Annotated in this window: 72 protein-coding genes and 1 tRNA gene (1 of these 73 cut by a window edge); 19 read left to right on the top strand and 54 right to left on the bottom strand. The window is 60.9% G+C overall.

Annotated features, from left to right (window positions below; translation table 11 throughout):
* Window positions 1–20: 20 nt before the first annotated feature.
* From RA26_RS12650 to RA26_RS12460, 41 genes are all read right to left on the bottom strand, one after another.
* The gene (locus RA26_RS12650; RefSeq protein ID WP_039184117.1) at window positions 21–830 is read right to left on the bottom strand and encodes an ABC transporter permease; all 810 of its coding nucleotides are present in this window, start codon (window positions 828–830) and stop codon (window positions 21–23) included.
* 3 nt (window positions 831–833) lie between these two features.
* Window positions 834–1763, bottom strand: coding sequence for an ABC transporter permease (locus RA26_RS12645; protein ID WP_039184116.1), 930 nt, complete (start codon window positions 1761–1763; stop codon window positions 834–836).
* Window positions 1763–2893 (bottom strand): ABC transporter ATP-binding protein, encoded by a 1131-nt coding sequence (locus RA26_RS12640; protein WP_052272408.1) that lies wholly within the window; start codon window positions 2891–2893, stop codon window positions 1763–1765. Before RA26_RS12640 ends, RA26_RS12645 begins: the two co-directional genes overlap by 1 nt.
* Before the next feature lie 335 nt (window positions 2894–3228).
* A complete protein-coding gene (gene argE, locus RA26_RS12635; RefSeq protein ID WP_039184113.1) occupies window positions 3229–4368 on the bottom strand; it encodes an acetylornithine deacetylase in 1140 nt (379 codons plus the stop codon).
* Between the two features lie 2 nt (window positions 4369–4370).
* A complete protein-coding gene (locus tag RA26_RS12630) occupies window positions 4371–6440 on the bottom strand; it encodes an oxidoreductase (protein WP_039184112.1) in 2070 nt (689 codons plus the stop codon).
* Window positions 6441–6532: 92 nt separating this feature from the next.
* Window positions 6533–7477: a LysR family transcriptional regulator gene (locus RA26_RS12625; RefSeq protein WP_039184111.1), complete on the bottom strand. Its 945-nt coding sequence runs from the start codon at window positions 7475–7477 to the stop codon at window positions 6533–6535.
* A 33-nt stretch (window positions 7478–7510) separates the two neighbouring features.
* Complete coding sequence (locus RA26_RS12620; RefSeq protein ID WP_039184110.1) at window positions 7511–9007, bottom strand: aldehyde dehydrogenase; 1497 nt, start codon at window positions 9005–9007, stop codon at window positions 7511–7513.
* 14 nt (window positions 9008–9021) lie between these two features.
* A complete protein-coding gene (locus tag RA26_RS12615) occupies window positions 9022–9696 on the bottom strand; it encodes a DUF1028 domain-containing protein (RefSeq protein ID WP_039184109.1) in 675 nt (224 codons plus the stop codon).
* 122 nt (window positions 9697–9818) lie between these two features.
* The gene (locus tag RA26_RS12610) at window positions 9819–10235 is read right to left on the bottom strand and encodes a RidA family protein (RefSeq protein ID WP_039184108.1); all 417 of its coding nucleotides are present in this window, start codon (window positions 10233–10235) and stop codon (window positions 9819–9821) included.
* An 88-nt stretch (window positions 10236–10323) separates the two neighbouring features.
* Window positions 10324–11583 (bottom strand): flavin-containing monooxygenase, encoded by a 1260-nt coding sequence (locus RA26_RS12605; protein WP_039184106.1) that lies wholly within the window; start codon window positions 11581–11583, stop codon window positions 10324–10326.
* A gap of 521 nt (window positions 11584–12104) precedes the next feature.
* Window positions 12105–13085: a phage late control D family protein gene (locus RA26_RS12600; RefSeq protein WP_241482641.1), complete on the bottom strand. Its 981-nt coding sequence runs from the start codon at window positions 13083–13085 to the stop codon at window positions 12105–12107.
* A 17-nt stretch (window positions 13086–13102) separates the two neighbouring features.
* A complete protein-coding gene (locus RA26_RS12595) occupies window positions 13103–13324 on the bottom strand; it encodes a tail protein X (RefSeq protein WP_039184103.1) in 222 nt (73 codons plus the stop codon).
* Complete coding sequence (locus RA26_RS12590) at window positions 13293–13703, bottom strand: phage tail protein (protein ID WP_039184102.1); 411 nt, start codon at window positions 13701–13703, stop codon at window positions 13293–13295. Before RA26_RS12590 ends, RA26_RS12595 begins: the two co-directional genes overlap by 32 nt.
* The gene (locus RA26_RS12585) at window positions 13703–15955 is read right to left on the bottom strand and encodes a phage tail length tape measure protein (RefSeq protein ID WP_039184100.1); all 2253 of its coding nucleotides are present in this window, start codon (window positions 15953–15955) and stop codon (window positions 13703–13705) included. Before RA26_RS12585 ends, RA26_RS12590 begins: the two co-directional genes overlap by 1 nt.
* A gap of 114 nt (window positions 15956–16069) precedes the next feature.
* Window positions 16070–16366, bottom strand: coding sequence for a phage tail assembly protein (locus RA26_RS12580; RefSeq protein WP_052272407.1), 297 nt, complete (start codon window positions 16364–16366; stop codon window positions 16070–16072).
* A 9-nt stretch (window positions 16367–16375) separates the two neighbouring features.
* The gene (locus RA26_RS12575) at window positions 16376–16882 is read right to left on the bottom strand and encodes a phage major tail tube protein (protein WP_039184098.1); all 507 of its coding nucleotides are present in this window, start codon (window positions 16880–16882) and stop codon (window positions 16376–16378) included.
* Window positions 16882–18099, bottom strand: coding sequence for a phage tail sheath subtilisin-like domain-containing protein (locus RA26_RS12570; RefSeq protein ID WP_039184097.1), 1218 nt, complete (start codon window positions 18097–18099; stop codon window positions 16882–16884). Before RA26_RS12570 ends, RA26_RS12575 begins: the two co-directional genes overlap by 1 nt.
* An 85-nt stretch (window positions 18100–18184) precedes the next feature.
* The gene (locus tag RA26_RS12565; RefSeq protein WP_039184096.1) at window positions 18185–18913 is read right to left on the bottom strand and encodes a hypothetical protein; all 729 of its coding nucleotides are present in this window, start codon (window positions 18911–18913) and stop codon (window positions 18185–18187) included.
* 10 nt (window positions 18914–18923) lie between these two features.
* The gene (locus tag RA26_RS22120) at window positions 18924–20303 is read right to left on the bottom strand and encodes a phage tail protein (protein ID WP_052272406.1); all 1380 of its coding nucleotides are present in this window, start codon (window positions 20301–20303) and stop codon (window positions 18924–18926) included.
* Window positions 20303–20866, bottom strand: a complete 564-nt coding sequence (locus RA26_RS12555; RefSeq protein WP_039184095.1) for a phage tail protein I — start codon at window positions 20864–20866, stop codon at window positions 20303–20305. The genes RA26_RS22120 and RA26_RS12555 overlap by 1 nt, the downstream gene beginning before the upstream one ends.
* A complete protein-coding gene (locus RA26_RS12550) occupies window positions 20859–21758 on the bottom strand; it encodes a baseplate assembly protein (protein ID WP_039184094.1) in 900 nt (299 codons plus the stop codon). The genes RA26_RS12555 and RA26_RS12550 overlap by 8 nt, the downstream gene beginning before the upstream one ends.
* Entirely contained in the window at window positions 21758–22096 is a 339-nt protein-coding gene (locus RA26_RS12545; RefSeq protein WP_039184093.1) for a GPW/gp25 family protein, read from the bottom strand. The genes RA26_RS12550 and RA26_RS12545 overlap by 1 nt, the downstream gene beginning before the upstream one ends.
* 48 nt (window positions 22097–22144) lie before the next feature.
* Entirely contained in the window at window positions 22145–22411 is a 267-nt protein-coding gene (locus RA26_RS22420) for a PAAR domain-containing protein (RefSeq protein ID WP_039184092.1), read from the bottom strand.
* Window positions 22411–22836, bottom strand: coding sequence for a phage baseplate assembly protein V (locus RA26_RS12535; RefSeq protein WP_039184091.1), 426 nt, complete (start codon window positions 22834–22836; stop codon window positions 22411–22413). Before RA26_RS12535 ends, RA26_RS22420 begins: the two co-directional genes overlap by 1 nt.
* Complete coding sequence (locus RA26_RS12530) at window positions 22833–23369, bottom strand: hypothetical protein (RefSeq protein WP_039184090.1); 537 nt, start codon at window positions 23367–23369, stop codon at window positions 22833–22835. Before RA26_RS12530 ends, RA26_RS12535 begins: the two co-directional genes overlap by 4 nt.
* A gap of 3 nt (window positions 23370–23372) precedes the next feature.
* Complete coding sequence (locus RA26_RS12525; RefSeq protein ID WP_039184089.1) at window positions 23373–23921, bottom strand: hypothetical protein; 549 nt, start codon at window positions 23919–23921, stop codon at window positions 23373–23375.
* A gap of 4 nt (window positions 23922–23925) precedes the next feature.
* Window positions 23926–24240: a head-tail joining protein gene (locus tag RA26_RS12520; RefSeq protein WP_039184088.1), complete on the bottom strand. Its 315-nt coding sequence runs from the start codon at window positions 24238–24240 to the stop codon at window positions 23926–23928.
* Entirely contained in the window at window positions 24240–24431 is a 192-nt protein-coding gene (locus RA26_RS12515; protein WP_039184087.1) for a hypothetical protein, read from the bottom strand. Before RA26_RS12515 ends, RA26_RS12520 begins: the two co-directional genes overlap by 1 nt.
* Window positions 24432–24499: 68 nt before the next feature.
* On the bottom strand, window positions 24500–26620 hold the full coding sequence (locus tag RA26_RS12510; protein ID WP_241482640.1) for a phage major capsid protein: 2121 nt from the start codon (window positions 26618–26620) through the stop codon (window positions 24500–24502).
* Window positions 26547–28058, bottom strand: coding sequence for a phage portal protein (locus RA26_RS12505; protein WP_275041642.1), 1512 nt, complete (start codon window positions 28056–28058; stop codon window positions 26547–26549). The genes RA26_RS12510 and RA26_RS12505 overlap by 74 nt, the downstream gene beginning before the upstream one ends.
* A 98-nt stretch (window positions 28059–28156) precedes the next feature.
* Window positions 28157–28687 (bottom strand): hypothetical protein, encoded by a 531-nt coding sequence (locus tag RA26_RS12500; RefSeq protein WP_039184085.1) that lies wholly within the window; start codon window positions 28685–28687, stop codon window positions 28157–28159.
* Window positions 28688–28696: 9 nt separating this feature from the next.
* The gene (locus RA26_RS12495; RefSeq protein WP_039184084.1) at window positions 28697–30649 is read right to left on the bottom strand and encodes a phage terminase large subunit family protein; all 1953 of its coding nucleotides are present in this window, start codon (window positions 30647–30649) and stop codon (window positions 28697–28699) included.
* The gene (locus RA26_RS12490; protein ID WP_052272413.1) at window positions 30646–31206 is read right to left on the bottom strand and encodes a terminase small subunit; all 561 of its coding nucleotides are present in this window, start codon (window positions 31204–31206) and stop codon (window positions 30646–30648) included. The genes RA26_RS12495 and RA26_RS12490 overlap by 4 nt, the downstream gene beginning before the upstream one ends.
* 180 nt (window positions 31207–31386) lie before the next feature.
* Complete coding sequence (locus RA26_RS12485) at window positions 31387–31764, bottom strand: bacteriophage spanin2 family protein (RefSeq protein ID WP_052272404.1); 378 nt, start codon at window positions 31762–31764, stop codon at window positions 31387–31389.
* A complete protein-coding gene (locus tag RA26_RS23080) occupies window positions 31764–32489 on the bottom strand; it encodes a lysozyme (RefSeq protein ID WP_052272403.1) in 726 nt (241 codons plus the stop codon). The genes RA26_RS12485 and RA26_RS23080 overlap by 1 nt, the downstream gene beginning before the upstream one ends.
* A 9-nt stretch (window positions 32490–32498) precedes the next feature.
* A complete protein-coding gene (locus tag RA26_RS12475; protein ID WP_039184083.1) occupies window positions 32499–32840 on the bottom strand; it encodes a hypothetical protein in 342 nt (113 codons plus the stop codon).
* A gap of 103 nt (window positions 32841–32943) precedes the next feature.
* A complete protein-coding gene (locus tag RA26_RS22640) occupies window positions 32944–33147 on the bottom strand; it encodes a hypothetical protein (protein ID WP_152612599.1) in 204 nt (67 codons plus the stop codon).
* 12 nt (window positions 33148–33159) lie between these two features.
* Window positions 33160–33315 (bottom strand): hypothetical protein, encoded by a 156-nt coding sequence (locus RA26_RS22980; protein WP_193747613.1) that lies wholly within the window; start codon window positions 33313–33315, stop codon window positions 33160–33162.
* Between the two features lie 11 nt (window positions 33316–33326).
* Window positions 33327–33530 (bottom strand): hypothetical protein, encoded by a 204-nt coding sequence (locus tag RA26_RS12470; protein ID WP_039184082.1) that lies wholly within the window; start codon window positions 33528–33530, stop codon window positions 33327–33329.
* Between the two features lie 187 nt (window positions 33531–33717).
* Window positions 33718–34362, bottom strand: coding sequence for a recombinase family protein (locus RA26_RS12465; protein ID WP_039184081.1), 645 nt, complete (start codon window positions 34360–34362; stop codon window positions 33718–33720).
* 71 nt (window positions 34363–34433) lie between these two features.
* Complete coding sequence (locus tag RA26_RS12460) at window positions 34434–34622, bottom strand: hypothetical protein (protein ID WP_039184080.1); 189 nt, start codon at window positions 34620–34622, stop codon at window positions 34434–34436.
* Between the two features lie 121 nt (window positions 34623–34743).
* Between RA26_RS12460 and RA26_RS12455 the strand changes: the two genes are divergently transcribed.
* From RA26_RS12455 to RA26_RS12440, 4 genes are all read left to right on the top strand, one after another.
* The gene (locus tag RA26_RS12455) at window positions 34744–35001 is read left to right on the top strand and encodes a hypothetical protein (RefSeq protein WP_039184079.1); all 258 of its coding nucleotides are present in this window, start codon (window positions 34744–34746) and stop codon (window positions 34999–35001) included.
* A 32-nt stretch (window positions 35002–35033) separates the two neighbouring features.
* A complete protein-coding gene (locus tag RA26_RS12450; protein ID WP_039184078.1) occupies window positions 35034–35282 on the top strand; it encodes a hypothetical protein in 249 nt (82 codons plus the stop codon).
* Window positions 35283–35512: 230 nt separating this feature from the next.
* Window positions 35513–35785: an RNA-binding protein gene (locus tag RA26_RS12445; RefSeq protein WP_039184077.1), complete on the top strand. Its 273-nt coding sequence runs from the start codon at window positions 35513–35515 to the stop codon at window positions 35783–35785.
* Window positions 35786–35821: 36 nt separating this feature from the next.
* Window positions 35822–36082, top strand: a complete 261-nt coding sequence (locus tag RA26_RS12440) for a hypothetical protein (protein ID WP_039184076.1) — start codon at window positions 35822–35824, stop codon at window positions 36080–36082.
* 78 nt (window positions 36083–36160) lie between these two features.
* Here RA26_RS12440 and RA26_RS12435 read toward each other — a convergent pair whose 3' ends face one another.
* The 12 genes from RA26_RS12435 to RA26_RS12380 form a co-directional block, all read right to left on the bottom strand.
* Window positions 36161–36526 (bottom strand): hypothetical protein, encoded by a 366-nt coding sequence (locus tag RA26_RS12435; protein ID WP_039184075.1) that lies wholly within the window; start codon window positions 36524–36526, stop codon window positions 36161–36163.
* On the bottom strand, window positions 36523–36903 hold the full coding sequence (locus tag RA26_RS22635; protein WP_152612598.1) for a hypothetical protein: 381 nt from the start codon (window positions 36901–36903) through the stop codon (window positions 36523–36525). Before RA26_RS22635 ends, RA26_RS12435 begins: the two co-directional genes overlap by 4 nt.
* Before the next feature lie 455 nt (window positions 36904–37358).
* Window positions 37359–37625 (bottom strand): hypothetical protein, encoded by a 267-nt coding sequence (locus RA26_RS12425; RefSeq protein WP_039184073.1) that lies wholly within the window; start codon window positions 37623–37625, stop codon window positions 37359–37361.
* Window positions 37626–37691: 66 nt separating this feature from the next.
* On the bottom strand, window positions 37692–38267 hold the full coding sequence (locus RA26_RS12420) for a hypothetical protein (protein WP_039184071.1): 576 nt from the start codon (window positions 38265–38267) through the stop codon (window positions 37692–37694).
* Window positions 38268–38270: 3 nt separating this feature from the next.
* Window positions 38271–38681 (bottom strand): DUF1064 domain-containing protein, encoded by a 411-nt coding sequence (locus RA26_RS12415; RefSeq protein WP_039184070.1) that lies wholly within the window; start codon window positions 38679–38681, stop codon window positions 38271–38273.
* A 7-nt stretch (window positions 38682–38688) separates the two neighbouring features.
* Window positions 38689–38952, bottom strand: coding sequence for a DUF2312 domain-containing protein (locus tag RA26_RS12410; protein WP_039184185.1), 264 nt, complete (start codon window positions 38950–38952; stop codon window positions 38689–38691).
* A 5-nt stretch (window positions 38953–38957) separates the two neighbouring features.
* Complete coding sequence (locus RA26_RS12405; protein ID WP_039184068.1) at window positions 38958–39341, bottom strand: helix-turn-helix domain-containing protein; 384 nt, start codon at window positions 39339–39341, stop codon at window positions 38958–38960.
* The gene (locus tag RA26_RS12400; protein ID WP_039184067.1) at window positions 39338–39637 is read right to left on the bottom strand and encodes a hypothetical protein; all 300 of its coding nucleotides are present in this window, start codon (window positions 39635–39637) and stop codon (window positions 39338–39340) included. Before RA26_RS12400 ends, RA26_RS12405 begins: the two co-directional genes overlap by 4 nt.
* A complete protein-coding gene (locus RA26_RS22110; protein WP_052272402.1) occupies window positions 39634–40542 on the bottom strand; it encodes a helix-turn-helix domain-containing protein in 909 nt (302 codons plus the stop codon). Before RA26_RS22110 ends, RA26_RS12400 begins: the two co-directional genes overlap by 4 nt.
* On the bottom strand, window positions 40539–40745 hold the full coding sequence (locus RA26_RS12390; RefSeq protein WP_039184066.1) for a hypothetical protein: 207 nt from the start codon (window positions 40743–40745) through the stop codon (window positions 40539–40541). The genes RA26_RS22110 and RA26_RS12390 overlap by 4 nt, the downstream gene beginning before the upstream one ends.
* Entirely contained in the window at window positions 40742–41371 is a 630-nt protein-coding gene (locus RA26_RS12385) for a hypothetical protein (protein WP_039184065.1), read from the bottom strand. Before RA26_RS12385 ends, RA26_RS12390 begins: the two co-directional genes overlap by 4 nt.
* 280 nt (window positions 41372–41651) lie before the next feature.
* Entirely contained in the window at window positions 41652–41924 is a 273-nt protein-coding gene (locus RA26_RS12380) for a helix-turn-helix domain-containing protein (protein WP_039184064.1), read from the bottom strand.
* Window positions 41925–42055: 131 nt separating this feature from the next.
* On the opposite strand from RA26_RS12380, the gene RA26_RS12375 reads away from it, so the two are divergent.
* The 11 genes from RA26_RS12375 to RA26_RS12330 all read left to right on the top strand — a co-directional run bounded on the left by RA26_RS12375 (window position 42056) and on the right by RA26_RS12330 (window position 49109).
* Window positions 42056–42373 (top strand): helix-turn-helix domain-containing protein, encoded by a 318-nt coding sequence (locus RA26_RS12375; protein ID WP_039184062.1) that lies wholly within the window; start codon window positions 42056–42058, stop codon window positions 42371–42373.
* Window positions 42374–42537: 164 nt separating this feature from the next.
* Window positions 42538–43149, top strand: a complete 612-nt coding sequence (locus RA26_RS12370) for a helix-turn-helix transcriptional regulator (protein WP_039184061.1) — start codon at window positions 42538–42540, stop codon at window positions 43147–43149.
* Window positions 43150–43224: 75 nt separating this feature from the next.
* Window positions 43225–43812, top strand: coding sequence for an acyl-homoserine-lactone synthase (locus RA26_RS22410; protein WP_082015819.1), 588 nt, complete (start codon window positions 43225–43227; stop codon window positions 43810–43812).
* A 59-nt stretch (window positions 43813–43871) separates the two neighbouring features.
* The gene (locus tag RA26_RS12365; protein ID WP_039184060.1) at window positions 43872–44099 is read left to right on the top strand and encodes a hypothetical protein; all 228 of its coding nucleotides are present in this window, start codon (window positions 43872–43874) and stop codon (window positions 44097–44099) included.
* Window positions 44099–44518 carry a hypothetical protein gene (locus RA26_RS12360; protein ID WP_039184059.1) on the top strand — a complete coding sequence of 140 codons (420 nt, stop codon included), beginning with the start codon at window positions 44099–44101 and terminating at the stop codon, window positions 44516–44518. Before RA26_RS12365 ends, RA26_RS12360 begins: the two co-directional genes overlap by 1 nt.
* A gap of 105 nt (window positions 44519–44623) precedes the next feature.
* The gene (locus tag RA26_RS22105; protein ID WP_052272401.1) at window positions 44624–46351 is read left to right on the top strand and encodes a DNA cytosine methyltransferase; all 1728 of its coding nucleotides are present in this window, start codon (window positions 44624–44626) and stop codon (window positions 46349–46351) included.
* Window positions 46348–46923: a hypothetical protein gene (locus tag RA26_RS12350; protein ID WP_039184058.1), complete on the top strand. Its 576-nt coding sequence runs from the start codon at window positions 46348–46350 to the stop codon at window positions 46921–46923. Before RA26_RS22105 ends, RA26_RS12350 begins: the two co-directional genes overlap by 4 nt.
* Window positions 46924–46936: 13 nt before the next feature.
* On the top strand, window positions 46937–47209 hold the full coding sequence (locus RA26_RS12345) for a hypothetical protein (protein WP_039184057.1): 273 nt from the start codon (window positions 46937–46939) through the stop codon (window positions 47207–47209).
* Between the two features lie 24 nt (window positions 47210–47233).
* Entirely contained in the window at window positions 47234–47893 is a 660-nt protein-coding gene (locus RA26_RS12340) for a hypothetical protein (protein ID WP_039184055.1), read from the top strand.
* A gap of 17 nt (window positions 47894–47910) precedes the next feature.
* A complete protein-coding gene (locus RA26_RS12335; protein WP_039184054.1) occupies window positions 47911–48117 on the top strand; it encodes a hypothetical protein in 207 nt (68 codons plus the stop codon).
* The gene (locus RA26_RS12330) at window positions 48111–49109 is read left to right on the top strand and encodes a tyrosine-type recombinase/integrase (protein ID WP_039184053.1); all 999 of its coding nucleotides are present in this window, start codon (window positions 48111–48113) and stop codon (window positions 49107–49109) included. The genes RA26_RS12335 and RA26_RS12330 overlap by 7 nt, the downstream gene beginning before the upstream one ends.
* An 80-nt stretch (window positions 49110–49189) precedes the next feature.
* Here RA26_RS12330 and RA26_RS12325 read toward each other — a convergent pair.
* A tRNA-Ser gene (locus RA26_RS12325) sits at window positions 49190–49279 on the bottom strand.
* Window positions 49280–49531: 252 nt separating this feature from the next.
* Between RA26_RS12325 and RA26_RS12320 the strand changes: the two genes are divergently transcribed.
* The 4 genes in view from RA26_RS12320 to RA26_RS12305 are tightly spaced (each overlapping or abutting the next) and all read left to right on the top strand, a layout consistent with a single transcriptional unit that may run on beyond the window.
* Window positions 49532–50455: an SPOR domain-containing protein gene (locus RA26_RS12320; RefSeq protein WP_039184182.1), complete on the top strand. Its 924-nt coding sequence runs from the start codon at window positions 49532–49534 to the stop codon at window positions 50453–50455.
* Window positions 50439–51653, top strand: coding sequence for a D-alanyl-D-alanine carboxypeptidase family protein (locus tag RA26_RS12315; RefSeq protein WP_052272400.1), 1215 nt, complete (start codon window positions 50439–50441; stop codon window positions 51651–51653). The genes RA26_RS12320 and RA26_RS12315 overlap by 17 nt, the downstream gene beginning before the upstream one ends.
* The gene (gene tmk, locus RA26_RS12310; protein ID WP_039184052.1) at window positions 51650–52300 is read left to right on the top strand and encodes a dTMP kinase; all 651 of its coding nucleotides are present in this window, start codon (window positions 51650–51652) and stop codon (window positions 52298–52300) included. Before RA26_RS12315 ends, tmk begins: the two co-directional genes overlap by 4 nt.
* A protein-coding gene (locus RA26_RS12305) for a DNA polymerase III subunit delta' (RefSeq protein ID WP_039184051.1) crosses the window boundary here: on the top strand, window positions 52297–52522 show its 5' portion. It continues 893 nt past the right edge of the window; 226 of the gene's 1119 nt are visible here — the first part of the coding sequence; it begins with the start codon at window positions 52297–52299; its stop codon lies off the right edge, out of view. The genes tmk and RA26_RS12305 overlap by 4 nt, the downstream gene beginning before the upstream one ends.

Below are 52522 nucleotides of genomic sequence, written 5' to 3'. Positions count from 1 at the left end.
GTGTTTCCCTCCAGGTTGGATCATTTTGTGTTATCGGATTTGCTGACGAAGTAGCTGATGGTGACCATCACGATTGAGATGCTCAGCAACATGGTCGAGATCGCCATGATGTTGGGTTTGATGCCCTGCTTGACCGAGCCGAAGATCGCGGTGGGCAGGGTCTCGACACCTGCACCCTTGACGAAATTGGTGATGATGAAGTCATCCAAGCTGACGATGAAGGCCAAGAGGAAGCCGGAGATGATGCCCGGCGCCATCAGCGGCATAAGGATCCTGGTGAAGGCCTGCCGCCGGGTGGCATACAGATCCATCGCCGCCTGCTCGAAACTGTCCTCGATCCCCTGCATCCGGGCAGAAATCGGCAGATAGGCAAACGGGATGCAAAAGGCGATATGGGCCACCAGAATGGTCATGTAGCCGCGGGTGAAGCCGATCGCGTTGAAAAAGATCAGCGTGGCAACGGCGGTCACGATCTCCGGCACCATCAGTGGCAATGAGATCAGGCCGAAAGACACGGTCCGCAGTTTGAAATTGCCGCCCCGGACCATGGCGGTTGCCGCGAGGGTCGCAATTGCTGTGCTCGCCGTGGCCGCGATAATGGCGATGGTGAAGCTGTTGAAGGCAGCAACCTTGAACTTCTCGCTTTCCGGCCCGGTGAACACATCGGCGTACCAGCGGAGGCTGATCCCCTCCCAGTTGGTGATCGATTGGGAAGCGTTGAAGCTGTAGATGGTGACAATCACCAGCGGCGCGTACAGGACCACCAGGCAAAGCAGGGTTATGGAGCGGAAGCCCCTGTAGGATTTGATATTTTCATTCACATGCGCCATGGCTCAGCCCCCTGCCTTGTCTGCTTTGGCCTGCTGGCGGGCAGAGAACATCAGGATGATCAGCACCATGGTCAGCAGGATCATCGAGGCGGCGGCACCGAACGGCCAGTTGCCTGCGTTGCCCTTGAACTGCTCCTCAATCAGGGAGCCGATCATGAAGTTCTTGGCGCCGCCCAACAGATCCGGCGCCAGGAAAGAGCCCATCGAGGGGACGAACACCAGAATGCAGCCCGCCACCACACCCGGTTTCACCGCGGGCAGCACGATTCGGCGCAGGGTGGTCCATTTGCTGGCGTAAAGATCCGCCGCTGCCTCAGACAGCGAGAAGTTGTAGCGTTCCACCGCAGCATAGACCGGCAGTACCATGAACGGCAGGTAGGAGTAGAACAGGCCCAGCTGCACCGCAAAGTTGGTGTTGACGATGTGAATGGGATTGTCGATCAACCCGGTGCCGATCAGGAAATCATTCAGCGGCCCTTGGTCGCGCAGCAGGAACTTCATGCTGACAGTACGGATCAGCAGGTTCACCCAATAGGGGATGGTGATCAGGAACACCCAGACGGGGCGCACGTGTTCCGGCCGCGTGGCGATGAAATAGGCGGTCGGGAAGCCGATCAGAAGGCTGAGCAGCGTCGCAGCGCCGGCCTGCCAGATCGAACGCCAGAAGATGGTGATATAGGTCCATTCGATCGTGGGCGGCTCATCCCCGAACAGCCCGCGGTCAAAGAAGAACTGATCATAGGCCGCGAGAGAAGGCTCCCAAATCACCCCGCCCCGGAATTCCTTGGTCAGGAAGGAATAGATCAGCATCATGCAGACGGGACCAAGCACAAAGATGCCGAGCACCGCCCAGGACGGCAGCAGCAGCCAGCCGCGGGCGTCCTTGTATGTATCTGCGCGGGCTGACCCGCCGCTTGCTGCGCCTGCTGCCATCAGTCCATCAGGAGGCGCCCGGCCCCCAGCTCCATGTTGACGAAAATCTCGCTGCCCGGCTCAAAGATCCGCTTGTTGCCGCGGTCGGAATTGGAGGTGCGCACGATGAACTGCGGCCCCTCTGCCAGATCAACAAGCGTGCTGATGTCGGTACCGACAAAGATGTTCTCGGCAACCCGCCCCTTGAGGCTTTCGGCCTCGACCGGCACGTCGGACATGAACAGCCGCTCGGGCCGCACCGACATATGCACCTTGGCGCCCTCACCGATGCCCTCAACCGAATTGCAGGTCAGTGCATGGCCGCCGCCCAAGTGGCAGACTGCGCGGCCATTGCGGACCTCATCGACAGACACCTCCAAGAGGTTGGTTTCGCCGATGAAGTCCGCCACGAACATGTTGCGCGGCCTTTCGTAAATTTCGGTCGGGGAACCCAGCTGCTGCATCTTCCCTGCCGACATCACCGCGATGCGGTCGGACATGGTCAGCGCTTCCTCCTGGTCGTGGGTCACGAAAATAAAGGTGATCCCGGTTTCCCGTTGCAGGTGCTTCAGCTCCAGCTGCATGGCCTTGCGCAGCTTCAGGTCGAGCGCCGACAGCGGCTCATCCAGCAGCAGGACTTTTGGCTGTGGCGCCAGCGCTCGCGCCAGCGCCACACGCTGCTGCTGGCCGCCTGAGAGCTGAGACGGTTTGCGGGCAGCGAATTGCGACAGCTGGACCAGTTCCAGCATCTCACCTGCCCGTTTGCGGGCGGCGGCTTTGGTTTTGCCGCGCATTTCCAGGCCAAAGGCGACATTGTCCAGAATGGTCATATGCGGGAACAGCGCGTAGTTCTGGAAAACCGTGTTCACCGGTCGCAGATGCGGCGGCAGGCTTTCAATCTCGTCGCCATAAAGCAGGATCTCACCCTCGGTCACATCCTCGAACCCGGCGATCATCCGCAACAGCGTGGTCTTACCGCAACCCGAGGGGCCCAGCAGGGTGAAAAACTCATTGTCCTTGATCGTCAGCGATATCCGCTTGAGGGCGGTGAAGTCCCCATAGCGTTTGACTGCATTGCGCACATCAATCGCATCTGTCTTATTGCCAGGCACTTGCGCCTCCCCTCTGCCGCGTTTCGTTAAATCCAGCATAAGAAGGGCGGAGGGCTGCTTTAAGAATTGACTCCCTCAGCAAATGTTAGTCTCTGCCTAACCTTTTAAAATGCAGCTCAGCCAGTGCCTTAGAAAGAACTTCAGAAGATGCTGCGGCTGGTTTGCCCCAGCTCTGGCCTGCCGGTTTCGCAAGATGGCAAGGGACGCGGTCAGCCGGATCACCACCAGCTATCCACCAACGCAATTCCCCGCGCTGAACGGAAACTTGCCGGCCGGACACAGGCCGGGCGACCAGGTAAATGGCCTCGGCAATTGTTACCGCGCCGATCCGCCCGGGGGCATCAAGTCAGGCGGCCATTGCCGTGCCGTGTTTCTCAAGTTGTCAAATCGTCCAGAATCCGGTCCATCATGGCGTCGCAGGCGGCAAGCTGGCTCAGCTCCAGATATTCGTCAGGTTTGTGCCCCTGCCCCTCCATCGAGCCCGGACCGCAGACCACAGTGGGCACACCCAGCTGGTCAAAGAACCCGGCCTCTGTGCCAAAGGCGACCTTGGCGGCGGTATTGCTCTGGGCGAGTTTCTGCGCAAAAGGGACGATTGGGCTGTCTGCAGGCACGTCCAGGCCGGGATAAGCGTTGTACTGCTCCACCTCGATACGGGCCTCAACCGGGTAACGGCTGCTGATCTGTTCGGCGGCGGCCTGTATGCGGGCCAGAATGTCCGCACCGCGGTCGGCCGCCAGATGCCGGTACTCAAATGTCAGTTCCGCACGGTCCGGCACGATGTTGAGCGCGGTGCCGCCGTTCATCTTGCCAACATGCACGGTGGAGTACGGCACCGCATACGCCGCATCCCGCGCGCCATTGGCGGCAAAATCCTGTTGCAGCGCACGCAGTTCAGCCAAGAAATCCCCGGCCAAGTGCAATGCATTGGTGAAATTCGGCGCCAGGGCAGAATGGCCGGCTTCACCATGGCACACCGCACGCAAGGCAGCCTTGCCCTTGTGCCCGATGGCGACTTCCATCCCTGTTGGCTCCCCCACGAAACAGGCCCGCGGCTGGCCGATCAGCGGCGCCAGGCGTTCCAGCATCTCTTGGATCCCGACACAGCCGACCTCCTCGTCGTAGGACAGCACGATCTTCAGCGGTTCTTTCAGATCTGCCTTCGCCGCCCGGTCTGCCAACGCCAAAGCACTGGCGGCATAGCCCTTCATATCAGTGGTTCCGCGGCCATAGACGCGGTCTCCGTCCCGGGTCAGCCGGAAGGGGTCGCGGGTCCAATGCTGCCCATCCACGGGCACCACATCGGTGTGGGCAGACAGCAGGACTCCCTGCCCCGCCGGGCCTTTCTCGGCGTAAAGCCCGGTCTTGGCGCCATCCGGCGACGGCAGCCGCATCACAGCAAATCCGCGCTCAATCAGGAAACCCTCCGCATAGGCGGCAAGCTCCAAATTGGAATTGCGGCTGACCGTGTCGAACCCGGTCAGCCGCTCCAGTATGTCCAGCGTCGCTGTCATTGTCAGTCCACGGCCAGCTCGGTGATCTCGCGGCGGAAAGGCAGTGCATCGCCGATATCCGGGCCGTCGAGCTCCCGCGCATAGCGGTGGCCTGCATAGGTCGCCCAGGCAATCGGACCCGGCGCACTGGCGTCGCCGATGATCTTGACCGACTTGATGCCGGCGTCCGCCCATTCCGCCTCGCGGGCGCGCAGATCCTCGTAGATGCTGTCGTTGCCGGTGCGCGAGGCGACCATCACAACCGCATCCGCCTCGATGTTCCAGGTGCGGTCCGTGTAAGTGCAATTGCTGACCACATGGCCCGGGTGGATTTCCGTCACCCCGCGGTTCAGCACGATCTCCACCCCGGCCTCAACAAGGCGCGGATGAATGGCAACCTGTTCCAGCGTGTTGTTGGTCCAGTCGCTGACAAAAGCCGAGGGCGTGACCAGCGTTACCTGCGCACCTTTGGAGGCCAGCAGTTCGGCCAGAACGCCGCCCATGTAATAGTGGTCGTCGTCATAGACCACCACGCGGCCTTCGGGGATGGTGCCATCCATCAGATCGTCGGGGGTATAGACCTTTGCACCCTCACCAATCGGCATCGGCACCACATGCTGGCGGGAAACCCCGTCCCGGCGCCAGGTGGAACCGGTGGCGATACAGATGTTCTCAAAGCCGAACTCCAGAATGCTGTCCGCATCCAGCGGGCTTTCGCGGTAGATCTCCACATTCGGGCGCTGGCTCAGCTGGTAGTCGCGGTAGTCCACCACACGGCCCCAGGCATTGAGGCCCGGCAATGTGCGTTCGCGGGTCACGCGACCGCCGATCACGTCCTTCGCCTCGGCCACCGCCACGTCATAGCCGCGGCGGCACAGCGCCCAGGCGGCTTCCAGGCCTGCCGGGCCTGAGCCGACAACCAGCACGTTGGAGCTTTCGCCCTTGGTGTTCATCTTCTCCGGATGCCAGCCCTTGCGCCATTCCTCCATGAAGGTCGGATTTTGGGTGCAGCGGCTGATCGACATGGTCATGTCGCCGGTAATGCAGATGTTGCAGCCGATGCATTCACGGATATCCTCGATCCGGCCTTCCTCGATCTTCTTCGGCAAGAAAGGATCGGCAATCGAAGGCCGCGCACAGCCGATGAAATCGAGCGTGCCGGATTTAACCATCTTGGCCATCACATCCGGGCTGGTGAAGCGGCCGACACCGACGATGGGCTTATCGGTCAGCTCATGAATGCCGCGCACCAGCTGTTCCTGCGCAGCTTCCTCCTTGAAACGGGACGGGCCGGAACAATCCTCCCAAGTGCCCTGCGCCAGGTCCCACAGGTCCGGCAGGTTTTTGTTCATCTCGATGTAATCGCGCACCTCGGCGTTGGAGAAACCCAGTTCCCCGATGGTCTCGTCCAGCGAAACCCGCAGGGTGATTGCCATGGTATCGCCCACGGCGTCGCGCATGTCCGCAATCACTTCCTGGCTGAACCGCGCCCGGTTCTCCAGACTGCCGCCGTATTCATCCGACCGCTGGTTCGTCGCCCGGCTCAGGAAGTGCTGGAAGATACCGAACCCATGCGCGCCATACAGGCAGATCAGGTCGAACCCGGCTTCCTTTGACCGTTTCGCCGCATTCACGAACCAGCGGCGCAGGTCCTTGATATCCTGCCTGTCCAGCGCACGGGCCTGCACCGGGTCATTGGTGAAGGTGCGGATCGGCAGCGCAGAGGGCGCCAGCGGCACCTCCTTGGAGTAAAGGTTCGGGCCGTTGATTCCGGAATAGGCCAGCTGGATCCCGGCCAGCGCGCCGTGGGTCTTCATCCGCTCCGACATCTTCCTGAGCTGCGGGATGTCTTTATCCTCCCACAGGCGCAGTTCGATGAAGGGTGTGATTTCCGAGGTGTGATGCATCTCGCACTGTTCGGTGAAGATCACGCCCCAGCCGCCCTCGGCCTTGATGCCCCGCATCGCTGCCGCCGCAGAGGGGTCCCGGTAGCCGCCGCCGTTGCAGTGGGGCACCTGGTAAAAGCGGTTCTTGGCGGTGAGCGGGCCGATCTTCATCGGCTCGAACAGAATATCATAACGGGGATCGCGCAATTTCCATCTCCTTCGGTGCAAGAGCCCCACAAAGGTACAGGACCGGCCCAAAGGCGAAAGTTGCGCTTACGGAAGCATTGATTAGCCGCCGCCTAAGCGCCGCCGCCGTCCCCGATGCGGATGCCAGGCACGCTGCCGTCAGTGATCCGCTCCTGGCAGTAGTTGATGAAGGTTTTGACGGTTAGAACGTTCTCAGCACCTTCAGCCGTCAGCAGCCCCATCCGCATAGGGCGCAGCTTGCCTTCGATTGGCACGAACTTCAGTTTGCGCCCGTCCGGCGCCATGTCTGTCACTGGACGGATATTGGCAATGGAATAGCCAAAGCCGTTTGCCACCAGCCCGCGCATCACCGCCATGTCGCGGGTGCGCTCGGCAATCTGCGGTGTAACTCCGGCGTCTTCAAAAAACGAAAGGAAGTACTCGGCACTCAGCGGCAGATCCAGCAGCACCATCGGATGCGCAGCCAGGTCGTCCACAGTGACACTTGCGCGGTCCGCCAACGGGTGATCCTCGCTCAACAAGGCATAGGGCGGCAGTTCCGCCAGCGCGTTGAATGTCAGATCCGCAGGGATATTCAGGTCATAGGTCAGCGCCACGTCAATGCGCGCCTGGCGGATCAGGTCGATCAGCCCGGCCTGATCGCGCTCCGTCTGGCTTATGGTGACGGCGGGATAGAGCGCCTCGAACTGGCGGCGCAGGCCCGGCACAATCAGCTGGGCAAAGGTTAGCAGGCATCCCACCGACAAGGGCCCCTGCACGAAGCCCGAGATATTGTCCGCCAGCCGGCTGAGCGCCCCGGCCTCATACAGAACCGCGCGTGCCTGATCCATGAACTGATGCCCGGCCTGGGTCAGCGACAAGCCCTGCGCGTGCTTGCGCACAAACAGCTGCAGGCCGAATTCATTTTCCAGCTGCGACACCGCTGCAGAGATCGAAGGCGAGGACACATTCACCTTCTCCGAGGCCAGGGCAATGGACCCGGCCTCGCCGACGGCGACGAAATACTCCAGCTGGCGCAAGGTGAAACGCAAAGGCATGTCAGCAACTATGCCGGAGCAGGACCGGCCCGATCAAGCCCGGTATTTGATCCAAGTGGTTTTCAGTGCAGTGTATTTTTCCAAGCTGTGCAGCGACAAGTCGCGCCCGAAGCCCGACTGTTTCATGCCCCCAAACGGTGTCTGAGCTGACAAAGCGTCTACTGTATTGACCGAAACGGTGCCAACCTGCAGCTTGTCTGCCACCCGGCAAGCGCGGCTGAGGTTGTCGGTCCAGACCGACGCCGCCAGCCCATAGATCGAGTCATTGGCCATGGCGACCGCCTCCTCCTCGCTGTCGAACGGAATGACCGACAGCACCGGGCCAAAGATCTCATCCCTGGCCAGCGGGTTGTCGTGGCTCACGTCGTCAAAGATCGTCGGCTGCACGAAACAGCCCTTGCCATCAACGGTCACCCGCTCGCCGCCTGCCACCAGATTGGCCGAGGCTTTGCCTGCCTCGACAAAGCGCATGATTCCCTCGGTCTGCTTCTCATCTACGATGGCACCCATTTTCGAGGCCGGATCCAGCGGATCACCCGGCTGGGTCGCCTCGGCGCGGGCAATCAGCTTCTCGACAAAGGCATCCTTGATCGAGCGCTCCACATAGAGCCGCGAGTTGGCCGAGCAGACCTCCCCCTGATTGAAGAAGATTCCAAAGGCAGCCATGTCGGCAGCCGTGTCCAGATCCTCGCAATCCGCAAACACCAGGTTGGGGCTCTTGCCGCCGGTTTCGGGCCAGACCTGCTTCAGGTTCGACTGCCCGGAATACTGCATGAACATCTTGCCGACTGCGGTAGAACCCGTGAAGGCAAGGCAGTCCACATCCATATGAAGACCCAGCGCCTTGCCCGCGGTTGCGCCATAGCCCGGCACCACGTTGAAGACGCCGTCCGGCACACCGGCCTCTGCCGCCAGTTCCGCCAGCCGCAGCGCCGACAAAGGTGACTGTTCCGCCGGTTTCAAAACAACCGAGTTGCCGGCCGCCAATGCCGCAGCCGCTTTCCAGGTCGCCATATCCAGCGGGAAGTTCCAGGGTGTTACAGCCCCGACCACGCCCAACGGCACGCGGCTGACCAACGCCAGATCGCCGGGCCCGGTCGGCGCCACCTCGTCATAGACCTTGTCGATGGCCTCAGCGTACCACTGGAAGAAATGCGCAGACCCGGGCGCGTCGATGGTGGCCGCATCGGTCACCAGCTTGCCCATGTCCAGGCTGTCCAGCAGCGCCATCTCCTCCAGATTTTCCCGGATCAGGTCCGCCAGTTTCAGCATCACTGCCTTGCGGGCCCCCGGCGCTATCCGCGACCAGCGCCCATCCTCAAACGCCCTGCGGCCCGCCGCAACGGCGCTGTTCACGTCCTCTTCATCGCATTCGGCAACCTGCGCCAGCACCTCGCCCGTTGCCGGATTCACGCTGGCAAATGTCCTGCCCGAGGCCGCATCTATGAACTTGCCGTCAATAAAGGCCTGACTGCGGAAAGAAAGAGCCGCCGCCCGGGATTTCCAATCATCCAGTGTATAGTCCAGCATCGTCTCTCTCCTGATTATTCGTCGCCCGGCACGCCGTAGGACGGCGCCTCGCGCGGGTCGAGCGCGCGCTGGACGTAGGCATCCAGCTGCGGCTTGTAGATGTCCCAGGCCATGGCAATGTTCTCGATCGGGCAGTCCTCAGACCAATCGCAGCGCAGGTCGGCCACAGGCCAGCTCACCTTGTCGACGATTTTCATGCCTGCCGAATGCACCGGCCCGGCCTCGCCGCCTGCCGCCAGCCCGGCCCGCATGGAGGCAATCAGCCGGTCGCCAAGATGGCCGGTTGAAGCCGCGAACCCGTCCACAATGGCCTGGCAGACGCCATCGTTGGCCAGCAAGTTGCCGCCCGAGGCCACATCCTGGCCTTCTGCCTGCGTCCAGATGCCCAGAGAGTTCGGTCCGGAGTGAATGGCAGTGCCGCCGCTTTTGTCTACGGCCAGCACTTGCCGGTATTCAATGAACCTGCCGCGCCGCTGAATCTCCGCCACCGCCTCAGCCGCGCTCAAGCCCTGCTCCATCAGGTCGAGTGCCAGGGGACCGAGACTTGGGTCGGTCACATTCTGGCTTGCGACCGCACCAACACCCGCCCGCGCAAAGGAACAGCGCGCCGCCACCGCCGGCGAGGAGGACGAAATCGCCACCCCGAACATGCCCGTTTCCGCGCAGCGCGCCACAAGCGAAAATGTCATCGTCTTTCCTCCTCAACAGCCATTGGAAACGGACCCGTTCTTCATCTGGCCGGAAATATCCTCGGGGGTGAATTGAGCCGCAGGCTCAAGAGGGGGCAGACAGCCCCCTTCCCGCTTCCGGATCAGTCCGGAATAACCGCGGTGCCGTCGATCTCCACCAGCCACTCGGGCCGTGCCAGCGCCTGCACAACCAGGCCGGTCGACACCGGGTGCACCCCTTTGATGTATTCGCCCATGGTGCGGTAAACCGCCTCGCGGTGGCGCACATCGGTGATGTAAACAACCACCTTCACCAGATGCTCCATTGTGCCGCCGCACTCTTCGATCAGCTGCCTGATGTTTTGCATCACCTTATGGGTCTGCTCCACCGGATCGTGGCTGTCGATGTTCTTCGCATCGTCCAGGTTCTGCGGGCATTGGCCGCGCAAATAGACAGTCTTGCCGCCCTGCGTTACCACCGCCTGGCACAGGTCGTTGTCGAGGTTCTGTTCCGGGTAGGTGATCTTGGTGTTGAACTTGCGGATACGGGTATGAGCCATGGTGTCCTCCTGGCCTGGCGGGATGGCGTGTCCGGTCAAAACCTGTGCTGACCGGCACAACTGTCATGTGCTGCTGCGAACCGGAAGGTCAGGCCTCATCAGGCGCGCGGTAGCCTTCGTAATGGCGCTGGATGGCGATCTGGTCGGCCACATGCTTGGCATCATGCCAGACCCCCCAGATGAAGGTCGAGCCGCGGCGCGACTGCCAGGGCAGGCCGAGGAAGTAGATCCCCGGCTCCGCGGACACGCCGCGCTGATGCTGCGGGCGGCCGGTCCCGTCAAAGGCATCGACGTGCATCCACGAGAAATCCTGACGGAACCCGGTGGCCCAAAGAATGGTTGTGATACCTTCGTTTTCCAGGTCGAGTGCGCGGATCGGGTTTGTCAGACTGTCCGGATCGGGGAAGGCCTTGCGGGCTTCCGGCTCCTCAGGCAACTCAATGCCGGTGCGTTCGGCATAGGCATCCGCAAGATCCAGCATCTTCAGGTAGTCCGCGTCGCCTGCTGCAATATTGTCCTGCAGATCGCCGGCGAAATTCATGACCCCGTTTTCATAGGACTCTGTCAGACCCAGCAGCGTCACCCCCTCGCCTGCCAGGCGGCGGAAATCCATGGTCTGACCGCCATAGGCCCCGCTGACGGAGATCGTCACATGCTCCTTGCCCGGCTCCAGCGCGGCCTGATCCCACAGGCCCAGCACCCCCAGCCACCAGACAAAGTCGCGTCCCCGGTACATCCGCGGCGGGCGATCGTGCGGCCCCACCGAAAGATAAACCTTGCGGCCTGCCCGGTTCAGCTCATCGGCGATCTGCGCACCGGATGACCCCGCGCCGACCACCAGCACCGCGCCTTCGGGCAGCTGTTCCGGATTGCGGTAGTGAAAGGAATGAAGCTGGTTCACCTCTGCGCCTTCCGGCACCAGCGGCGGGATAACGGGGTGCTGAAAGGCGCCGGTGGCGGCAACAATGCGCTTCGCTTCGATCACGCCCTTTGAGGTCTCGACCCGGAAACCGCCGGTGCCCTTGATACGCTCGGCCCTGGTCACTTCGACACCGGTCCGGATCGGGGCGTTGAAACGCCCGGCGTATTCAACGAAATAATCCGCAATACGTTCCTTCCCGGCAAAGGCTTCCGGATCGGTATCCGTGAACTCAAGGTTCGGAAAACGGTCGTGCCAGGCCGGGCCGTTCGCCACCAGCGAGTCCCAGCGGCCAGTGCGCCAGGCCTCGGCAATCCGGTTCTTTTCCAGCACCAGATGCGGCACGCCATGACTGGTCAGGTGTTCGCTCATGGCCACCCCGGCCTGACCAGCACCGACAACCAGCGTATCAGTTTTTTCGATCGCCATGTCCAAACCTTTCCTGCATCTTCCGCCGGCGCCATCGCCCTGCCGGCTCTAGAGGGGAGAATGTTCACATCCTCAGCGCAGGAGAAAGAAATCTATGGCTTACCCCTGCTTCGCCTGCCTCTAACCCGCGCTTCTCCGGCCTGTGCACTGCACCAGACCCGGCGCCGCAGACCTTGCGCAGAAGGCGGTGAGTGACAGACTGGCCGGGTAACGCCGTCGAAACAGGCCCAAGGCATCCCTCAGGCGTGAAGGAAAATTGGAGCTCAGGCCACCTTGGAATATCCGGGAACAATCAGGCGGAAAGCCCGAAGCAGAGCAAACTGCCCGGTTCAAAAGCCAGGTCAGGCTCAGGAGAGAATTGCCGTTTTCGTGATTTAGTGGCGGGGAGACAGGGATTCGAACCCTGGGAACGCTCTCACGTTCAACGGTTTTCAAGGCTGATGGAAACCAGGCGTTTTCAAACGCTTGGCCTAAAAATTTCCCAAGACAAAGCGAAAACACCTGCAGAACGTGGGAAACAGCTATTCCAGCGGCTCCGCCTCGATACTGGTGCGATACCCGCCGCTGTCCAGAGAATGCGTGGCCCTGGTAATCAGCCAGGGCCCGTCGATGTAAGACCTGAAGCCAGCAGCCTGCAGCACCGCCTCTGCCTTGGCATCCGGGTCGCCTTTCAAATCGATCGATAGCGAGCGCCCAGCGCGGCGCAATCGGCGCAGCTCTGTGTCAGCCGCCCGTTGTGCCGTTGCCTTGTCAGGGAAACGCCGTTTCAAACGCTGCACCGGTGCGCCCTCGCCCGCCGTGCATTCCTGCTGGCTGCCTTGAGCGAGATCTTGATAGGCCGCCACTACGGAACCGATCTTTTCCCGCAGGGTGTTCCGATAGCCCCAGCGGCTTACACCGCGTTCGGTGATCGACAGAACGGGCATCGGCTTGCCGGATGCCGTGAGGCTTTCCCCGCGCCGCGCCATGATCAGGCGGCCGTTGCCAGGCTTTGCGATTGCGTCCAGATCGCGGGCCACCCGGGACAAGAGGTTTATGTCACTCTCGTCGATCTGATCTATGTGAGGCAGTGCGATGTTCCCCAGGCTCTGAGCAACCAACGCCTGCAACCCGTGTTCGCCAGCGATTTTGCCGACCATCGCCGCGATGGTTGTTCCCTGCGGCCAACTGCGTTTCTTCTGGTCTGTCAGAGCGGTTTTGCCGCTTGTGGTGGTCCCATTTACTGACGCGCTGCCGGTGATCACAATGGTATCCGGCCGCCCATGCAGTTCGAAGGCGTCGGCGATGAAAAGGCCCATGAACTTCAGATTGAAGGCGTGCCCCAGCCAGACCTTGATTTCGGCCCCCTGGCGCGGCTCTTTGAGCCGGTCAAACGTCCCCGTGTCGCTCAGAACAATCTGCACCTGGTCCGACTGCACCCCAGCGGCGTCTGTCAGCGTCAGGCTCGAAAGGCGTGGTGCAAGAATGCCGGTGATATCCTTGCCGTCGACCTCTACCCGCATGAGGGGGCGAAAATCCGTCAATCCCATAGGCTCACGCTTTCCGCCTCTTTCGGGGTTTCGATTTCCGGCAGCTGAACAGATGTACCAACCGGTAGGACCGGTCCAAGATCCGCCAGGCCCGGGTTTGCCTCGAGCACAATCTCCAAAGCCCCACGCACCTGGTTTCCGTAGTAGCGCCAGACAATTTCGTCGACCGTGTCGCCGTCCTTAGAACGGTAAGAGACTGCGGAGTCCGCCATCATATCTCCTGATGCTGATCGTGAAATCTTGCCGCAATGGCGCACCCTGTTCGGCAAAGGTGCGCTGGCTTTCGCCCACCCGTTCGATCACCCACAGCCCCAGCACTTTGCCGGTGCCCGCGATCAGCGGCAGAGGAATGCCAAGGGATGCCGAAAGCCGCATCTTGTCGACCTGTCCCAACCCTCCCCGGAAATGCGGGTAAATGGTACCTTGCAATGTCATTGTGTCAGCGCCCAGCCCGGTGAACTGCAGGGCGTCATGCTTGCCCATACGTTCAATGGCGCCCCAGCGGTATTCCGTGGAACGATAGAGCCGCTGATATGCGGCATCGTCCAGGCTGAACTGATAGGCGCCCAGCTGCATCATTCTGCCTGCCATCACCCGCCCCCATACTGGCCGTAATCGTGCGCCGCATCATAGAGTGCCCCGGAACGGGCCATGCGCCCCCGGCGTTCCAATTCATCGGCAATCTGGGTAACCGTCAGGTGCGTCGCGTGGATCTGGATATGCTGGACTACCGGCGCGGCCTGCCCCCCTGCGGCCGGTGCCTGGGGAACTGACGCTGCAACAGCGGCCTGCGCCTGTTCCATCGCTCTCTGCAGCCCTCCGCCCAGTGCGGCAAGCATGGGCTCTGCCCGCGCCGCCAGCTGCGCCAGCCGCTCAGTGGCGCCAGCGTGCGCGACATATGCCCCTTTCGAGTTCCAGATCGTTTCCGGCCCTTGCTCTCCGACACGACGAAAGCCGCGGCCGATATCACCGCCCAGGAACGATCCAGAGATATGCATGGGGGCGGCGCGGCCGTTGACAGTGTTTCTGGCAGCACTTTGCGTTTCTGGCGCGTCGTCTCCGCTGCTGAAGATACCCCCAATACTGGAACCGATATCCTTTATGCCGTTAACAGCACTAGCGCCCTTATCCCGAAGCCAAGTCAGTTTTTCAATGACAGGCTGCAGCTTACCCATCAGCCAGTCGAATTTCTGTCCCAGCCAATCCAGAACCGTTTTCAGGCCGGTTTTGACGTTCTCCCACGCGGAGACAATGCCATCAGTCCAGCCCAAGGCGTCAGTTACCGGCCGGATCACATTCTCCCAGGTGGCCTTGAACACCGCGCCGACGCCGTCCCATAGGGTGGAATAGTAGCCTTTGATCCCGCCCCAGGCTTTGCGTGCACCATCGGCCGCGGCTTCCCAATCCCCGCGCCAGACCCCGCCAATGAATCCGCTGACACCTTCAAAGGTGGCGCGCACGCCGCCCCATAGTTCGCCGAACCACGGGCCGACTTTGTCCCAGTTCTGGTAAATCAAGACAGCTGAACCGGCGATGGCCGCCACGGTCAGGCCAATCGGGTTCGCCAGCAATGCAGCACCTATGGCTTTGATGCCGCCAGCCACAAGAGGCAGCACACCCGTAAGACTAACCAGGGACACACCCAGGCGCCCGACAGCGATACCGAAGCTCGCAATGCTGGCAATCGTTTTGCCCGCGAGCACCGCGCCGATGATCACGCCGAAGTTCTCCCAGCCGCCGACCATCTGGGCAACCCTGGATGCCACAGCGCCGACCTGGCTGGATACTTTGCCCATCCCCTCGACGATTTGGCCAATCACCGGCAGCGCGGCCTCAATCTTGTTGGCCGCGGTCTCGGCAAACGCCTTAATGTCTTCGCGGTTTTCGATGGCCCAGGCACTGAATTGCTTCATGGACCGGGTCACTACCGGCATCAGCTCAGCGCCGATGGTGTTCTTCAACCCCTTAATGGTCAGCTGCGCGTCAAGCTGCGCATCCGCAAATTTCTCCGCATCCCGTGCGGCCTCTTCGCTCAGCACATACCCGGTGCGCCGGGCATCCTTGCGCAGCTGTTCCAGCGCCTCAGAACCGCTACCCAGCATGTTGACCATGCCTATACCCGACCGGCTGAACAGCGCCGCAGCCAGCGCGGCCCGTTCGGCCGGGCTCTCGATCTTGTTCAGCTTGTCGGAAATGGCAGCCAAAGCCTGCTCTGGCCCCATGCGAACAAGGTCATTTGCGCTCAGTCCGATCTGATCCAGCGCCTTCTTTGCGGCACCGGTGCCCTTGGCAGCCTCCCCCAGCCGCTTTTGCATAGCCGTAAGGGAGCTATCGAAGGTGCTGACCGAAACCCCAGACCGCTCAGCAGCATATCGGTATTCCTGAAGCGCTTCGATGCCAATACCAAGCTTGCCCGCCGTCTTTGCTACGTCGTCGCCGTACTTCGCGGTTGAGCTCGCCAGTGTGAAGATCCCGGCACCGGCGGCTGCAACGCCCAGCGCCATCCGACGGCTGAGGCGGCCCACGTTCTCGGTCATTCGCCCGAAGGATTCGCCGACGCGCCTGCTGTCCCTCATGGCACGCTCCCAGCGGCGCTGTTTTCTGACCAGCTGCTCGAGGGTACGCTCAAGGTCTTCGTATTCGCGATCCAGGGCATCAACAGATTTGCCCTGTTTGATCAGATCCGCGCGCTGGCGCGACAGTTCTTTCTGCCGCGCCTTCACAGACTTGATGCTGTCTCCGACACTCTCAAAGCCGGAGCGGATCAGGCCGATGTTCTTCTTGAAGGATTTTTCGAGAACGCCGCCAATGGTGATATCGGCGCTAAGACGTTGCTTTTTCATCCAGCCCCCTCAGCCACCAGGTTAGACGGCTTGCGCTCATTGCGGTGATTTCGGCATGTGACCAGCCAGTCGCACGCGCCAGCAGCAAGACACCAGCGCGCGCGGTTTCAGGCTTCAGCCATTCAAAAAATCCAGCGCCTCCTGCAGGCGGCTGTAATCGCGCATCTTGGCGGCTTGGATTGCCTCGGCCGGAACCTCGGCCAGGTTGGCGATCAGAACCACCTCGGACATTGCATTGTCCTTGTTTGCCATATCCCGGGCGGCGATGTTGTCGCCGACAGACGGCTCCCGCAGGGTCAGCGATTTGCGGGCTTCACCATCCACCTTAACGCCCTTCAAAAGGGTCACCGTGATACGGTCTTCCTCGCCGCTGCTGTCCAGCTTCAAATATTCGGGCAGTTTGCGTTCCATGGGTTCTCCTTAGATGCCAAGCGCGGCCCGGCGTTCGGCGAGCTGATCCACGCCTCCCACGATCCGCACCATGTTGATAACGTCGACCTCGGTGGTGACCTGGCCGTCGATGGTTTCCTTGAAGTATTCGACCGACATATTGACGGTCAGCGAGGCGGACTGCCCCGGCGACCAGGTGCCCCGGTCGCCCTGCAGGATCTTGCCCCGGATATTGTGCACCACCGCCTTTACGGTGCCGTCTTCGCTTTCCAGAGAGCCGCGCGCGGTGACTTGGATCAGGCGGCCCGGCGCAACACCCCAGAGGGACAGCACAGTCGCGCTGTAGTTCCGCAGGACAAAGGAGGTGGTCATTTTCTCCTGTCCCATGTCGATATCGACGGGGCCATCCATCCCGCCTGCCCGGTATTCCTCGGCGGCGATAGAAGGGCTGGGCGGTGTATAGTCGCCCATCTTGCCCGCGTGGCCGTGGCCATCAACGAAAAGGTTAAAGGCCTTCAGAATGTCGGTGATAGCCATTATGCCAGAGCCTCCGCGATATAGTCGTTGGTGAGGTGCGAGCGGAAGGTGACCCGCTCAGCCGGATAGGGCGGCGTGAAATCGAAGTTGAACCACACCTGACCGTTTTGAATGCTGGCCGCGGTGTTCAAGTCCGGGTCGCCCCAGCACTTGCCTCCCAGCAGCGCCCCCTGTGCAACCAGCCCCGCGATGTAGCCATTCACGCCCTCGGCAACCTCTTCGATGTAGGTTTTGGTGATTGCCCGGTCGACGGCCCACAGATGCGCGCGCTGGATGCTGTCATTCAGAACATCAGCCGTGCGGCGCACGCTGATAAACTGCCATTTCGGGTCTGCGGTCGGCACCCGGTTACCCCAGAGCCGGAACCCGTTCTGGCGAATGATCGTGGTGACATTGTTTTCGTTCAGCAGGTTGGCCCGGCTCGACTGGTCGCCCAGTTTGAAATCAACCGGCCGTGACGTGCCGATGATGCCGGTGATCCCCTCATTCGAGGGCGATTTCCAGAAGCCTTTGTCGTTGTCGGTGCGGGCGATCACGCCAGCCACGCGGGCCGATGCAGGTTCGTCGACAATACTGCCGTCGCTTGCCGCAACCTTCACCCAAGGGTCGACCACGTAAATACGGCCTGTGGTTCCCCAGTCGGCTGCATAGGTCTGCGCAGCGGCATCGGTGGTGTTCGGGCCATCAGCGACAACCACAGCCCCCATGCGGTCGGCGATCCCTTCCAGCTCCGCAACAACCGGGTTTGCCAGATAGGTTCCCGGGTTGCCGGTGTCTTCCGGGCGCTGGTGGGTCCAGCCGGGCGCGCAAAGAATGCGCGGGGAATGACCAACAACGCTTTCGGCACCTGCCAGAGCATGCACACCCTCAAACTGGCCATTGCCCGAGTTCACACCACCTATCACATTGGCCAGAGTGGCGGCTTCGTCGGCCCCCTCGTCGACCCGGACCACGATAACCACCGCGCCGATCTGGTCGAAAATACCATCCATCGCGCCGGGCAGCGTGCCGCCGCCGGTGCCATCCGCGGTAGTGTCGAGCTTGGCGGCTTCAGTGCGGCTGCCAGCGACCAGAACCGGGGTATTCAACGGGAAAGCGTCGGCATCAGCCTGCGGGGCCGTGCCGACAATACCGATAACGCCGGTGCGGATTGTACGGATCGGGCGCGGGCCCGTGTCAATCTCGATCACCTCGACGCCGTGGAGAAATCCAGACATTTTTGCCCTCGCTGTATCTGCGTTTGACAAAAACTATGCCCAGAGCGGCAAACTGATCCCTCTGGCGGATTTCCCAAAGGCGGGGTTAGGACGGAGGTGCGATACCCAGGTCAGAGGCCATGGTCAGTGCTTGCTGCTTGCCCGCCTCAAGGATCGTTTCATAGGCGAACGCATCAGCTGCGGATTCGAGCTGCGACTTCAGCGAGCGGCGCAGGCCCGAAATCCGGGCGTTAACCTGATCGTCACGGTCAGCGTTCGCCACGATCTCTGCAGCAAGATCTGCCAGGGCCTCACTGGTCAGATCAACCTCCGCCTGCAGCATGGCCAGCTGCTCCGGAGTTGCGTCCCCCGCCAGGTAAGCACGAGCTGCGGTAGCCTTGACAGGCAGAGAACGCACCTCGGCCTCCGGCATGGCCGCAGTAAGGGTGGCTGCAAAATCGTTGATCCAGCCCAGCATGGCTGCAATCGCGGCCTCTAAGTCTGGATAGGTCGGCAATACTGGTTTTTCCGTCAGCAGGCCTCCGGGCAGCGGCCCCAGGGAGGAAATCTCCCGTGCCTCGCCTTCGGCAGTCCATAGGGTCTTGCCGCGATGGTCTTCAACCTCGCTCCAAGCCGCATCGGCAAAGACACGGGCAAACCCGACTCTTGCGGCCATAGGTTCAATCAGCGTGGCAAAGCCCGGCACAAGCACCGCGTCGGCAGACAGCAGCTCATTGCCGTCGCCGTCCAGTTGGCCGGCCATCGGATCAGGCCGGGCATCCTCTTCACCTGCATATTCACCAGTCACCGGGTCGAAATGAAAAATCTTGGTCATGGGAATGCCCTCAGTATTTGATGCAGTACAGCACCGCGCGGTTGCGCGGGCGCGTTTCGCTGGCGGCGTTTCCGCTGTCGATACCGCCGGTCGCTACGGTTTCGCTTTCGTCAATCGACCAGAGAGACCCGCCCCCAGTGCCACGGTCGGTGTCGCTGCTCAATCGCGGCCGCAAATAGCTGTGGCCGTGATGCTGCAACGCGTGATCCTGCAAGCTACCCATCGCCCGGCCACCGTCTATGCCTCGCCCATTGTCCCAGCCCCTGAGGAATTCACCGCGATAGTCAGGAATGTTGAAGGTCGTGGCACCGTCGCCCGCGCCGTAAAGGGTTCCGATCTTGGCAAACAAATCGGCATAGGCCGTGCGGGAGATGGCGGCCCCGTTGCATTCCAGCCAGCCAGCAGGCGGTGTGCCCATCGCAAAAGACTGAACTGCCCCGGCCTGCCCGGTAAGTTTCAAACTGCCGTCGTTGCCAACCCGCAGTACAAGCACATCGTTGCGCCAGAACTCGACAGCCTGATCGTCCAGACGGATGCCAAAGCCATTGTATCCCTTAATATCATCATCCGTATGGTCCTCGGTGATCCCTGAAGACCGTGACGCCAGCCAAACAGGCCCCGCAGACGTGCCTGCGTTCTTACCAAGGGCTGCCAGAAGTCCCCGGCCTTGAGTGGTGGCACCATCAGCAGTGTCACCCCTTGGCGCACCCAAAACGAGTGCGGCATTTTGATAGTCCGAACCGGAACGCTTGGCATCCAGACGGGCAAAACGGTCGATGGTCGGATTTCCCACGAGCGAGGGAACCGAGAATGGAGCCTTGCTGTACCAGCGGTCATTGTCCCGGTCAAAACCGAACTCAGCGGGCGCATCCCAACCGCTGTCGTCAGCCCTTCGGGGCGCAAACCAAAACCGGTTTCCGGTATCAGTCCAACCGGCGAAAATTCTTTTGATGCCACCAAAGTTGGAGAATTGATAAGCGGTATCGGTTCGGAAAAAGGGATGGCTTTCAGCCAACAGCAACGCCAGAACCGCGGCACCGGTAAAGGCTGACGCATCCAGCTTTCCCGCAATATTGCCAACCATTGCGGCGATTTCGTCGTCATTGCCGGTGATGGCGTCGGAAAGCTCTTTCAGCGTATCCAAGGCAGCGGGGGCACCGTTCAGCAGGGCCGAAATCCGGGCATCGAGCTCAGCAACGTCTGCCTTACTCAAGCCCAGCGCTTCAACTTCCGCTTTCAGCCAGGCTGTGCGGTTGGCGAGTTGCTGCTGCGCTGCATTGGCAATACCCTGCCCCTGCGCAAGGTTTGGCGGGCCGCCGACAACCGGGTCGGTCGTTTCAATCTGGTAGATTTCGGCTTCCCAATTCGGGTTCTCCGGCAGTCCTGCCATCATGCTACTCCATGAGTGAATTGCCCGTCATAGGTGATCCGGGCGTCATAAAGGTTCAGGGCCTGCTCGTAGAACAGCCCTTTGAGGTGGCACCTGGCCGGTGCGGTGCTTTTCAGGATCTCCCTGACCTGGGCGGCCTGTTCCACCGTGATCGGCCGGGACAGGTAAACGCGGTATTCCGCCCAATGGTCGGGCTCGTCGTAGGTGATTGCACCGTCGAACAAAAAGGAACCGTCATAGGTCTCCCAGCCATGACGCTCAACTACGGTTGCGTCACCATATCCCGCTGCGGCCACAGCCTGTTTTACCGCGCCTACGGTTCCCTTTTTTTGATGCACTGAAAAGGCTTGGCGGATTGCGTTTCGCTTCGCTTCGTCCGACCAGCCCGGGTCCCAATCATCAACAGAGAACGCACCGGCCAGCCAGGGAAGAAGCTCCGCCGGGCAATTGTCCGGGTTCCAGACTTCCCGCAGAAGCACAGGCAGAGCAAAGGCCTCACGCAAAACCGCCTCGAGCGCCCGCTCTTCCTCAGTTGCATTATGGGGCAGCAGACTGTCAGACACCTGTGCCCCCCACGGTTACGGCAACCCCATTGCAATAGGTCGCCTGGCCGTCATTAACGGCTACGTCCGCGGCAGGGGATGCCAGGACCACGTTTTGCACCCCAGGCTGATGCAGCGCCGCGTACAGGCCCGAAAGCGTCACATCGCGGCCCAGCCGGTGCTGGGCGTCGGCGTAGGCTTGGGCAGCCTTCTCAGCCGCGGCTCTCACCACCTCGCTATCCGGGCCAGGATAGACGGTCAGAGAGGCGCTGATCGAATAGGTGACGATTTCAGCAGCTTGAACAGTCACCAGATCACAGAGCGGCCGCACATCATCCGCATTGACCGCAGCCTCAACGGCGGAAACCAGCGCTGCACCGGCGGCGCCATCGGCGGTACGGGACAGAACGGAAATCAGAACTTCGCCGGGTGCCGGGCTTTGGACACTGGCATCGGCGACGTCCGGGTCGGCGCCCAGCGCGTGAAAGATGTAGGCCCCAATCGGCCCCGCGGCGCTCAGCCCTTCAAAGGCTAACAGCATCCGGCGGCGAAAATCGGAGTCACTCTCAAGAACCGACGGAACCGGCGGCAGCGCTTCCGGGTCACCCGCATCGATCACAAGCCGCGCAACCCCGTAGCGCGCTGCGATCTGGTCCAAATCAGCACCTATCGCATAGGCTGGCATAACTGCCCGCGCGGCATCGTTCACACGCTGCAGCAGGAGAACCTTGAAATAGGCTCCAAGCTCCAAGAGCTTGTAAGCTGGGTCACTTTCTACAAGGGCGTCAAAGGCTGGCGCCCGCGCCCGAAGGTCTGCCAGCATTTCAGCGAGCGTTGCCTCATAGTCCACCACCTGAACCGCATCCGGGGCAGGCAATTGGGAAAGGTCGACAGCGGAAAATCCCCCAGCCATCAGCGCACCTCTATTCCGTCAAGGGTGATTGGCTGGCCGTCCGGGAGATATACCCCCTGCAGCGACACCAGAACATTGCCCGGCTCTGGCATTTCCACGCTGATTTGATCCAGCTGAAGGCGCGGCTCCCAGGTTTCCAACGCCTCATAGGTGGCAGCCATCATTTCCAGCCGGGTTGCGTCATTCATCGGTTCGTCAACCAGGCTGTACAGGCGGCTGCCGTAGTTCCGCCGCATTACACGGGTTCCGATAGGCGTGGTCAGAATATCCCGCACCGACTGGCGCAGGTGATCAAGGCCAGACAGGCTTTTCCCGGTTGTGGCGTCGATTCCAAGCATGCCCAAGCATCATCCCGGAACCGCCCCCGAAACCTCTGGCGGTTTTCCCTAACCTCCTGCCGACACGTTGCCGGAGCCGCTTGCTGCATGTCCGCAGGACGCCAGGTCACCTTGCCTGCAAACTGCGATGCCCTCGGCAAAGACGGTGCCGCTGGCAGTGGCCATAACCGGACCTGCATGCGCACCCAGCCCGTGAGGGGCTACCGCGCAGCCCAGCACCGCAACGGCGCTCCCATTTACGCGAACAGTCGGCGCCAGAGCCTCGACGATAGTGCCGCCCGCGGCGTCCTGCCCTATGCGAGAAATCCCCGGCATCAGTTCAAGTCAATCCCTGCACCATTGAGCGAGATCCCCGCTGCATCCAGTACCAGCGTCGATCCATTGCTCGAAAGTGTAATCGCGCTCGCTGTGATCGTGATCGAGGACAGCCCGATTTTTACCCTGTGCATGGCCTCACTCGATCCGGCGCCAGGGTTGCCGTCACTGAACACCGAACCGAGAATGACGCCATTTGCAGTGTCGCCGGATTCGGAGACGACGATCACCTGTTCGCCAATGCTCACCGGAGCCCAGACTGAGATTGCGGCAGCCCTTTCCGCTTTCCAAGGCAGCCAGCCACTCACACTATCGCCACCAAACGACACCTTTGCGCGAGCGGCCCCTGCATCAACCGCGGTCACCACGCCAAAACGGACGATCCCCTCGCGCATTTGCTCACCACGCGCCGCACTGTAGCTCATGCGGCACCGCCTGGCAGATCGCTATAATCTGCCTCGTTGCCTGGCCCGATTTTGGGCGCGAAACCGATCTTTACCACACCCGGGGTAACACCCTCGCCGGTCCAGACGTTTTCGCCCAGATCAAGCTTTTGATCCCATTCAACCGCCCAGACTTCAAACCGGTCAAAATCAGGGTCGAATGCATCCGGCCCGATGATTGTGACACTAGCTGGGCTCACCGGCTGCCCCCAGCGGTTCTGATGCACAAAAACTCCCAGCGCACCGGCCAGCTTGCGGACCTCACGCTTGACGTTCACCTGCTCGAAACCGAACACCACCCGTGCGGCCCACTTGCTCACCACCGGCAGCTGCCCGCTGCCGCCATCACCATCGGGAGACGCTTCCATATCAACCAGCTCGAGCAGAACTGCTGGCACGTTCAGTTTCTTGCGGTCGGCTTCATAGTCTTCGACGGTCAGAAGTACCGGGAACTGATCTCGTATCTTATCGAGGATAGCCTCGTGCAATGCGTCCAAGTCGAGATTGTTGGCCATGCCTTACCCTTTCCCCACGTTGTAGAGCGTGCGCGCCCGCACCTCCGCCCGAAAGTGCTTGAAAAACACCTCTTCGATCTCGTCGAAAACCTCGTCCTCGATGTAGATCTGTGCCTTGTCTTCGATGGCCATACGTTCCTCCCGTATCGGGTAGGCCTTTTGCGTTGCGCGCCTCATGACAGTCGGTCGGCCTTTGGCGTTCCTGGCGATGAACGCACCGGGGAAATCTTGGCCCGCAAAGGCCGCACCGGCGCCAGTTAGGGACGCCCGGCCCTTGAAAGCCGACACCCGCATATCGTTCAGGCCAAACCACATTTTGACTTCCCCCAGGCCTTTTCCACGCTTGAACCTGAAACCCTGCAGGCGGCGGCGCAACTCCGCGGCGGTGCGCAACTTCAGCTCTGTGCGCAGGCCTTTGCGGGCGCGGGTTTTCATGGTCTGGGCGGTCCTGCGCAATGCCCGCGAATAGGCATATTGCAGGTCTTTTTCGCTGGCCTTGAACTCATCGGCGATGCGCTTCAGCTCGCGGGCGTCAAAATCAAAAGCCAGCATGGTTTCAGTCTACCGCCGCCAGGATCAGCACCGCAAAACCAGTTCCATCAGCCTGCGGCCCGGTCACCAGCAGATAGGACCGGCCGTCGATCTCGACCCCATCCTTAGCCGACAAATCGGCAACGTCCGACGCCTTGCAGGTCAGCCGCGGCTGGGCCGCGTCGGCCTCGTATTCCCCGATTTGCGTGTTGAAATAGGGTTCGTCAAAAATGCCCCTGATATCACGGGAAACGCCTTCCCGCGGCGTGACGGTTGCCAAGGTGGCAAAATCGTCAAGCTGCAGGAAGGCGTCGGGGGTTTCCCAGGCAGGCCCGGCCATCAGTCGTCGCTGGCTTCGGCCTGTTTGCCCCGGCCGCGTTTCGGCTCTTCGATCTTGCCGCGCTTGATCAGGCCATGCGCTTCAGTCTTGGTCAGTTCGACGGTGTCTTTGGGCTTCTTGATACCGCCGTCCCAGATGAAAGCACTGGTCACGGTGTATTTCGATTTCGGAGCCTTTTTCTGGTCGCTCATTTTTCAATCCTCGATTGGGGAATAGACCCTCCGGCCCGGTTCGGGCCAGAGCGCAGGATTAGCGCCAGTTAGCTGGCGTCGGTGCCGTAGCAGAGGCCCGCCGGGTGGCGCAGAACATAGTCAGCGTCCTGCATGCACACGATCCGCAGGCGGCCGCGGCGGCTGTGGGTATAGGGGTCGACGGTGATATCGAGCCCGCCCCACATGCCGACCAGGACGTTGCCGAAATCGCCGTGGAAGACGTCGCCGTCCTTGATCTGGTTGGTGACCTCGCCGCGGTAGCCGTTCACGGTGTTGTCGTTCTCCCAGATCGGCGAGCCGTTGGTGCCATCGAACTTCTGGGTGCTCTTGAAGTGGCCGCGCATTTTGGCGTTCTGGACATAGGCCATGCGGTTCACATCTGCATTCGCAGCTGCAATGTCGCTTTCCATCTGGATCACTTCTTTCCAGGTGGGCATTGCGGTCCCGCCGCCGGAGGCCGCGCCGCCGAAATCCACCACGTTCACACCGTTGGTGTTGGCAATGCCCAACGGCTGATCACCGGTGCCGGTTCCGTAGAACCCGGCATAGTCGAGGGAGGTGCCAGTCGCGAGGGCAAGGTCACTGCGGACCAGCGCCTCGATATCCATGCTGGTCTGTTTCAGGGTGCGCCGGGTGATCTCCGAATAGGCCGCCACGGTCTTCGGAGAGAACTGACGCTGGCCCAGGCTCAGCAGATCCTCGGCCGCCTCGTCGTCTTCACCAATCCAGTAGCCGGTGGCTCCGCCTTCCTGTGTCGGAATATCCGGGTTGCCGACAAGCCCCATAAGCGGGGTCGCCAAGCGCAGCAGAATTGTCTGATTGCGCAGCATCTGGATAAAGCTCTGAGTCAGCAGCGGGTTTGCAATGGCGTTGCCACCGGTGTCTGCAGCCGTCGCACCGCCGCTGCCGGTATTGAGCGGCGCACGCATCAGCACGTCAATCGGCACCATGATCCCCTGGGCGTCCCGGCCCTGGGCTTCCGCAGCAGCGTCGGACGCCTCGAATTCAAAGGCTGCGGCTTCCTGGGCCGCCCGGTCGGTCGGGTTGGCCAAAGCCCGGATAGCGCGCAGGAACGAGAACTGGTCCGCTTCGCCATCGGTCAGACCGACGCCAGCGCGCTCGGTAATCTGGCGGTTTTCGGTGCTGCGCTGATGCAGGTGATCAAGCAGCCCGTCGCGCATTTCCTGAACGCCGCGCCCCTCCGCAATCATCCGCTGGGCCAGCTCCGGGGCACCGTACTCGGCGCCCAGTTCGTTCAGCTCGCGTACACGGGTGCGCTCCTGTTCACGGCCACGCTCTACCAGCGCCGCCTCGCTCTGACCGCCATCGTTACCGCCAGCGCCGCCAGCTGCGCCGCTATCGGCACGTTCCAGCACTTCCAGCACTTCGACGATATTGCCGTTTTCATCCACTTTTGCGCGGACCTTGTTGCCGTGCGCATCGCGGGTGATGATCGTTTTCATCTCGTTTTCCCTTTGCTGATTGCCCGCGGACCGTTCCGCCGCGCCTGCATCTTCCCCCGCAGTCTGCCCGCCTGCGGCCTCGCCGCCCTCTGGCGGAATTTCCAATTCGCGGCCCACGCCGACGCTTGGGTCGGCCGGAACAGCCACGATTGAAATCTCGAAAGGCTCCCACCGGGTCACGGTGACCAGGTTGGGCTGGCCCTCGCGAATTTCCTCTTTGATGGTGTGAACCTTGTAACCCACCGAAACATGGCGCCGGATACCGTCGACCACGTCCTGAAAGATCTCCTGGGCCCGCACGCTCTGACCAAACCGGACCATCGCCCGGCCGACGCCGTCAGCGTCAACCCGCGCACTTTCCACCACCCCGATCTGATCATCCCAGTCATGGCTGACCAGCAACGCGCCACCGTCGTTCAGCCGCTCAAGGTTCACGGCATCTGCTTCGTGCGAAAGAACTTCCTCTCCGAACCAGCGGCGTACCGGCAGGGTGCTGGAAAATGCGAGTTCGACCGTGCGCTTGCCCTCGTCGATCTCGCGCACTTCACCCATGCGCCGCAGGCCGCCGCCTTCGCCGCGCGCGTTGATCTGCTCCGCGGTCAGTTCCCGGGTCAGCGAACGGCCGACCAGGTCAGCTGCCGTCCTGATTTCCTTCGTCGGCCCCTTCACCGGCTTTTCCGGCTGCTGGGTTGGCTTGCTTGCCATTGCCCTGCCCTCCTTTTGATTTTGCTGTGACTAGCGCCGTGATGATTTCCTCGGAGATTCCGGCGGCGCGCATGTCTTCGATATCTGCCGCGATCTCCGCATAGACTTCCCGCGGGTCCCGGCCGCGTTCCCGGATCACCTGACCACGGGACTTGAACATGTTTTCGACCGCGTCAGCGTCGGCCTTCACGTCCTTTGCTGGGTCGATCCACTGCCACCGGCGGGCTTGGAACATCACGGTAAGGAACTTCGACCGCTTTGCCGCAGGAAGGGCTGAACCGTTATCCAGGGTGATCCGCTGCCGCAGGAGGGCCACCTCGAGCCAGCGCTCATATACCGGGATGGCAAAGGCCTCGATCAGGCTTTCCTGCAGTTCCTGCCAGTGATCTCGCTCGCTCAGCACACCATGCCGGATGCTCGAAAGGTTCACTCCCTCAAGGTCATTGGCCAGGTCGTTGTAGGCTACGCCCAAACCGGTTGCGATGCCGCGCAACTGGTGCTTGGAAAACACCGCCATTTCGCCATTTGGATATGCGGTTTGCGTGCCTTTCAGGCGCGCGCCCATAGGCAATTCCTGATAGACGCCGTCCTCGCTTTCGATCTCAAATTCGCGCAGCTCGTCGCCGTCTTCTTCGTCTTCTTCATCGGCGTCGGAGGGCCCGTATCCTTCGGCCCATTCAATCACGCCGAATTTCTTAGCGCTTTCCCGGGCATTGTTCAGGGCGCTTTTTTCAAAATCCCCCAGCTGCCGCATGCGCAGCAGTGCCGTCGCCATCCACGGCAAACCGCGTTTCTGGCCGACAAAATCCTCTTCGAACCAATGGACGATCTCGTCTGCAGGCACCCGGACAAAGGCCCGGCCAGAATAATGATAGTCGGCCTGGGACTGGTCCAAGGTGGTGAAGTAGTAGGCAACTGGGCGGCCAAGCTTGGTGTATTCGATGCCAGCGCGGATGAAGCCGCCGCCTGGCCGCCGGTCTTCGTCAAAATCCACCGGGCAGAGCACCGGATCGAGAACCTGCAAAGCAAATCCCCACGGCCCGGCATCGCGCCCATAGACAAAGCGCACCATAAACTCGCCGTCAGTGCAGAGGCCATTGACCAGAGTTTTCTGGATCTGCCGGAAAGACCGACGCCCTTTCACATCGCAGTTCCGCCCGCGGCACCAGTCACCCCAAGCGCGTTCCAAGGCTGTATTCGCACCGCTGTCGAGCTTGCCCTTTCCGTCACGTGCCTGGGCCTGCAGAACAAAGCCGCGCTGGCCAATCAGGTTGCGCCGGGCGCTGCGCTTGAAGGCTTTGGCATAGTCGTTATTGGCAGACTGCTCCCGCGAACGCGCGACCAGCACCCGCCAATTCCGGCGAATGATCTGATCCGCTGGCATTGGGTTGCTTGTCCAACCGGTTGTAAGCCGGTCGGTTTCGGCTGCCTGAAACATGCGCGTGCCGCGGCGGCGGGGCGGCGACAGCATTGGCGGAGCGCGGCGCTGCGGTTCCGGGTCGGCAGCTGGCGCCGATCTGCTGAACCAATTCAGGATCATGTCATTCGCACCTTGATCATGCGCCCGAACCTGCGCCCGTTCTTGGCGGCCTTCTTGCCAGCAAGTTCGGCACGGTACTGGGTGCGCAGCTTTAGAAGCTCGCCCAGAGGGGTTCGCTGCAGCGAGCGGTTGTTGATCTGGTAACTCTGCTGGTCGATGGTTGCGCGGTTCTCGATCACCGCCTCGATAGCATCCAGAACCCGGCGCACATGGTCGCGCCCGTCATAGCCTGCGGCCTGGGCCATAAGATCAGGAGCGACACGCACTTCGCCCGTTTCCACGGTCACCACATCGTCACCCGAAACGGCCCGCAGCTCATACCGGTAGTGTCCCGGCAACCAATCCTTAGTGACGCTGGCGAGCGCGTGCAGCTCGTGGTTCTCTGCCTGCCCTGTTCCGGGCAAGTCGATTTGACTGGCGCCGCGCATGATCAGCGTAACCGACCAATCCGGCGCCGGATGAACCGGCAGGCAAACTGTTTGCCGGAAGGTTACCCCGGCACCGATTTCGGCAGGAATTGCGCCCACGTTTTCGCCCTATTCGTCGCTGCGGCGCCGCCTTCTTTTCTTGGTCTTCAAACGTCGGCGCTTTTTCGGAGTTTCCTCCGTGGGCGCGCGCAGTTCCTCTGGCGGATTTTCCCCGGCCTCTGCCTCGGCAACGGTTTCGGCCTCCTGCTCAATCTCCTGGCCCTGTTCTTCCAGCCCCTTCAAAACGCGCTTGATGTTAGGGCGCAGAATCCGCAGCGCGGCATATGCATAAACACGGCAGTCGAAGGCTTCATTCCGGGGGCGGACATTGTGCCATTCCCGGATAGGGAAACCCTTGATGTATTTGGTTCGCAGGGTTTCCGCGGTGAACATGTCATACCAGGCCGGGTCGCGGCCAAGCGGGAAATGGCAATGCCCCGGGCCGGGCTCAGGGATGCGCGCATTCTGGGCGACTACGACTTTCGCCTCGTCCACGCCAATCGAATGCAGCCAAACCGGACGAACCCCGCGCTGCTTTACTTTGCTGGGCTGGGTCACAATCGGGCGCCCCCAGCCGCCAACCCCCTTGATCGCCCAGACCTTCCGCCCCAGACGTTTCCGGGCATAGTCATAGGCTGCCTGTGTCCGCCCGCCCTCGCCGCCGGTGTCCAGGCATGCGGCGGAGATCCGAAGCTCGGCGCCGCTTTCATGCTCCCAGGTATCGGCAAGCAGTTCGTCCAGTTCGTCCCATACGTCCTGCTGCAGCGGATCGCCCCACAGAACCTTGTAGTCGACAGACCAGGACTCGTCGCCCAGCCCCCAGCCGACGATTTCCACCTCGAGCCGGTCATTCTGCATGTCAATGCCAGCCGTCAAAACGCCCGCCCCCATCGGGACCGGCGCCGTGAATTCCTTGGCCCGCGCCATCAGCACAGAGGACTCGAGCTGGTCGCCCTCTTCTTCCCAGGTCTCGGCCAGCGACACGTTCACAAAGGTCTGCAGGTCGTTCGCTGCCTTCTTGTCCAGGAAGGACTGCACAATGTCTTTCAGGTAGCGAAAGCAGCTGTAGAGTTCGGACAAGTGATAGGAGGCGTGGCCGCGAAATGGCTTCTTAGCAATCCAGCCGCCGCCCTGTTTCTCCGCGTTGCGGATCGCGGCGCAGCGCTGCCCGTCATTCCAGGCGGTGCCGCAGCCCTCTCCCTCGCAAAGATAGGTGGCCGTCTCCGGCAGGTGCTCGCCGTTTTCGTCTTTGCACCAGGTAACCTGCGACCATTTCAGGGTTTGGATATGCCCGCAGTGTGGGCAGACCACATGGAAATAGCGCTGGTCGCCTTCCAGAAAGGCGGTCTCGATCCAGCTCTCACCCTTGATGGTCGGCGTGCTGATTTCCAGCAGGAGCTTTTGATCACCAAAGGTAGCCGCACGCTGCCACAGAAGCCCGACCGGGTGCCCCTCGGTTGTGCGGTCATAGCCGTCTGTCTCATCGCACACGATGAACGGCGCCGACCGGCCGCGCATCGTTCTCGGCGATCCTGCCCAGCTGAACATGAGAAACCCGCCCGGGTAACTCTTCATGCGCTGGTTGTTCACCCCGTCCCGGCCGCGCGGTTTGGCCAAAACATTCTGCAGTCCTTCGTTCGCGTCGACCATCGGGTTGAACTTGGTTTCGAGCCAGGTTGTCAGGTCGCCCTGGCTGGGCTGCATCATCATTTGGGAAACAGGGTTGAACCCGATCCGGTAGGCCTGCGCGGCAAGTGCGGTTTGTGTCTTCCCGACCTGGGCGCCCCACATCAGCGTGATACGGTCGCACCGCGGGTTCGCGGTCATGTCGACCACTTCCCTCTGATACGGGGCATTATCAAACCGCATTTTGCCCGGAACGGCATTGCCGACCGGGATATTGATATTCGCCTCAGCCCATTCGGAGGGTTTCAGATTCGGCGGTGGCCGCAAGAATTCCCGCGCGCGGCGGGTCGCGCGGACAACCGCGCGGGCGTTGGAAAAATCAGCCCGGGCGTTCACTCACCTTCCGCCCCCTCGCCTTCGCCGTCTTCATTTTCGCCAAGAAACAGATCCGTTTCTTCGACAAGGTCCCGGTCGGCCAGTCCCGCAAGGGCATGATCGACTTCCTCGCGCATAACGTCCTTGAAGCGGGTTTCGTCAGTTTCCCCCATGAGACGGCGCGCCGCCCGCTGGGGCAGCACGTTTCGCAGGCTGGCCCGCACCTCGCCAAAAGCTTTCGTGAGCGCGCGCTCGTATTGCTCGACCGGGACAACCTCGTCTTTGGCCTTGGCCAGATCGAGTTCCGCTTGTTCCGTTTCCGCTGCCAGTTTTCTCAGCTGCAGTTCGTCTTTGTTTGCGTTCGTGGTATGGCTCGACTGGGCACGGATATCGTCGTCCCGCCAGCTGCGAACCTCAGCCGTGTTGAAAATCCAGGCCCGCCCCCGCCCGCCGCGCTGCACCACCGGGCAGCCGCGCCGCACCCAATCGTCGATGGTCGGCAGCGAGACGCCGTTGAATTCGGCAAGCTCGGCGCGGTTTACTTCTCTGCCGCGCGATTTCTTATTCTTTCCAGCCACTTGCGCCCCAATCAAATAGAAAACTGTACCACTGCGCACAGGCGCGCATTTTTACTTCTTGAGCCGGATTAGGTGTTTTCTTTCAGCCGCTTGCGCGAGCTAAATAATAAACAACCCCTATCCCCGGCGGCACGCACACATAATTTTCTGCGTATCCTGCTACCCACGTGACGCCCCGCCCTAGGAGGGACCCATTTTTATCACCCTGCCGAAGCCTGCCACAACGCTTGCGCCGATCTGTGCTGGCGTCGGCAACAGCCAACCCAGCAACGCGACCAGCAGCAGCCATGGCGGCGGATCTTCCCTCACCACAACGGTCTGAACCGCCTCGCTGCGCACGCTGGTACGGCCAGCGCTTTGTTCAATGGTGCGGGCTTGCGGCCGGGTCAGCCTTTGCTCGGTTACCACCGTCTGGCCAATGGTCTGCGCATTCGTGCGACCAGCCTGCACGTTGGCGGCCACATTGGGCGCCCCCGTGGCAAGGCTGGCCAGGCGCCCCACTGGCGACCCGCAGGCCGCCAGAACAAGGCACAGGGGGGCACAAACACGCCAGAACATCAGGTAAGGCCTTTAAGGCACAATGCGTGCTTGCTGTCCGCTCGCCGGTTCTCGAGGCCGCGGATACGTTGGCCGCCCGCCTTAACCCAACGCCGCAACTCATTGCAGGCACCCACATAATCGCCAGCGTTGGCCTTTCGCATCATCGTCGACTGGCACACCGGCCCGGAGCCAACATTGAAAGCAAGTTCCAGCATGGACGCCTGAACACCCAAAGGGATGCCCTTATTCGTCATGCACGGCGATATTTCGGCATAGAAGGTATGAACGTCTTGCTCGAGCCGGTCGACGCATTCAGCCATTGTGGCCGTGTCACCGATCTGCACGCCGTGAGTGTCCCCGAAGCAAATTGTGGGCACGCCGACGATATCGACATATGCCACAGTCCGCACACCTTCCCATTTGGCAATAAACGGCGTTGCCATCGCGATCACCAGGGCACCCGCGGTCATTCCGGCCAGCCCGCGCCGTCGCACTGCGCCGCTGGTATCGGCTCTGAAGTCCTTCAGGGCTTCGAGATTGGTCTGAACTATCAGGCGCGCGGGAACGGCTAACGTGTTCAGAACCGCGGCAGCCGCCGCGAACCAGACCGGGTCCCAACCCAGTTGCTCTGCGGTCACCATACTGATGAATGCGCCACCCATTGACACCAGCGCTGCAATCACCATCAGCCGCACCGACCACGAACCGGCCAGAACAGATTTCCAATTCGGTATGAGTTTCATATCCGCCTCCTATTGGTTTTCAGGGAAATAGCCGGGCGCCGGACCGGCTCGGCGATCAAGCCGCACACGGATATCGACAAGGGTTTCGAGAATGCGGTCGAGCGTGGCATCCTGCGCGCTGATGCGCTGTTCCACCTGCCGCAGACGCGGGCCGATACTGTCGAGCTGATCCTCAAGGCGCTGGAAATCATCCAACGCAACGACCTGCCCCTCGAGCCGCTTGATCGTCGCCTCGGTCACGGACATGCGCGTATTGAATTGGCCCCAGGCGAAAGCCAGGGAAGTAAGGATCGTGGCAAGGCTCAGCACTGTGCCAAGCGATATGCTCTTGTTGATGATTGGTTGAGACATTCGGGCGCCCTTGCTCGCTTTTGGAACAAGATCGCGCAATAAGTGTGCTTCAACCTCTGGCGGAATTCCCACCCATAGGCCCCTGTTGGGCTACTGGGTGCTTTCAGTATGGCGTCGTGTGGCCGAGGCTCGGTGTTGCGGCTTCAGGCGCGGCAGGCAAGCCCTGCGGAGCTTCAACCTGGTGCCGCTCGAGCCATTCCTTGAACACTCCCCAGAGATCCTGATCACTTGGGGCGTCACGAAAGCCAGACCTCGTTTCGAGCATGCGCTTCAGGTCATGAGGAATTGTGTGCGGCCAGTCTGCCATGCGCCCTCGCTCCTACTCTGGACGCATGGAACGCTCGATCAGCGCTTGCGTCTTTTCATCCATCGGCGCGGTGCGGATCGCGTGGATCATGCGACCGACATACCGATCACTTGCAACCAGGATGGCCGCAAACAGCATTTGTCGCGCAATTCTGTCCCGCAACCGCATTGCCTCGCTCCTTAGTTGGATTCGGCCTCAGCCAGCATTTCAAGGTGGCTCTTAGTAATCTCGCGGCCACTGTTTCCGACTATGCGGACCTTTTCGTCGCTCCGCTCCAAACCCTCCACAGCCGCAAGAGCTTCTTGGGCTGTATCAAACTCAGAGGAGCCTTCGCGAACGCCATCAATTTTATTAACCGGCTGAAAATAAACTGTGATTGTCAATTTTTACTCCTCAGTTGGACTTACAAACCAGAGCCGCACGATGGCTATCTACTCCCTGGCTTTGCGCTTGCACTGCCCTCATGCAGGACTGAAACTCGCCAAAGTGGATTTCGGCGGCCTTAGCCACCAAAATACATGCGCCAATGATCATCGCTGCGATTATTGTCTCTCGCACTTCTGCCCCCTCTTAGGGTTCCCCACCGTCTTCGACGGATTCTATCTCGCCAGCGTCCCACCGCTTTTGAAAAGCATAGTACGCTGCACGGCTCAACTTGACCTCTGACAGCGGCTTGACCGCCTCAAAGACTTCCTGGCCGCGCTTGCCGTTGCGCAACATCATGTCGGCCACCTCGACCCGGGCAGGCGTCATGGCAACAGGGCGGCCCGGCTTCTCGCCCCTCGCCTTGGCCCGCTCGATCCCGGCCTTGGTGCGTTCAATGATCAGGTTGCGCTCCAGTTCAGCGACAGCGCCCATGATCTGCACCATCGCTTTGCCCATCGGCGTGGTCATATCCACGCGCTCAGTCAGGCTGAAGAACTTCAGGCCACGCCGCTCGAACAGGTTCAGCACCATAATCACGCCTTCCAGCGTTCGGCCCAGCCGGTCGAGTTTCCATACGACAAACTCAGTGCCAGGGTGCTGTGCAAACTTGAGCGCTCGAATGAAGTTAGGGCGGTCCAAGCTGCCGCCGCTGGCCCGATCCACGAAGATCAGCCCCTCAGGGACGCCATAATCCTTTAGCGCCTGGATCTGCATATCCGGGTTTTGCTCAGCGGTCGAAACGCGAGCGTATCCGATCTTGAGTGTCGGCCGTTTTTCGGATTCGGACATCGCTTTCTTACTCTAAATCCCGCCTCACGTATCCAATCTGGACACAATTTCTGGACAAGGCAACCTGTGCGTTATTCGTTCGATCCGTTTTCACCTTTGGCACGGTGCATACGCATGTCACAACGGATCTTGAGCTTCTTTCGCGTGGCATCCCGACGGGCCTTCACCGGGTCCAAAGCCCTTTTCGCAGCGGCAAAATCTGCCTCTGCGGCCTCAAGCTCTTGCCGCTCTTCGTCAGTTAGGAAGTCCTGCCACGCCATTCGCGTTTGTATGCCCATAAATCGCATACTAGCAAGCGCAATAATGTATGTCTATTATTGACATACTGTATGCTCAAAAATAGCATACATCCCAACGATACAGAAACCGCCGGAGGCCAAATTGGAAACGATTGACGGATATCTGACCCGCTCACTCATCAAAGATGAAATGAAAGGCGGCGGGGGCTGGCGCACGGTTCAAGATGTTGCGAGGGCCTGCGCACCCACCAAGCCGAAAATGATCTGGGCAGCCGAAATGCTGCACAAAGCAGAGCAAGACGGGATAGCCGAATTTGACAGGGTAGGCTTGGAGCCGATCTACCGCACCACCAAGACGCTTGAGCAGGCGAAGGCCGATCACCCGTCGTACATCCCCTGAATCCAGAAACCGCCCATCCGCAGGAGGCAATCATGATCCTTAAATCAATGACTGAAGCGCTGGCCACGACAGCCGTCAAATACGCTGGCGCAGACAAGCCAATGCCAACCCTCGAATTTGTGATGCACCCGAACACGCGTAAAGACGCCTGCTTGGAGGCCGGTTTTAACACGAACCACCTGTACCACATCCATGACGTTTGGATGTTCCGTGGCATCCAGATCCGGGAAGATGAGAGCCTATCAGGCTGGCGCCTGTCGCCCGTCGAAGATCAATTCTAAAACCGCCGGAGGCCACCATGCCGAGACACTGCCCCGACTGCGGCGCCCAAATGGAAGACGACTCTCTGCACTGCTGGTGCCCGGCGGCGGGATGCTCTTTCAGGGGGTACGTGGTCCTGCAAACCGGGAAGATCCTGCGCGAACCGGAGCCGGAAGACGACGATGACCGCTGGCAGGATAACCCTGGCCGCATCCCCGATTACGACTGATCCAACACCCCCGGAGGCCACATGCCAGACCTGTATCTCCCCCTGAAGCGCGAATACTTCCAGCAGATCAAATCCGGTGAAAAGACCGAGGAATTCCGCCTGGCGAATGACTATTGGGCAAACAGGATCGTTGGCAGGCAGTATGAAACAATCATCCTGACCGATGGCTATCCGCCGAAGTCAGACGAGACGCGCCGCATTACCCGTATGTGGCGCGGTTATCGCAAGACGGTAATCACGCATCCGCATTTCGGCCCCGATCCTGTCGAGGTCTATGCGATCCGCGTCAACTGAATCCAGAAACCGCCCATCCGCAGGAGGAACCGCCCTATGTGGGAGCTTGACCCAGACGAAACACCGGCAACCGACGAAATGGTGCAGGTGCTTTGCGAACAACTGCACAATGAGCCGGAAGCCGTTTCGATTGGTGACTTCGGCGCAGGTGAGGAGTTCGTTTCCATCGGCTACATCCGCGCTGACAACATGCAGTGGGAAGTCGCGGGCTGGAACATGAGCCACGACTGCTGGACCTCGGCAGCAGGCTACAAAGTCGTAGGCTGGCGACCGCTTGCCAGCCCCAAAGAACCCTAATCCAACAAATGCCGCCCCTGAAACGACAAAAGCCCCGGTTAGCGCCGGGGCTTTCTTTCCTGCAGTGCTGCGGCTGGATTATGGCTCGATCCGCCGCAGACCGTGCGCAGCAATCATGGCGTCGAACTGTGCGGAGGGATCTGTGCTGCTGGCTGGGCCGGTCACCACAACCAGGTGATCAGCGACGGCCTGCCAATCTGCGGGGGTCAGGCCTTCCGGCCACTCCATGCCCGGTGGCAGATCTGGGGCAAAGGACAGAACATGCAGGAAGGCGTCCGTTTCCGCGGTCGAGGCTGCGGCATGGGTTGCAGGCTCCGCGCCGGACTGTGAAAGCTGGACAATGAAGTTTTGCCCGCTCCGGCCCAGGGCATTGGCGGCCCGGTTGCAGGCCTCAGCGTGTTCTTTCGGCGCTATGAAGGCGATACGATTGGTGTGCTGGGTCATACCGCCACCCCGAAGTATGCCGCCACCTGCTGCTGCTGCGCCGCTGTAAGGGTGCCGGATACGAGTACCGCGCCCACCATATTGTCGCGAAGCACATCATAGTCCCCAGCCATCGCCACGCTTTCATCCGCGATCAGGCTGCCACCGGCGGCGATGTAGGCAGAGTAAATTCCGGTCAGCGGTGCAATCAGAGAATCGTCGCCATCGTCTGCAAGCTTCTTGTCCGCTTGATAGGTGGGCCGTGCAGCGTCACCCGGAGCGAGGCAGTGGTTACCCGCCAGCTCTCTTACAGAGATGCTGCTGAACGTGATTGACCCGGTAGGCGAGCCGCCACCGCCCAAGGCCAGCAGCGCGGTCTGTGCGTCGTCTGCGGGCACCCGGTAGCGGTGCGTTCCGACAGCTTTTGCCAGAACCAGGTATGGGAAAGGTCCCGCGCCCGGTGGGGTAAACAGGTCCCCGGTGAAATCCGATGCCGTGATGGTGTACTCTATAACGTAAGTCCGTCCCGCGTTTGGAGAAGAGACTGCGGAAACCTGACCGCCGAGAGACAACGTGCCGGATAGCGTGCCTGCTATTTCACCACCCAACGCCAAGCCATTCGACTTGTCCAAGCCCAGCCTCACCGGATCCCCTGATGGATCAGACGGCGTGCTGCCCGCTGCGTCCTGAAAAAGGGTCGAGGTGTCCCGCCAGTCCAGAAACAGACCCTGCGCACCACCGGCGAACAGGTCGACGGGCGAAAACACCGCACCACCCGGCGCGCGAAGCCCAGCCCCTGCGCCCAACCGGGAACTGCTGAACCGGCCCGCGTGAAAACGCCCGCCAAACTGCATCAGGGAACCAGAAGGCTTGCGCTTGCGCCTTTACCAGCCAGCCAAAGCCGCTCGCCCGCCTTCAGCTGCATCGGGGTTGACTGCCCGGCATGGACTGGATGCGCCTTGCGAACATGGATGCCCGGCAAATCGTCGGTGGTGGTGATCTCGAAATAGACGGTGTAACTGCTGGTATTGGTCAGCAGAATGTCCTGATCAGCGGCAGCAGTGTGGCGCTTGCCCGCCTGCCAAGTCTCCGAAAGCTGGTCATAATGGGTGGTGGGCATTCGTGCCTCCGCAAAGTCAAGGTGCGGGCCGATTGTCTCAACCTGCACCCTGCCCGCCCTCTGGCACTATTCCGGCGACTGCAAACGTGGGCGCCAGTAATCTGCCAAGTCCAGCAGCGCCGCGACGGTCTTTTTCTCGACTCCGATCTCCCTGGCGATCTCCGCCTCTTCCGCGCCCTGATCGTGCAGCCGCATCACATAGTCAGCCAGATAGGCCTTGCGAAGCGCGTGGCAGGCGGGAAGCTCGAGAATGCAGTTCCCGTGACTGAAGCTCAGCCGGGTAGCGTCCTCAAAACCGATAAGGGTGGCGATCCGGTGACCCTCGGGCATTTCGGCCGGGACGTACAAACTGCGCCGCCAGCGGCGTTTGCCGCTGGGCCTGGTGCCTTCTACCAGGCGCACAGCCTTTTCACGGCCGACCACCTCGGCGATCTCCTGCACGCTGTCAGGGAGCATTACGCGGTGCCCCCGGCCCGCTGCGAATTCCGCCAGCGGATAGCGCACCACGTCGGGCATTTCGAGCTGGCGGGCTATCAACGCTGGGGCTGGTTTCGCAGGCGCTGGGCGCCCAGCGCGTTGCGCCTGATCCAAGAGGCTCCGCAGCTGCTTGTTCTCTGCTTTCAGATCCTCGATCACACCCATGGGTCAGCCCTTCGCCTTGGTGACAAGGATCTCCATGCCTTGGGCGAGCAGGATGGCACGCTTCAGCTTGAACACGTCGGTTTCATGCCCCTTGCGATCCTCGATCACGGCGCAGCCAAGCCGCCTGTCGACATAGGTGAAGTCGGCCCGGTAAACGCGCTGTTGTTTCCCGCCGTCGGTCATGATGGGCCCGTCCCGGCCATGCAAGGGAATGTCCACCTGACGGCGCAAACCGCAGATCTCGCCTGCCTCCTGCAGGAGCAGCAATTCCGCCCAGCGCTGGGCCTCTGTCTTGCTGTCATGGGTAATGCCGTCTGGGGTGGTGGTGCGCTGCGTTCCCCGCACACGGCGCTTGTCCTGCCCCTGTGTGCTTTGCTGCTGGCGGTACTGCTCTGCCGTCAAACGTTCTGTCATGGCGCCCTCACATGCCCAGCGCTTCTTTGTACATGTCGAGCACCGCCTCTTCCTCGGCGATATCGTTCTCGTCGCGCTTGCGCAGGGCGATGATCTTGCGCATGACCTTTGTGTCGTACCCGCGGCCCTTGGCTTCAGCCATTACCTCTTTCTGCTGTTCCGCGATGGTCTTCTTTTCTTCGTCCAAGCGCTCGAACCGCTCGATGAACTGGCGCAACTCGGCCTCTGTTACGCGGTAGTTTTCGCTCTTCTCGTCGTTTGCCATGTCCATAGCCATCAGACTGCCTCCTGCTGCTGTTTCTCGTAGTCCTGAATGCCGGTGCAAATGGTCGAATGATCACGGCCAAAGAACCGGGCGATAGCGATTAGGGTGAAGTTGTGTTGTTTCAGCTCGACCCAGCACTGCCTACGCGGCTCAATGAGGTGTGCCAGGCGGGAAGGCCCCCGCAGCTCGCTCGGCAAAACTTGGTGTTGCTGGGCTACCTTTTCGGTGATCTGTTCCATCAGGCTGCGGGGTGTTCCGGCGTGGCCTGGCTGGGTTCTGTCATGCAGCCCCGCGGTGTAGTGTTCCACGCATAGGCGCTCAATCAGTTCAGCGCGCTCGCGAGCGTGGCGCAGTTCCATTTCCAACAAGGACTCGGATCGCACGGTTTCGCTCATTGCCTCTTTGCCTCCTGATGGTCATTCAGAGCCTTTCCGGCGAACTCGAGCGCCCGGGCCATATCCCGCGCGTTCGGGTGCTTCCCTGGGGCCGTGCGTGCCAGCTGCAGCTGAATGCCATAGGCGCCGCGGATCTCGTCGAGGCTGTTGAACCGCTTGCGGGTGGGCACCTCTTGCCCGACCAGCCCTTTGCCGGGCGCGTGGATGATGCAGTCGCCGCGCTCCACATCGACCGTCACGGTGATTTTGCCGAAGGTGGTGCCGTGGGTTTCCGGGCTGAGGTGCGGGCTGGTCATACGTTGATCCCCGCGGCTTCGCAGTCCGCCGCTGTAACCAGCCCCGCGGCAATGCACTCGCCCGCTTGGCTGGGCTTGATGGTCCGCGCCCAAGGCTTGCGATCCCTGATTTCCTGCGCCCGCGCTTCCAGCACCTTCTGCGGATCAACGCTTTCCCGCGGCGCGGTCACATGCTGGCGCCAGCGCTTTTCGTCGATCCAGTTCTCGGAATACTTGATGAAACGCGGCTTGTTGCCGACCTGCTCGACCGCATAGGCCCGGGCACCGGCCAGGATCTCTTTCGGGTCAGCACCATCGCCCAGCGCTTCCCTCAGCGATTCCTCGGTCGCCTCCTGGTCACCCATCCGGGGATAGACGCTGACGAACTCAGCAAAGAAACCATCAAAATCAATTTCGGATTTGTGCGGGGCGGAAGCCGCGCAAGGTTCTCTTACTGGTTCTCTTACAATGGTTAGTGTCTCATTTTGAGACACGGTTTCGGCGTTTTTTGAGACACGGTTTTCGCCATTTTTGAGACACGGCACCGTGTCGCAATTTGAGACACGGCCCGCCGTTTTGTTCTCTTTTTGCCCCCGCTTTCCACGTGTCTCATTTTGAGACACGGCGTTTTCAACGTGTGGGGGCCGGTCGAAATTGAGGCCCAAAATGTAGAAGGTCGAAAGAGGCTTGCCGGTGCGCGGATCGATGCGCGGAACCCGGCGGATCAGCTCGAGTTCTTCCAGCGTCTCAAGGTGCCGGTTCACCGTGGCGCGGGACATATTGCAGTCCGCCGCCAGGGTGACCTGGTCAGGGTCACACCGCAGGGTGTCTTTGTTGTGCCTGTCTGCCAGCTGGATCAGCACCACCCAGGGGGCGGGCTTCAAATGCCTCTGATCCAGTGCCCAGCTCACTGCCTTGTGGCTCATGCTTGGCTCCTGCTGCTCGAATTACCCGCCCAGCGCTGGGCGGCCTCTGTGGTGCCTGTTCCGCCCTCTGCAGCCGCTATGCGGGCCGTGACGGTGTTCAGGCGTTTCATGATGCGGGCGGTGCTGCGATGCGCTCTGCGTGCCTTGTGCGCGTCTGTGAGCAGGCAAAGCCGCTCGACCTTATCGACGATTAGCTCGGTCATAGGGTCAGTTCCCCCTGCCGGGCGTCGTTTCGGTCCATCAAACGAAAGGCGGTTTCCTGCCCGGTCCAGGCGCGATCCCATATGAACCAAGCGTTGCGCTGCGGCGGAGCGCCCTTTCCTGTGAAGTCGACTTTCCAGCGGCAGCCATAAACACGGCTGATAGGATGCTGCGCCAACAGCCCAGCGAGCCCGGCCGCATAGGGCCAGTCAGCATTCAGGAAAAACGCGACATACTCTGCGCCCAGGGACAGTGCGTGGCTCAGCCAACGTCCGCGACCGTCTCTGGCGTTGATCTCGCAATAGGGCGGATTGGTGACAATGGCAGGGGCAAGCGTTTGGTCGAAATCATAGAAGCTTCGAAGCTCTGCACCATCACAGCCCCTATCAATCAAGTCAGTTCCGATGCAGGGCAAGCCGTAGGCCTCGAATTCACGCATCATCGCGCCATCGCCGCAGGCAGGTTCCCACACGGTGCCCAACTGGCGCAGCTTGTCACCTTCATAGGCAAGGAAAGCCCGGGTCACCTCAGCAGGCGTTGGGTAGAAATCATGCTCTTCTCGCGGTGTCGTGTCTGTTGAGACATTGCCAGTGGCGCGGAAAAGCGATTTTGCAGATGGTGCTGCCATCACCCTGCCCTCTGTTGAATAGCTGGCAGTGACGGGAAAGCCCGCCTCTGGCGCCTGCCTGCGCCCCGGTGACTGCACTTACCGGCTACCATGTGTCCCTCGCGGTCGCGCCGGGGCCGGTTGTCAGTGCTGTCTTGGTGTTCCGCTGTCCCGTGATGTTCAGCGTCAGGTCTACCCAGCGCGTGTTCCGTGGCGCGCGGCAAGGCTGCCCCCCCGCCGCGCGCGATCATCCCGCCCCAGGGTGGAGTGTAGGCAGGATGAAATTTCTGGTGTGGGCCCGTCATTCCGGGGCCCCGGTGTCTTTCGCGGCCTGCTGCCTGCGCACACCTTCGATTGCGTCGAAGATCTGCTTCATGGTCCGTGCAGTGGGATTTACCTGCGCGCCTGTAGCAATCTCTCGGACGATATTGTTGTTGGTGTTGCCAGGTATCAGCTGGGCAACCTTGTAAGCACTGATTCCAAGCTCTTTCAAAGAGCGCTTAACATACGCGCTGAACTCTTCGCCGGAGGGAAACTTTCCTTCCTCGGGAAACGGGGTTGAGTGCTTGGCCATATCCACCTCTCTAGATGGATACCTTTTTCCATTTTTAGATGGATGCTTGTCAAGTTATAAAGCGACGCTAACTGCTACCTATCAAATTTGCTGGGTTTCCAAGTTCCAGCTATCCTTTTATAAAATGAGCCATGACAGAGTATCAGAAACAACTCGACAAGTACTGCAAGCTGCGCGGCCTATCTCGGCCACGCGTTGGAACAGCTGCAGGCAAGAACAAAAACTACGTCTCCGACGTGATCAATGGAAAGATCACGCCAACCATAGACGCCCTTGAAGGATTGGCGGAGGTGCTTGAAGTATCCCTCGCTGTTCTTTTGTTCGGCGACTCCCCAGACAACGACATGGAGGAATTCGCCAACAAGTTTAAGCGCCTTGATGCAAGTGGGCAGCGGGCTGTCTTTGCTCTGATGGACACTCTTTCTGCTCTTCCTGAACCTGACCAATAGCTCGATCCATTTCATCAAGTACGGCTCGCCTATCCTTCGAGTTTAGCCGCTTGAACTGCTCAAATTTCCTAAACAAGTTTCGTTCCATCCACTTTTAACTTGATATCCTCGCTCCGCTGACTATCGTCCAGTTTTAAAGCGATATCAACCAGAGAGTGTAGAGTATGGATCAAGATAGACTGATAGCTCGGCTGCACGAGATTGCAGGCGACGGTGTTGCTATCGGATTTGGGTTCGATCAAAGCGGGCAACCTAAAGAACACCTCTGCACCTACAAACAAACCTGGCAGGATCACTATTGGGCTAACAAGCTGATTTTCAATGACCCGATCATAGGCTTTGGGGTGCGGAATCTTGGCGCTGTCAGATGGTCGGACGTTGAAGGCAGCACAGAAGACAATGCCGTAACCCAAGCGCGCGACTTCGGCATGAACGATGGAATAGTTATCTCTGTACAGGTCGACGGAGAACGCGCCATTGCCGGGCTGGCAACAAGCAGCCGCCCCTCTGATGCAGAAATCAACGAAGCCAGAGTTATCCTAGCAGCTCTTCAAGCTTCCAAAACCGATGAACCTCAGATTGTACTGACGCAACGTCAGAAAGAAATCCTGCGCCTCATTGCAGATGGTGCCACTGCCGAAGACGCCGCATTTGAATTGAACATTGATACTAGCACGGTCAACTTTCACAAAAGAGAAGCGCTTCGCAAAAACCACCAACACGCGAAGAACTTCACCGCCCTGCTGTCTGCAGCGATCCGCAAGGCTGTGATTTAGGCCATTTAAAACATGAGTGAATTCCGCTAGTCCGGCTCCTATCGTCACCTTGCTATCTACACGCAAGGGGCGATCATGAATACATACTGGGCGAACTGCCTGACAACCGGCATCCCGCAGCAACTTTTGCGCGCACAATTTCAGCTAAGAAAAGCGCTCTTTGTTGACAACTACCGCTGGCAATTACCGACAATCGGCGAACTTGAAGCCGATCAATATGACACTCCTTATGCCTCATACTGCCTGACTGAGAGAAATGGAAAACTTGCGGCAAGTGCCAGGATCTTGCCGACAAGCACCAACCTCGGCACTTCAACTTACATGATTCTCGACGCCGCCTTAGGCCGTCTCAGTCCTTCGCTTCCACCAGAACTTTGCAGCGGTTTCGTTCCACCCTCTTCTGAAAGGGTTTGGGAGGCAACCAGGCTGACGGTCTGTCCATCACTTACGAAGCTAGAGAAGCGGGCCGCCCTGCGATACACAGTGGAAAGGATGATGGCAGAGGCAAGGGCCGCAAGAATAGATCAGTACATCGCAATTGGCGGAATCGAGCTATCCTTGGGCGTCCGATCAGCTGGCTATCAGGTCGAACGGTTAACACCCTTTTTAGGTGTGGGAAGCGGCAAGGTGGCTATTTATAAATTGCCCGTGGTCCATTTATAGATTGACTTATCCTTTTATAAGTGGAAATGTGACCTCCGTAGAAAGCTGCGGAGGACAGTATGACGAACGATCAGACCAGGACAATCAATCTGCCCCTCACACCGGCAGAGGCGGTTCCGAACAGCGTTCTGCGCGACCTGGCCCATAGCGACCCTTTGCGGGCCATGGGCCAGATCTCCGACGAGCACCAGGCCATTCTGTCCATGTACCTGCCGGATATCTGCGGCGAGCTGATCGCGGCCCGGGCAGAGCTGGCGACCCTTCGCAATCCGGCAAGGGCCGCCTAATGACCGCGACCAGCCAGGAAATCTATTCGCTCGCCCAAAGCCTCAAGAATGGGAACCCGTTCTGGCGCGCGGCACTGCTGCGCACCAACGGTGCCCACGTGATCAAGGGCAGCCGACACCCCAGCGACCGGAATGATTTGGACGCCCAGCGCTGGCGGATAACCATCCACGGCATCACCGGTGAAGGGTGGAGCCACCAAGAGGCACTGAATAACTGGATTCGCTGGGCGGACTGGCATCACAAGATGGATCTCAGCCGCCGCGCCACCGACCACCGGGTCGACTGCCCCTATAACGGGCAGGGTCTGCCGGAAGACGCGATGCGGCAGGCCCCTGCCCCCGAAACACTCCCCCAGGCGAAGGCTGAAGAGGCGCCGACGCTTGAACTGGCTGGGGGTGCTTCCCCCGGCTCCCTTTGATCCCCGCGGGCTGGCCCCCGCTCCGCCCGGGCGCGGCAGCCGCCACTCACGACAACCGGCCGCGCCCTGAAACCGCATTTTTGGAGACACCCTCTCTTGATTGGCATGACTTTTTGTTCCGGCATCGGCGCCCCTGAAATGGCTGCCCAGTGGGTGGATTGGCGCCTCGCGTCGGAGATTGAGCCGTTTCCCCGCGCGGTTCTGCAGGAGCGTTTCGGATACCGGCTGCCGGAGGATCACAACCAGGGTGACCCGCTTCTGTGGGGCGATATGACCGAGATCACCCCGGAGCTGCTGCGCCAGCGCGGCGTACCCGCACCGGAGCTGGTCGTCGCGGGCACGCCCTGCCAGGATTTTTCGGTCGCGGGCCTTCGCGCCGGTCTGGAAGGCGACCGAGGAAACCTCACCCTAACGTTTGTGGAGCTACTGCATGCAATCGTCGATGCTCGACCTGATGGAAAACTCGCTGTCCTCTGGGAAAATGTACCCGGCGTCCTCTCCGACAAAGGAAACGCCTTTGGGTGCTTCTTGGGAGGGCTTGTCGGCGCAGTGGATGCCCTCCTACCAAGCCCCCGGCCAAAGCGAGGAAAATCCAACGCTTTCTGGAAATGGCACAAGGGGGGCGAAATCGAAATCCTTGGAGACGATGGCGAGCCCACAGGAGAGTTCGAAACAGCGGAACCCCACCACCGCCCCAAATGGCCTTGTGAAGGTATGGTGCAGGGGCCAAGGGCACGGGCAGCATGGGCCGTTCTTGACGCCCAATACTTCGGAGTGGCGCAGCGGCGCCGTCGCGTGTTCGTTGTCATCGATTTTGGAAACTGCGTCGATCCCGCGGCGGTATTACTTGAGCCCGACCGCCTGCGCGGGGATTCTCCGCCGCGCCGAGAAACGGGGCAAGGATCTGCCTCCCATGCTGCACAGGGCGTTGCAATCCGTGGCCGCGATGAGGGAGGAACCGCGGAGCTGAGCGGTTCCATAAGCCCCGCTTTGCGGGCTTCACAGGGTGGCGGAGATAAACCGCATGTTCTGGCTCCTTCTGATGTTTCTCGAACCATCCCGGCGCGCACCAACGGCGGTGGCGGGCTCGGAACAGAATTCGACTGCGACGGAGGGTTAATCCAGGAGACATGCGCAACCCTGGATGCGAGCTACGGGCGCCTTCAGGGTGCTTCGGGCCAAGATGCAAACCATGGCCATTCGCAGTTGATTGCCCACACCTTGACAGCAGGGATGGCCAAGAGCGCAAGTCGGGTTCCGCACGAGCAAGGAGCGCTGGTCCCTGTCGCCTTCGACTGCAAGGGCACAGAGGTTCAAAACGATGTTTCCGGCGTGATGCCGCCGCTGCGATCGATGGGGCATCTGGGCAGTCACCAGAACGCCGGCGGTCACGCGGTGATTGCCATCCAAGAACGGGCTGTTTGCGAAAACCCGGATGCGGGCCCTGACGGCGCTGGCTTCCGCACCGATGATGCCGCCTACACGCTGGAGGCGCGCACCACAGCCCAAGCCGTTGCATTCGATACCACGCAGATCACCAGCGCCGCGAACTATTCAAACCCGCAGCCCGGCGATCCATGCCATCCCCTTGCAGCCGGGGCGCATCCTCCGGCGTTGGCTGATACCTGGGCTGTTCGCCGTCTGACGCCCACAGAGTGCCACCGGCTTCAGGGTTTCCCCGACGATCACTGCGCCATCACCTACCGCGGCAAACCCGCCGCTGACGGCCCCCAATACAAAGCGCTTGGCAACAGCATGGCGGTGCCTTGCGTCGGCTGGATCCTCGACCGGATCAAAATCTCCCACGAGCAGAAGAGGAATGCAGCATTATGAGCTACGAAAACGCCCGCCGCATGTTCGACCGGCATATCCTCGAGTGCATCGTCGAGAAGGGGAACGCCGCATTCGGCGCCACGGAAACATTTTATGGCCTGGCTTTCTTCATGAATGACTGGGTGTCAAAGGATCTGGCGCGCGCTCTGCTGCGCGATCTGACCGACCGGGGCTTCTGCCACTTTCACCGCGGCCTGTTCAATGACGACGGCGAACCAGCTGGCTCTGGCTATGGCATCACCGAAAAGGGGCTCGAATACTATCAGGAGCTGGTCGCAGAGAATGCCGCCATGCTCATGCCCAAGCAGGTAGTTGCCATCATCGCGAACAACAGCGCCACAACAGGCATCTTGGCCGGTGTCGGCGGCAGTGAGCTGGCCGGAAACATCATTTCGACCCTCAGCGCCAATCCCGATCTGATTGGTGAGTACCTGGCAAACCCGGCTGGAACGCTGATCGACAGGGCAGAGCTTTTCCGGCCGGAGCAAGGCGCGCTGAGTTGGCTGGCCCGCAATGGCCAGATCGTCACCCCTCAAGAAATGCGCGCTCACCTCGGCCAAGCCGACAACTGATCCAGGAGGCTACATGAGCACTCTGCACCTCCCTCTGAAAAGCATCTACTTCGACCAGATCAAGAGCGGCGAGAAAGTCGAGGAATACCGGAAGGCCAACCCCTACTGGGCTAAGCGCCTTGAGGGCCGCTCGTACTTCGACATTGAGCTGACCAAGGGCTACCCGCCAAAGGGCGACACCAGCCGCCGTATCACGCGCCCCTGGCTCGGCTATCGCAAAACCACCATCACGCACCCGCATTTCGGCCCCGATCCCGTCGAGGTCTATGCGATCCGCGTCAACTGAATCCTGAAACCGCCGGAGGAACCAATGAGCCACTTTGAACTGTCCATGCTGCGTCTGATGCGCGCAATGAAGGTGACGACTGATTGCGCTCGCTACTACTTGGCAGGCGCTTTGGTGGAGCCGATTGAGGGCGGCGGCGCCTGGATCGTTGCCACGAACGGCACCGTCATGCTGATCCAAAAGGATGAATCCGCCAAGGCACCCCGCCCCGCAATCATCAGGGTGACACCGGCTGAGTTCGAGCCGGAAGAGGATGAATTCGGCAACGTGTCGACCACCTGGAACTGGGGGACATCCACGATCAAAATCCCGACTGGCGACATCTACAGTACTCATGCCGCTCCGGTGTCGTGGAAGGAAAACGAGCCCTTCACTCACGCAATTGCCGAGTTCGTTGAGAAGGCGGATCGCTTCCCGGAGTGGCGATCAGCGATTTCCGCGAAACGCAAAGACCCGCGGCTTGCCGTCCCAGACGAACGCTACACAGCAGTTCAACCGGGGCAATTGCAGCACCTGACGGAATGGGCCATCGGCTTTGAAATCCACCCGGCTGAGCCAGCGCACGCACAGACCATCACGTATGTTGGCGACCCCAATTCTCTTGGCGTGATCATGCCCATGGCGCGAGACCGGGATAACCACCTCCCAGCCATCATGACCGCCATCCAAGCCAATCAGTCTTAAAGACCCCGGAGACCCCCATGGGCCGCATGACACCCATTGCAGTAGCGGAGAAAGGCGCGGCGCAGCTTCTTGATATGAAGCCTGCAGAATTCCGCGCGCTAGTTGCTCAGGGTGTGTTACCTCGCCCCCGCAAGGTTGGCCCCTACGAACGCTGGGACGCGGAAGAACTGCGGGCGGTGATGCGCGGCGACTTCGTCGACGGCTTTGAGGACGTGAAATGGTGAAGAAGAAATTCACAACAACAAAGAAGGTCAAGGGGCGGCTGTACCAGTATTTCCGCAAGGATGGCCGGTACGTGCGCCTGCCTGACGATCCAAGCAGCGAAGAATATGACAGGGAATACTGGCGGCTGATGCGCGGCGGCGGTGCGCTCTCTCAGAAATTCACGTTCGAGAAGCTGATCAAGAGCTATAAACAGTCGCCCAAATGGGACCGTCTGGCCCCGCGGACCAAGGCCGACTATTCGAAGGTTCTGGAATACATCTCAGACAAGCTGGGCGGCAAAGATCCGACCAAGATGCGCCGATCCACAATTATCGAAGCTCAAATGGCGAACCGCCACCGGGCCCGCTTCGCAAACTATATCCCCCATATGCTGTCCATTCTGTTCGAGCACGCAATCGACTTGGACTGGCAGCGCGACAATCCGGCCAAGGGGATTCCGAAGATCAAGACAGGTGAGGGCCATAAGCCTTGGCCCGCCTCTGCTGTCGCGATCTACCGAAAGCACTCGGACGGGCTGGCATTGCTGATTTTCGAGCTTGCACTAGGCACCGGCCAGCGCGCCTCGGACCTTACCCGAATGGAATGGGACCACATCGAGGATGGCGGAATCTGGGTCACCCAAGGCAAAACGAAAGCCCGGCTCTGGATACCCTTCACCACCCGCCTTGCAGCTGTCCTTGCAGCCACCAAGCGAACCAGCCTGAAATTCATCCTGGCCGACGAATTCGGCCGGGCCCTGAACTATGACCAGCTGCAAAAGAAGGTGATGGCTGTGCGAAAGTCTGCCGGGCTGACCGAATATTCGCTGCACGGCCTGCGCTACAGCGCCGCCGGTGAACTGGCAGAGGCAGGTTGCACCGATCAGCAGATCGCCTCGATTACCGGGCACAAAAGCCTATCCATGGTCCAGAAATATTCCAAGGGCGCGAGTCAGAAGCGCCTGGCGAAGGAGGCCCAGAGCCTCAGGGAACAGAACAAAAACGGATCATGAACGTGGGAAACTTTTTGGGAAACCTCAAAATCCCCCCTCTTGGGCGGTCTCACTAGGCGGCAGCTAAATACTTGATTTTGTGGCGGGGAGACAGGGATTCGAACCCTGGGAACGCTCTCACGTTCAACGGTTTTCAAGACCGCCGCATTCGACCACTCTGCCACCTCCCCGGTCCGTCAGCGGTTTAGGATGCAACGCCGGGCGAGGCAAGCGGAAATCCTTGGCCAGCGGAAACTGCGCAAGAGAAATTTTCCAGCCGCCGCCAGACACGCGGAAATCTGCCACCGGCGCGGCTTTCCCTTGCATCGTGATCCGGCAGGGTTTTCATGACCGGAAGCGCAGGCTATCATGCCGCAAATCAAGAAGACCGGGCATTCCGGCAGGGGCGCAAAAGCGCCGCGGGCACAGGCAAGGATGAAAGCATGTCAAACACGGTGTCGAGAGCAAGAAAGGCCCCGCGGATCACCGCAGCGGCCTTGGGCCTGCTGGTCCTGGCGGCTTGCGAGGACGGGCCGAAACTGGGCTTCCTGGAACCGAAACCCAAGGCGGAAGGCGAGGTCCGCAACTCCAGCAGCACCAAACTGGTGGAGCGCGACGTGGAAGCGCCCGACGTGTTCCAGGTTACCGAAGCCGGCCTGTGGGACGGGCGTCCGTCGATCGGCGGGGTCTGGGTGGCGCATCCCGACACCAAGGACCCCGAACGGGTGATCATCCGCAACAATGCTAACGGCCAGTTCGTGATCGGTGCCCTGTTCCGGCGCGAGCGCGAGATTCCGGGACCGCGGCTGCAGGTGTCCTCGGATGCCGCTGCCGCTCTGGGGATGCTCGCCGGCGCACCGGTTGAAGTGAACGTTACCGCCCTGCGGCGCGAGGAAGTCGCCCCGGAGCCGCAACCCGAAGACTTGTCAGGCGCCGAACCTGCGCCGGAGGGCGACGCTGGGCTGAGCGACGATGCGCTGGCCAGCAGCGAGATCTCTGAGACGCCGCTGGATCCGATTGCCGGTGCCGCCGCCGCGATTGAGGCCTCGGCGCCCACCGCCCCGGATGCAACTGCAGCAGCTGCCAAGGCTGAGCCGGCCCCGGCGCCGGCCTCCAAACAGCAGAAGACGTCGCTGAGAAAACCATACATCCAGATCGGCATCTTCAGTGTTGAAGCCAATGCTAAACATGCCGCCAACGCAATGCGCAGCTCCGGAATGGTGCCGGAAGTGCGCAAGCAATCCACCAGCGGAAAGACTTTCTGGCGGGTGCTGGTTGGCCCGGCGCAAAGCAAGGCCGAGCGCAGCCAGCTTCTGAAAAGCGTAAAGGACACCGGATTCGCTGATGCCTATGCTGTCACGAACTGACACCCCCGGCGCGCATCTGGCGCGTCTCCTGAAATCATCTCTGCGCACAGGTCTTGCCGCCGGTCTGGCCGTAAGCCTTTCAGCACTGTCAGCCGCCGCTTTTGATACCAAGGCACGCGCGGCCTATGTGCTGGATTCGGGCACGGACACCGTGCTGCTGTCAAAGAACGCAGATGTGCCGCTGCCGCCGGCCTCGATGTCCAAACTGATGACGCTCTATGTGGCCTTTGAGGCGCTGCGCGACGGGCGGCTGACCCTGAATGAAACCCTGCCCGTCAGCCAGCACGCGATGAGCTACAAGGGCTCCACCATGTTCCTGGATACGCTGGACCGGGTGCGGGTCGAAGATTTGCTGCGCGGAATCATCGTGCTGTCCGGTAACGACGCCTGCGTGGTGATCGCCGAGGCGCTGAGCCCGGATGGAACAGAGGCGGGCTTTGCCCGCTACATGACCAAGCGCGGCCAGGAACTGGGCATGACCGCCTCGACCTTTGCCAATTCCAACGGCTGGCCCGCCGCCGGGCACCGGATGTCGGTGCATGACCTGGCGATACTGGCCGAGCGGCTGATCGAGGATTTCCCGGAATACTATCCGCTGTTTGCCGAAACCAAGTTCGAGTTTGACGGCCGCGCGCCCTCCAATGTCCGCAACCGCAACCCTCTTCTGAAACTGGGCATCGGCGCCGACGGGCTGAAGACCGGCCACACTGAAGAAGCGGGCTACGGTCTCGTCGGTTCTGCCAAGCAGGGCGACCGGCGGGTGATCTTTGTGGTTTCCGGCCTGGACAGCGAACGCGCCCGGGCAGAGGAGGCAGAAGCCCTCGTTAACTGGTCGTTTCGCCAATTTACCAAGAAAACCGTTGCCAAAGAGGGCATCCCCATCGCCGAAGCCGAGATTTGGCGGGGGGCCGAGCGATCGGTAGGGCTGGTGCCGGCCGAGGATCTGGAGATCCTGCTGCCGTCTTTGGCCGGTGGCACAATCGAGGGCGAAGTTGTCTACAGCGGCCCGATTGAGGCGCCGGTAGCACAAGGCCAGCGTCTGGCGGAACTGGTGCTGCAGCCCGAAGAACTGCCGGAGGTGCGGCTGCCGCTGGTGGCCGAAAGCGATGTGCCCGCAGGCGGATTTGTGGTGCGGGTGAAAACCGCGGCACAAGTGCTGATAAAGCAATTCCTGACCGGTCCCGAGGGGGCGCTGTGACAGCGGACACGGGGCGCGGCGGCCTGTTCATCACCTTTGAAGGCATCGACGGGTCCGGCAAGTCCACCCAGTGCCGCCTGCTGGCCGAGGCGCTGCAGGCGGAGGGCCGCGATGTGGTGCTGACACGCGAACCCGGCGGCTCCCCCGGAGCTGAGGAGATCCGCCGCCTGGTGCTGGAGGGCGATCCCGACCGCTGGTCGGCGGAGACTGAGCTGCTGCTGTTCATGGCGGCGCGGCGCGACCATCTGGAACGCACCATCGAACCTGCCCTCGCGGCTGGCAAGGTGGTGATCTGCGACCGCTTTGCCGACAGCACTCGGATGTATCAGGGCTTGTCGCGCGGCGATCTGCGCGCCGCGGTCGACCAGATGCACAAGCTGATGATTGGACGCGAGCCGGATCTGACCCTGCTGATTGACATGGACCCGGCTGAAGGTCTGGCGCGCGCCAAGGGGCGGCAGGGTACAGAAGAACGGTTCGAGGATTTCGGCGTCGAATTGCAGGAAAAGATGCGCGCGGGCTTCCTGGCGCTGGCGCAGGAATTTGCCAACCGCTTCCGCGTGGTCGATGGCGCCCGCCCGGTGGAGGACGTCGCTGCCGATGTCCGCAAACTGGCGGATGAGGCGCTGGAAGGGCCTGCTGCATGAGCGCTGACGAAGACCTTCCCCGCGCCGACCAGGCCGAGGGCGCGCCGCATCCGCGCGAGACCCTGCGCCTCATCGGCCAGGACGCGGCGGAGCAGGATTTCCTGACCGCGTACAACTCCGCCCGCCTGCACCACGGCTGGCTGCTGACCGGCCCGCAGGGTGTCGGCAAGGCGACCCTCGCCTGGCGGATCGCCCGCTTCCTGCTGGCAACGCCGCCGGCCG

Origin of the sequence: Leisingera sp. ANG-M7 (assembly GCF_000813965.1) — a bacterium.
Classification (GTDB): Bacteria; Pseudomonadota; Alphaproteobacteria; order Rhodobacterales; family Rhodobacteraceae; genus Leisingera.
Note: the sequence above shows the minus strand (reverse complement) of the source record. Positions and strands in the feature narration are given on the sequence as shown.

Bases quoted from the DNA above. Each gene is read 5' to 3' on its own strand.
- RA26_RS12650 (WP_039184117.1), bottom strand. From the start codon at position 830: ATGGCGCATGTGAATGAAAATATCAAATCCTACAGGGGCTTCCGCTCC.
- RA26_RS12645 (WP_039184116.1), bottom strand. From the start codon at position 1,763: ATGGCAGCAGGCGCAGCAAGCGGCGGGTCAGCCCGCGCAGATACATAC.
- RA26_RS12640 (WP_052272408.1), bottom strand. From the start codon at position 2,893: ATGCTGGATTTAACGAAACGCGGCAGAGGGGAGGCGCAAGTGCCTGGC.
- argE (WP_039184113.1), bottom strand. From the start codon at position 4,368: ATGACAGCGACGCTGGACATACTGGAGCGGCTGACCGGGTTCGACACG.
- RA26_RS12625 (WP_039184111.1), bottom strand. From the start codon at position 7,477: ATGCCTTTGCGTTTCACCTTGCGCCAGCTGGAGTATTTCGTCGCCGTC.
- RA26_RS12620 (WP_039184110.1), bottom strand. From the start codon at position 9,007: ATGCTGGACTATACACTGGATGATTGGAAATCCCGGGCGGCGGCTCTT.
- RA26_RS12615 (WP_039184109.1), bottom strand. From the start codon at position 9,696: ATGACATTTTCGCTTGTGGCGCGCTGCGCGGAAACGGGCATGTTCGGG.
- RA26_RS12610 (WP_039184108.1), bottom strand. From the start codon at position 10,235: ATGGCTCATACCCGTATCCGCAAGTTCAACACCAAGATCACCTACCCG.
- RA26_RS12605 (WP_039184106.1), bottom strand. From the start codon at position 11,583: ATGGCGATCGAAAAAACTGATACGCTGGTTGTCGGTGCTGGTCAGGCC.
- RA26_RS12600 (WP_241482641.1), bottom strand. From the start codon at position 13,085: ATGCGGGTAGAGGTCGACGGCAAGGATATCACCGGCATTCTTGCACCA.
- RA26_RS12595 (WP_039184103.1), bottom strand. From the start codon at position 13,324: ATGGCGGACTCCGCAGTCTCTTACCGTTCTAAGGACGGCGACACGGTC.
- RA26_RS12590 (WP_039184102.1), bottom strand. From the start codon at position 13,703: ATGGCAGGCAGAATGATGCAGCTGGGCGCCTATCAGTTCAGCCTGGAC.
- RA26_RS12585 (WP_039184100.1), bottom strand. From the start codon at position 15,955: ATGAAAAAGCAACGTCTTAGCGCCGATATCACCATTGGCGGCGTTCTC.
- RA26_RS12580 (WP_052272407.1), bottom strand. From the start codon at position 16,366: ATGGAACGCAAACTGCCCGAATATTTGAAGCTGGACAGCAGCGGCGAG.
- RA26_RS12575 (WP_039184098.1), bottom strand. From the start codon at position 16,882: ATGGCTATCACCGACATTCTGAAGGCCTTTAACCTTTTCGTTGATGGC.
- RA26_RS12570 (WP_039184097.1), bottom strand. From the start codon at position 18,099: ATGTCTGGATTTCTCCACGGCGTCGAGGTGATCGAGATTGACACGGGC.
- RA26_RS12565 (WP_039184096.1), bottom strand. From the start codon at position 18,913: ATGACCAAGATTTTTCATTTCGACCCGGTGACTGGTGAATATGCAGGT.
- RA26_RS22120 (WP_052272406.1), bottom strand. From the start codon at position 20,303: ATGGCAGGACTGCCGGAGAACCCGAATTGGGAAGCCGAAATCTACCAG.
- RA26_RS12550 (WP_039184094.1), bottom strand. From the start codon at position 21,758: ATGGCTGGGGGATTTTCCGCTGTCGACCTTTCCCAATTGCCTGCCCCG.
- RA26_RS12545 (WP_039184093.1), bottom strand. From the start codon at position 22,096: ATGCTTGGAATCGACGCCACAACCGGGAAAAGCCTGTCTGGCCTTGAT.
- RA26_RS22420 (WP_039184092.1), bottom strand. From the start codon at position 22,411: ATGCCGGGGATTTCTCGCATAGGGCAGGACGCCGCGGGCGGCACTATC.
- RA26_RS12535 (WP_039184091.1), bottom strand. From the start codon at position 22,836: ATGAGCTACAGTGCGGCGCGTGGTGAGCAAATGCGCGAGGGGATCGTC.
- RA26_RS12530 (WP_039184090.1), bottom strand. From the start codon at position 23,369: ATGGCCAACAATCTCGACTTGGACGCATTGCACGAGGCTATCCTCGAT.
- RA26_RS12525 (WP_039184089.1), bottom strand. From the start codon at position 23,921: ATGCTGGCTTTTGATTTTGACGCCCGCGAGCTGAAGCGCATCGCCGAT.
- RA26_RS12520 (WP_039184088.1), bottom strand. From the start codon at position 24,240: ATGGCCGGGCCTGCCTGGGAAACCCCCGACGCCTTCCTGCAGCTTGAC.
- RA26_RS12515 (WP_039184087.1), bottom strand. From the start codon at position 24,431: ATGAGCGACCAGAAAAAGGCTCCGAAATCGAAATACACCGTGACCAGT.
- RA26_RS12510 (WP_241482640.1), bottom strand. From the start codon at position 26,620: ATGGCAAGCAAGCCAACCCAGCAGCCGGAAAAGCCGGTGAAGGGGCCG.
- RA26_RS12505 (WP_275041642.1), bottom strand. From the start codon at position 28,058: ATGTTTCAGGCAGCCGAAACCGACCGGCTTACAACCGGTTGGACAAGC.
- RA26_RS12485 (WP_052272404.1), bottom strand. From the start codon at position 31,764: ATGTTCTGGCGTGTTTGTGCCCCCCTGTGCCTTGTTCTGGCGGCCTGC.
- RA26_RS23080 (WP_052272403.1), bottom strand. From the start codon at position 32,489: ATGAAACTCATACCGAATTGGAAATCTGTTCTGGCCGGTTCGTGGTCG.
- RA26_RS12475 (WP_039184083.1), bottom strand. From the start codon at position 32,840: ATGTCTCAACCAATCATCAACAAGAGCATATCGCTTGGCACAGTGCTG.
- RA26_RS22640 (WP_152612599.1), bottom strand. From the start codon at position 33,147: ATGGCAGACTGGCCGCACACAATTCCTCATGACCTGAAGCGCATGCTC.
- RA26_RS22980 (WP_193747613.1), bottom strand. From the start codon at position 33,315: ATGCGGTTGCGGGACAGAATTGCGCGACAAATGCTGTTTGCGGCCATC.
- RA26_RS12465 (WP_039184081.1), bottom strand. From the start codon at position 34,362: ATGTCCGAATCCGAAAAACGGCCGACACTCAAGATCGGATACGCTCGC.
- RA26_RS12460 (WP_039184080.1), bottom strand. From the start codon at position 34,622: ATGGCGTGGCAGGACTTCCTAACTGACGAAGAGCGGCAAGAGCTTGAG.
- RA26_RS12450 (WP_039184078.1), top strand. From the start codon at position 35,034: ATGATCCTTAAATCAATGACTGAAGCGCTGGCCACGACAGCCGTCAAA.
- RA26_RS12445 (WP_039184077.1), top strand. From the start codon at position 35,513: ATGCCAGACCTGTATCTCCCCCTGAAGCGCGAATACTTCCAGCAGATC.
- RA26_RS12440 (WP_039184076.1), top strand. From the start codon at position 35,822: ATGTGGGAGCTTGACCCAGACGAAACACCGGCAACCGACGAAATGGTG.
- RA26_RS12435 (WP_039184075.1), bottom strand. From the start codon at position 36,526: ATGACCCAGCACACCAATCGTATCGCCTTCATAGCGCCGAAAGAACAC.
- RA26_RS12425 (WP_039184073.1), bottom strand. From the start codon at position 37,625: ATGCCCACCACCCATTATGACCAGCTTTCGGAGACTTGGCAGGCGGGC.
- RA26_RS12420 (WP_039184071.1), bottom strand. From the start codon at position 38,267: ATGGGTGTGATCGAGGATCTGAAAGCAGAGAACAAGCAGCTGCGGAGC.
- RA26_RS12415 (WP_039184070.1), bottom strand. From the start codon at position 38,681: ATGACAGAACGTTTGACGGCAGAGCAGTACCGCCAGCAGCAAAGCACA.
- RA26_RS12410 (WP_039184185.1), bottom strand. From the start codon at position 38,952: ATGGACATGGCAAACGACGAGAAGAGCGAAAACTACCGCGTAACAGAG.
- RA26_RS12405 (WP_039184068.1), bottom strand. From the start codon at position 39,341: ATGAGCGAAACCGTGCGATCCGAGTCCTTGTTGGAAATGGAACTGCGC.
- RA26_RS12400 (WP_039184067.1), bottom strand. From the start codon at position 39,637: ATGACCAGCCCGCACCTCAGCCCGGAAACCCACGGCACCACCTTCGGC.
- RA26_RS22110 (WP_052272402.1), bottom strand. From the start codon at position 40,542: ATGAGCCACAAGGCAGTGAGCTGGGCACTGGATCAGAGGCATTTGAAG.
- RA26_RS12390 (WP_039184066.1), bottom strand. From the start codon at position 40,745: ATGACCGAGCTAATCGTCGATAAGGTCGAGCGGCTTTGCCTGCTCACA.
- RA26_RS12385 (WP_039184065.1), bottom strand. From the start codon at position 41,371: ATGGCAGCACCATCTGCAAAATCGCTTTTCCGCGCCACTGGCAATGTC.
- RA26_RS12380 (WP_039184064.1), bottom strand. From the start codon at position 41,924: ATGGCCAAGCACTCAACCCCGTTTCCCGAGGAAGGAAAGTTTCCCTCC.
- RA26_RS12375 (WP_039184062.1), top strand. From the start codon at position 42,056: ATGACAGAGTATCAGAAACAACTCGACAAGTACTGCAAGCTGCGCGGC.
- RA26_RS12370 (WP_039184061.1), top strand. From the start codon at position 42,538: ATGGATCAAGATAGACTGATAGCTCGGCTGCACGAGATTGCAGGCGAC.
- RA26_RS22410 (WP_082015819.1), top strand. From the start codon at position 43,225: ATGAATACATACTGGGCGAACTGCCTGACAACCGGCATCCCGCAGCAA.
- RA26_RS12365 (WP_039184060.1), top strand. From the start codon at position 43,872: ATGACGAACGATCAGACCAGGACAATCAATCTGCCCCTCACACCGGCA.
- RA26_RS12360 (WP_039184059.1), top strand. From the start codon at position 44,099: ATGACCGCGACCAGCCAGGAAATCTATTCGCTCGCCCAAAGCCTCAAG.
- RA26_RS22105 (WP_052272401.1), top strand. From the start codon at position 44,624: ATGACTTTTTGTTCCGGCATCGGCGCCCCTGAAATGGCTGCCCAGTGG.
- RA26_RS12350 (WP_039184058.1), top strand. From the start codon at position 46,348: ATGAGCTACGAAAACGCCCGCCGCATGTTCGACCGGCATATCCTCGAG.
- RA26_RS12345 (WP_039184057.1), top strand. From the start codon at position 46,937: ATGAGCACTCTGCACCTCCCTCTGAAAAGCATCTACTTCGACCAGATC.
- RA26_RS12340 (WP_039184055.1), top strand. From the start codon at position 47,234: ATGAGCCACTTTGAACTGTCCATGCTGCGTCTGATGCGCGCAATGAAG.
- RA26_RS12335 (WP_039184054.1), top strand. From the start codon at position 47,911: ATGGGCCGCATGACACCCATTGCAGTAGCGGAGAAAGGCGCGGCGCAG.
- RA26_RS12330 (WP_039184053.1), top strand. From the start codon at position 48,111: ATGGTGAAGAAGAAATTCACAACAACAAAGAAGGTCAAGGGGCGGCTG.
- RA26_RS12320 (WP_039184182.1), top strand. From the start codon at position 49,532: ATGTCAAACACGGTGTCGAGAGCAAGAAAGGCCCCGCGGATCACCGCA.
- RA26_RS12315 (WP_052272400.1), top strand. From the start codon at position 50,439: ATGCTGTCACGAACTGACACCCCCGGCGCGCATCTGGCGCGTCTCCTG.